Here is a 57,476-nt window from a genome sequence, read left to right as displayed (position 1 = left end):
TCCGAGCTGCTCGGCTCCCTCAAGCGTGGAACGTACCTTGTCAATTGCGGGCGGGCCGAGCTCGTCGACCCCGCCGCCGTCGATGCCGCCGTGCGCTCTGGGCATCTGGCCGCCTACGCCGGCGATGTGTGGAATCCGGAGCCGGCCGGCGCCGACGACCCCTGGCGGTCGATGCCGTGGAACGGGATGACCCCGCACATCTCGGGAACGACGCTGTCGGCCCAGGCGAGGTACGCCGCCGGCACCCTCGACATCCTCCAGCGCTTCCTCGAGGGGCGCCCCATCGAAGAGGACTACCTCATCGTCGAGGGCGGTGGACTCGCCGGAACGGGCGCCCAGTCCTACGGACTGCGCTGACCTCGGTGCGTTCTCAGCTGATCGTCCGTTCGAACCGGTCGGTCATGTCCCGTTCGTGACTCGTCAGCGACTTGTTCATGACGTGCGTTTGTCGTGAATGACAAAGACCCCGGGGCGCGTAATCGCGTCAACCCGGGGTCCTCGCAGCACTCCCCTCGAGTACCCGGACGCATCCCCATACGTCCGTTATGTCCACCCGATCCCCACCGGGCGGACATCACAATTCCACCACACTTCACGGCCTGTTGTAAAGAATGATTTGAGACATATTTGGTCTCAATGAACAAGAATGCTGAACGCGAACTTCCGCGAATTTCCAGTTCAGAGCGGTGGGTCAGATGGTTCAACCCTCAACTTCTCTTACCGCGTGAGGCCGAAAAAACTTTGCGAAAAAGTTTCCCTCAGGCGCCTCGCGCGCCGCCCCCGCCGCGCTGCCTCTCGAAGGCGAATCCCGCCGATCCCCAGCGGATGAGACGACGCGGCACCAATCTCGCCGCATTTGCCGCTAGACGGTAGTGCATTCCGGGGATTGAGACGACCTTCCCGGCCCGCGCGTCACGCAGGGAGACGTCGACGACATCGTCGATGTCGAGCCACAGCCAGCCCGGTCCCGGCCGCTGCGCGCCGAGGCGGTCGTGGAACTCCGTGCGGACGAAACCGGGGAGCACGGCGGTGACCGTGACCGGCTCGTCGCGCAGCTCACCGGCGAGCGCCTCGGTGAAGACGAGGGCCGCAGCCTTCGAGGCCGCGTACTGGCCCATCGTCGTCGCGGCCGCGAGCGAGGAGACCGTGATGATCCCGCCGCGACCGCGGGCCCGCATCCCCGGCACGGCGGCCAGCGCGAGCTCGCGCACGGCGGTGCTGAGCACCCGGTCCTGAGCGGCGAGCGCCTCGGGGTCGGAGTCGAGAAGACCCTCCCTGAGTCCGTAGCCGGCATTGCTGATGAGGACGTCGATGCGCGTGGTCCTGATGACCTCCGCGACCGCGGCGATGCCCGTGTCCGTCGAGAGGTCGGCGACGACCACCTCGGCGCTGATCCCGTGGGCGGCCGAGAGCTGCGCTGCCAGCTCCCGCAGCCGCTCCTCAGTGCGGGCGACGAGCACGAGGTCATAGTGCTCGGTCGCGAGCGCCCGCGCATACCCGCGCCCCAGCCCGGCACTTGCGCCGGTGACGAGGGCTCGTGGGCTCACTTCGCGCCCTGTCCCACCCGCACGGTCAGTGACTGGGCGGCGGTGCCGAGCGGGCCGGTGGCGTCGCTGAGGACGCTCGCGGTCTCCCCGATTCCGGTCGCGCCGAAGGCCACGCGGGTCTCGAAGCCGACCCAGCCGGGCTCCGGAGTGCGCGTGAGGTGGATCGTGAGGTCGACGTTGGGGAAGAACGTCGTCGCCGGGTCGACCCGGACGGCGAGCCCGTTCGCGGTGTCGACGAGTTTGACGAGCGCAGCGGTCGGCGGGTCGACCTCGCCGTCGACGAGGGGAAAGGGCGAGCGGATCCAGCTGCGCGCATAGCCGGGGCGGGCGTCGTCGGCCTGTCGCCCCTCGAGGGAGGCGATGAAGCCGCCGGACCACCGCTGTGCGAACGGGACGGCGGGAACGAACTCCGGGTCGGGCAGATGCGTCCACTCGTGGTCGGCCACGTCCGCGGTGTCGCTGCCGAGCAGCCGCCACACCCGGGCGGCGATGCTCACCCGGTCGCCGTGGCGCATGCGCGCCTCGACGAGTTCGATCGTCCGGCCCGGTCGGACGACGTCGACGTCGATCGTGAACTCACCGGAGTGGATGACGCCGAGGATGTCGTAGCTGATGCGCGAGACGATCTTGTCACTCGGCAGGCGACGCTCGACCTCGGCGAGGATGAGTCCCGACGCGGGCGCGAGATGCTGCTCGCCGGGCTGCCAGGCCCCCTGGCTGTGCAGGGTCGAGACGAAGCGGTCCTCCCCGCGGCGCACGTAGTAGGAGTCGGGGACCGGTGATCCGTCGTGGCCGAGGTGGGCGTTGAGAGCATCAGGCATGGCTTCAGACTATCCGGTGACCGGTTAGGGTGGAGGGGTGAGAATCGCGACGTGGAATGTCAACTCGATCCGTGCCCGCCAGGAGAGGATCGGGGCGTGGCTCGACCGCTCCGATGCCGATGTGCTGGCCATCCAGGAGCTCAAGTGCCGGGACGACCAGTTCCCCCGGGAGATCTTCGACTCCCGCGGCTACGAGGTCGCCTTCCACGGGCTCAACCAGTGGAACGGCGTGGCGATCGCCTCCCGCGTGGGGATGAGCGACCCGCAGATCGGCTTCGCCGGGATCCCCGAGTACGAAGGCGTCGTCGAAGCGCGTGCGCTGTCGGCGACGTGCGGCGGCGTGCGGGTCCACTCCCTCTACGTGCCCAACGGCCGCGAGCTCGACCACCCGCACCTGGCCTACAAGCTCGAGTGGTACCGGGCGCTGACGGCCGACATCGCCGGGCAGCTCGCCGGGGACCCTGACAAGCGGATCGTCCTCTGCGGCGACTTCAACGTCGCCCCGCTCGACATGGACGTCTGGGACATGGCGGCCTTCGACGGCGCCACCCACGTCTCCCCGCCCGAGCGCGCGGCGTTCTCCGACCTCCTCGGCGCGGGCCTGGAGGAGGTGACCCGGCAGTTCACCCCGGGCCCCGGCGTCTACACGTACTGGGACTACCAGAAGCTGCGCTTCCCGAAGAAGGAGGGGATGCGCATCGACTTCGAACTCGCCTCCTCGGCGCTCGCCGAGGCCGCGGTGTCCGGCCAGATCGACCGCGAGGAGCGCAAGGGCAAGGGCGCGTCCGACCACGCGCCCGTCATCGTCGACTACGACCTCTGAGGTCGGCCGGGACTGCTGAGCACTGTCGGCGTGCTCGACCGCGCCCGCGGATTCCCCGGCACCGCCTCGGCGAGTCATCCGGTCGAGCAAAACGACGCGCAAAGCATGGACATCGCCCGTCTCATCTGGTGAAGTTGAACCAGGAGGAAGGTGACGACGATGTCAGCAAAAGTCCGCGAGCTAGTCGGTGAGGCCTACGACCGGCGCGAGTCCACCTGGAGGGCAGCGCTCGAGACGGTCGAGGATTGGATCGAGTCCGCCCGCTCGCGGTCTCCGCAGCTGACGGAGGACCGCGTCCGCATCGTCCCCGGCCGGATCAAGGACCCGCTGCGCACGGGTGAGAAGCTGCGCCGGAAGCTCGCCGACGCCAACGATGAGATCCACGAGGCCGTCGAGGTCGAGAACCAGGTCATCGACGTCGTCGGAGCCCGGGTGGTGTGCCGCACCGAACGCGAGCAGGCCGTGCTCTGGGACGTGCTGACCGACCCGAACGACGATTCCTCCCTGTCGATCGCCGAGGTGCGCGACTACTCCGCGCACCCGAAGCCCTCGGGGTACCGGGGACGCCACCTCATCGTCGAGGTGCCCTTCGACTCCGAACCCTCCGTCCTCGTCGAACTCCAGATCCGCACGATCCTCCAGGACGCGTGGTGCGTGCTCTCCGAGGAGCACCTCTTCAAGCCCGGTCAGGTGCTCACCTCCGACTCCCAGCAGGAGCGGCTCGGCCTCGTCCTCGCCGGGCTCTTCGCGCAGGCCGATTCCGTCGCCGGCTTCATCGCCGACGACGTCGGCGCCTACCTCGGCCTCGGCAATGCGGCCCCGCCGCGGGCGATGACCGACCCGGACGCCGAGGCGCCGTCGATCGAAGTGACGATCCGCGAGCTCAAGCACTCCTACGTCCTCGCCGCCGACGAGGTCGGTCGCCATGGGATCATCCGCTTCGAGACCCTCGGGCTCACCCCGGACAACCCGGACCGGGCGGGACTGCCCTCCCCCGGTGACACTCTGCGGGTGCGGATGGACGAATCACACTCGACCCGGTACTTCATTCCGGTCGCCGGGGAGAGCTGAGGCCGCACCGCTGCACCGGCACGGCTGAGCCCGCACCGGACGCTGACCGCCCAGGGCCCCGGCACCGACTAGACTTGCGTCCCATGGGAAAGAAGTCGAAGCGCTCCAAGGAAGACCTCATCGCCAAGCGTCTGGCCCGGGCTCAGGCCACGGCCTTCGTGCCCCGTCCGTTCGCTGGCCTGCCGTTCGAAGCCGACCTCATCTGCCTGCGCGAACTCGTGCCCGCCGCGACCGCGGAGGTCAGGCTGCGCGAGGACTTCGGCGGACACACCGTGACGATCGCCTCGCTGCTGCCGGCGGCCTGGCAGGCCTGGCACCGCGAGGACGGCACCGTGCTCGCCGGCATGCAGGTGCCCGTGTCCTCGACCGATGCCTCCCGTGACGTCGCCCGCGGCATCCTCGCCGCCGTCGACGCGGCCCCCGGCACGACGATCGAGGCGACGACCGAACCCGGTGAGGGACCGCGGCTGCAGGACATCGTCGACGACGCCCACCCCTTCGACGTCCGCGTCCTCGAGACCTTCGAGTACTGGGAGCTGCCCGGTGACGACGCCGAGGTCGCGGCGGCCCTCGAACAGGCCAACGACTCGATCGCCCCGACGGAGAAGCTCGCCTCCGTCGACTCCGCCTACTGGACGGAGATGTCGGGCCGCACCTACGTGCGCTGGGCCCGCAGCGAAGGCGAGGACCAGGTCGTCGACGCCCTCGCGCGGCTGCAGGCCGAGGGGCGCAACGACCTCGGCGGGCCGGGGACGTTCCTCGGCTACTTCCGGGCCCACGGGATCATCGTGCCCGTCTGGGAGCTCGAGTTCGGCACCCAGGTCGACGACGTCGAGGAGCCGATCGCCGAGTTCGCGGCCCGTCTCGACGAGGCCCTGGGCGATGACTCCCCGCTGAGCACCGAGGCCCGCCGGACCCGCTCCGGCATCGTCGCCCGCCAGCTCACCATCCACTGAGCATGGCTGAGCACCCGAGCCCGATCGGCATCGCCGCCGTCATCCCCGCGATGAACGAAGCCGAGCGCATCGCCGCGACCGTGGCGAGCACGAAGCTCATCCCCGGCGTCGACATCGTCATGGTCGTCGACGACGGGTCGAGCGATGACACCGGCACCGTGGCCCGACGCGCCGGCGCCGAGGTCGTCACCCACCCGAAGAACAAGGGCAAGGCCGCGGCGATGATGACCGGGGCCTTCGCGATCCGCAACCGGGAGATCTCTCAGACCCCGCCCGGGCAGACACCTGCCCACCGGGCGCTGCTCTTCATCGACGGCGACCTCGAGGACTCCGCGGTCAACACCGCACCCCTGGCCGCCCCCGTGCTCGCCGGGGAGGCCGACATGACGATCGCGATCCTGCCCGCGCAGAAGCGCAAGGGCGGAGGCTTCGGCTTCGTCGTCGGGCTCGCGAAGAAGGGCATCGCCGAACTCTCCGGATTCGAGGCCACCCAGCCCCTCTCGGGCATGCGCTGCCTCTCCCGGGAGGCTTTCGACGCGGCCCTGCCGTTCGCCGCCGGCTGGGGTGTCGAGACCGGCATGACGATCGACGTCGTCAACGCCGGCCTGCGCGTCGAGGAGGTCGAATGCGACCTCCACCACCGGGTGACCGGCCGCGACCTCAAGGCGCAGCTCCACCGCGCCGCCCAGTACCGCGACGTCGCCCGGGCGCTCATGGCCCGGCGGCGGCAGGCCAAGCGGGTGTCCTCATGAGGTACGCGTACCTCGGCCCCGAGGCGACCTTCACCGAAGCCGCCCTGCTCAGCTACCTCGGCGAGCTGGGACAGACGGAGACGGCGACGACCCTGCCGATGCGGGGCGCCGCAGCCGCCCTCGACGCCGTCCTCGACGGCGACTGCGCAGCCGCGATCGTGCCGATCGAGAACTCCGTCGAAGGCGGTGTGCCCGCGACGATCGACGCGCTCACCGAGCACGGTGATCTGCAGATCATCGCCGAGGTGGTCGTGCCCGTCCGCTTCGTCCTCGCGGTGCGCCCGGGCACCGACCCGACCGCGATCACCTCCTTCGGCAGCCACCCGCACGGTGAGGCGCAGGTGCGCGGCTACATGGCCGAGCACTTCCCCGACGTCGTCTACATTCCGACGTCCTCGACGGCCGCGGCCGCCCGCGACCTCGCCGGCGACGCGGCCGACTACATCGCCGCCGTGTGCCCGGCCCTGGCCGCGCAGCGCTACGGCCTCGACGTCATTGCCGAGGACATCGGCGACCGCCAGGACGCCGTCACCCGCTTCGTCGTCGTCACCCTGCCCGGACGCATTCCCGACCCGACGGGGGCGGACAAGACGACGGTCGTCGCGGCCCTGCGCTCCGACCGGGCCGGTGCACTCCTCGAACTCCTCGAGCAGTTCTCGACGCGCGGGATCACGATGTCGCGGATCGAGTCGCGCCCGACCGGCGACCGCCTCGGCCTCTACCAGTTCTCGATCGACCTCCTCGGCCACATCCGCGAGGCCCGGGTCTCCGACGCCCTCATCGGCGTCCACCGGGTTGCCCGGTCGCTGACCTTCCTCGGCAGCTACCCGAGCGCCGACGGCACCCGGCCGATCATCGATCCGACGACGACCGACGCCTCGTTCGACGACGCGATCACCTGGATGTCCGACATCCTCGACGAGGCGGACGGTTCGCCGACCGCCTGACCCCACCCGCCGACGAAGGAGTCGAGCCCGATGAGCACCGCCGCCACCTCACCGACCCCGGATGCGATCGTCGTCGGCGCCGGCCTCGCCGGACTCGTCGCCGCCCACGAGCTCACACAGGCGGGGAAGTCCGTGCTCATCGTCGACCAGGAGAACCGGGCCAACCTCGGCGGGCAGGCCCACTGGTCGCTCGGCGGACTGTTCCTCATCGACTCCCCCGAGCAGCGCCGCCTCGGCGTCCGGGACTCCCTCGCCCTGGCCCGGCAGGACTGGGCCGCCTCGGCGGGGTTCGACCGCGCGGAGGACCGCTGGCCGCGCGCGTGGGCCGAGGCCTATCTCGAGTTCGCCGCCGGGGAGAAGCGGGACTACCTGCGTCGGCTCGGACTGCGGCTGACCCCGCTTGTCGGCTGGGCCGAGCGCGGTGGGTCCGGTGCCTCCGAGCATGGGAACTCCGTGCCCCGCTTCCACCTCACGTGGGGCACCGGCCCCGAGGTGGTGCGGGTGTTCCGGGAACCCGTCGAGGCCGCGGAGGAGCGCGGGCTCGTCGACCTGCGCTTCCGCCACCGGGTCGACGAACTCGTCGTCGCCGATGGCGCCGTCGTCGGCATCCGCGGGCGCGTGCTCGCCCCGAGTCCGACGGCCAGGGGCGTGGCCTCGAACCGCGAGGAGGTCGGCGAGTTCGAGTTCCGCGCTCCCGCCGTCATCGTCTCCAGCGGCGGGATCGGCCACAATGCCGAACTGCTCCGCCGCTTCTGGCCCACCGACCGCCTCGGCGAGTTCCCCGCGCACCTGCTCGCCGGCGTGCCCGCCCACGTCGACGGACGGATGCTCGACATCGCGCAGGCGGCCGGGGCGAACCTCATCAACCGCGACCGGATCTGGGCGTACACGGAGGGCATCGAGAACTGGAATCCCATCTGGCCGGGCCACGGGATCCGGATCATCCCGGGGCCGTCGTCGCTGTGGTTCGACGCCGCCGGCAACCGCTTCCCCGCCCCGAACTACCCGGGCTTCGACACGAACCGGACGATGGCGGCGATCCTCGGCTCCGGTCACGACTACTCGTGGTTCGTCCTCAACGAGACGATCATCGCCAAGGAGTTCGCGCTCTCGGGCTCCGAGCAGAACCCCGACATCACGCTCAAGGACTGGCGGCTGAGCGTCGCCCGCGCCCGGTCGACGGCAGCGCCGGCCCCGGTCGAGGCGTTCACGCGCTTCGGTGCCGACTTCGTCGTCGCGGACACGACTGGGGAGCTCGTCGCGGGGATGAACGCCCGCTCCCGCGGACCCGTCATCGACCACGACCACCTCGTCGCCCAGATCGTCGACCGGGACCGGGAGATCGCCAACCCCTACTCGAAGGACCCCCAGGTGCAGGCGATCCGCGGAGCCCGCCGCTACCTCGGCGATCGGATCGTGCGGGTGGCCCCACCGCATGAGATCCTCGATCCCGCGCACGGCCCGCTCATCGCGGTGCGGCTGGGGATCCTCTCACGCAAGACCCTCGGCGGGCTCGAGACGAACCTCGAGGGTCAGGTGCTCGCAGCCGACGGGGCGCCGATCCCCGGGCTCTTCGCCGCCGGTGAGGTCAGCGGCTTCGGGGGCATGCACGGGTACAACGCGCTCGAGGGGACATTCCTCGGCGGGTGCATCTTCACGGGGCTGCGCACCGGGCGGGCCGTGGCTCAGTCGGTCTAGGCGCTCCGGTCCGAGGCGTCAGGGCCCTGCTGGAAGCGCGAGGGGGTGAGGAACTGCGTCGTCGAGATGCCGAGGACGCGCTGCTGCCGGGAGAGGTTGTACGTCCGGTCGAACTGCAGGTACTCGACGAGGAAGAGCCGGGCGCTGTCGCCGCGCTTGAAGAGGGACTTGACCTTGAGCCCGACCTTCGCCGCGACGAGGGCCTTGTCCTTCGCGATCGCCTCGATGACGACCGGCGGATAGCCCATCCGCGCGAAGTGCGTGGCCACGGCGTCCTTGAGCCGGTACGGAGTGGGGTCGCCGATGTTGAACGGACCCGAGGCCGAGGGCACGTCGAGGCATGCGAGCGCGGCGCGCACGAGGTTGTCGATCGCCGTCAGCGTCATCTTCTGCCGACCGCCGCCGGGCAGGGTGAGAACGCCCTTCTTCGCGAAGTGGCTGAGGCTGGGCATGAGCATCGTCTCGCCCGGGCCGTAGACCGCGGCGGGACGGAGGACCGCGGCGTCCGGGCGGATGCGGGCGAGCAGCTGTTCGGCGAGCACATGCGTCTTCGCATAGTCGTCGTGGTACTCGCTCGGGTCCTGCGGCCCCGCCTCCTCCCACAGGTCGGTGTGCGGCTGGGTCGGCGAGTAGACCGTCGTCGAGGAGATGTGGACGATCCGGGAGTCGGCGAAGGCGTCGAGGACGTGGCGCGTGCCGGTCACCCGGACATCGTAGAAGTCGTCGTAGGCCGCAGTGACATCGGTGAGTCCGGCGCAGTGGAAGACGGCGGTGACGGACTTCGCCAGCGACTGCACCGCGGTCGGGGCCGGCAGCCTGATGTCCCACTCGTGGAAGTTGACCCCGGGGATCTCCGGGTCGCGGCGGCAGAGCGCATAGACCGTCTCGTCACGGGTCGCCAGGGCGCGAGCGATGGCTCCGCCGATGAAGCCGCTCGCGCCGGTCACCACTATCGCCACCGCTGCTCCTTCCCTTCAACCGCTCTCCCGCACGCTGTGCGCCGCCCTGCTAATGCCACTGTAGCCGACGCCGGCGGCCGCATCCGCGCGGATGCCCACATGGTCGATCCGCATCCGCGACTTGCCACGGCCGGCACCGGCCCACGACACCCCGGCCCCGCCTCGGCGCCGCAATTTCCTCAACCGAACTCGTCTCAAGCGGTGAGCGCGAGCCTACAATGGGCACTGTCGCAACCGAAACCTGTGCGAACAGCCTGCTCGCACACGCCGCCACAGGAGGATGCCGATGACGACTCTGCTCATGGTCATCGGCTTCGGCGCGGCGACGAGCATCGTCGTCGGCATCGGACAGCGGCTCCGTCTGCCCTGGCCGGCGCTCATGGTCGTCGTCGGCATCATCGGCGCGTTCATCCCCACCTTCGCCGACGTCACGATCGACCCCGAGCTCATCCTCCCCCTCTTCCTCCCGCCGCTGCTCTTCGCGGCCGCGCAGAAGACCTCGTGGGCGCTCTTCGCGATCCGGTGGCGGACGATCCTCGGCATGGCCATCGCCCTCGTCGGCGTCACGGTCGCCGCCGTCGCCGGGTCCGCGCTCCTCCTCATCCCCGGGATCACGATCGCCGCGGCCATCGCCCTCGGCGCGATGCTCGCCCCACCGGACCCCGTCGCCGTCGACGCGGTCGCCGGCACCGTGTCGATCCCGCGCCGGATCATGAGCACCCTGCAGAGCGAGGGCCTGTTCAACGACGCCGCCTCCCTCGTCATCTTCCAGACCGCGATGGCCGCCGCCCTCGCCGACACGGACGTCGACTTCGGCAGCCTCGCCGTCGCCTTCGTCCTCTCCGCGGTCATCGCGATCGCCATCGGCTGGCTCGTCGTCTTCGTCGCGTGGTGGGTGATGGAGCGGATCGATCACACCATCGCCCGCTCCTCCCTCCTCCTCGTCCTCCCCTTCGGCGTCTACCTCCTGGCCGAGCACTTCCACGCCAGCGGCGTCATCGCCGTCGTCGTCGCCGCGCTCGAGGTCCGCCGGCGCGACGTCGAGGGCAACTCCGCCGAACGCGTCACGCAGGCCACGACGTGGCAGGTCCTCGAGATGCTCATCACCGGCATCGCGTTCGGCCTCATCGGCCTCGACCTCCGCGTCGTCATCGAGACCGAGAGCTCCGACCTCGGGCGCGCCGTGCTCATCGGGCTGGCGATCGCCGCGGTCATCATCGTCGTGCGCTTCGTCTGGCTCCTGCTCTCGATGCTGCTCATCAGCAAGCGCACCCGGGAGGAGGATCCGGATGCGGCCCCGCTCAACGTCCGCGACTCGGTGCTCATGACCTGGGGCGGGATGCGCGGGCTGGCGACGATCGCCCTGGCCCTGTCGATTCCGCAGCTGACCGACACCGGCGAGCCGTTCCCCGGCCGCCCCTACATCCTCGTCGCCGCCGCCGTCGTCCTCCTCGTCACCCTCGTCCTTGCGGGCCTGACGTTCCCGGCCGTCGTCGGGGCCCTCGGCATCGACGACGAGGCAGAGAAGGAGAGACGGCAGACCGAGGAGATCGCGAAGCGCGCGTACGCCGCGGCGATCAGGCAGATCCAGTCCGATGACGACCTGCCCGACGATGTCGCCGAGGCGCTGCGGACCCGATTCAGGACGCTGCGCACCCAGCTCCTCGGCACTCCCGATGACCAGGTGAGTGCGGAGAAGGCGACCGAGTTCAAGGAGAACCGCCAGCGGCTCCTCGCCGTGCAGAAGCGGGCGATGCAGGCCGCCCGCGATGAGGTGCTCCGGGCCCGCCGCGAACGCGGCATCGACCCGGAGGCGGCGGACAAGGTGCTGCGGCGCTTCGACCTGCAGGCGGTGCTGCAGTCATGACCTGGACGGAGGCGTGGGACCCCTGACATGACCGCTTGTGCGAATTCACCCTCGAAAATCAAAGTTGAGTGGAATAGACTCAACTTTGGAGGCGTTGCACCAGAGAGAAGCACAATCCACCACTGTTGAGGAGATGCGCATGGACGCACAGATGACCACCAAATCACGAGAGGCGCTGCAGACGGCAGTCAACGACGTCGTTGCCCGCCACAACAACCAGGTCGAGCCGGCCCACATCGTGGCCGCCCTGCTCGAACAGCCCGATTCTCTCGCCTCGAACCTCCTGGCGAAGGTCGGCGCTGACCGCAACACCGTGCTCACCGCGGTGGCCGCCGTGATCGGCGGCTTCCCCACCGTGAGCGGACAGTCCGTGGCGCAGCCGAGCCTGTCCCGAGCCGCGCTCGAGCTGATGAACCAGGCGCAGGAGGAGATGACCTCGCTCGGAGACCAGTACGTCTCGACCGAGCATCTGCTGCTCGCCGCCGCCGGCGGCCATGACGGCTCCGGCGATGCGCTGCGCGCCAACGGCGCCAGCCGTGACGCCCTGCTCGCTGCTCTGCCGGAGCTGCGCGGGGGCAAGAAGGTGACCTCGGAGAACCCCGAGGACACGATGCAGTCGCTCGAGAAGTTCGGCATCGACCTCACCGCCGCCGCGCGCGAGGGCAAGCTCGATCCCGTCATCGGCCGCGACAAGGAAGTCCGTCGCGTCATCCAGGTGCTCTCCCGCCGGACGAAGAACAACCCCGTCCTCATCGGTGAGCCCGGAGTCGGCAAGACGGCCGTCGTCGAGGGTCTGGCCCAGCGCATCGTCGCCGGCGACGTGCCGGAATCGCTGCGGGACAAGACGCTCATCAGCCTCGACCTCTCGGCCATGGTGGCCGGCGCAAAGTACCGCGGTGAGTTCGAGGAGAGGCTCAAGGCGGTGCTCGAGGAGATCAAGAACGCCGACGGCCAGATCATCACGTTCATCGACGAGCTCCACACGATCGTCGGCGCCGGTGCCGGCGGCGACTCCTCGATGGACGCCGGCAACATGCTCAAGCCGATGCTCGCCCGCGGTGAGCTGCGGCTCATCGGCGCGACGACGCTCGACGAGTACCGCGAGAACATCGAGAAGGACCCGGCGCTCGAGCGTCGCTTCCAGCAGGTCTACGTCGGGGAGCCGAGCGTCGAGGACACGATCGCGATCCTCCGCGGTCTCAAGGAGCGCTACGAGGCCCACCACAAGGTCTCGATCAACGACGGCGCGCTCGTCGCCGCGGCAGGTCTGTCGAACCGGTACATCACCGGCCGTCAGCTGCCGGACAAGGCGATCGACCTCGTCGACGAGGCGGCCAGCCGACTGCGCATGGAGATCGACTCCGCCCCGGCGGAGATCGATGAGCTGCGTCGCTCGGTCGACCGCCTGAAGATGGAGGAGATGGCGCTGTCGAAGGAGACGGACTCCGCCTCGCAGGAGCGCCTGAGCAATCTGCGCGCCGACCTCGCCGACAAGGAGGAGAACCTCCGTGCCCTCGAGGCGACGTGGGAGTCCCAGCGAGCCGGCCTCAACCGGGTCGGTGAGCTGAAGACGAAGCTCGACGAGTTGCGGTCGCAGGCCGAGAAGGCTCAGCGCGACACCGACCTCGAAACGGCGTCACGCCTGCTCTACGGGGAGATCCCCGCGGTGCAGAAGGAGATCGCCGAGGCCGAGGCCGAAGAGGCCGAAGCCGATGCCGGGCAGAGCTCGGATCCGATGGTCAGCGACAAGGTCACGGCCAACGACATCGCCGAGGTCGTCGCCTCGTGGACCGGCATCCCCGCCGGACGCCTCATGCAGGGCGAGGTCGAGAAGCTCCTCGGCGCCGAGAACGAGCTGGGCAAGCGGCTCATCGGGCAGAAGGACGCGGTCGCCGCGGTCTCCGATGCGATCCGCCGGTCCCGGGCCGGAGTCTCCGACCCGGATCGCCCGACCGGTTCGTTCCTCTTCCTCGGCCCCACGGGTGTCGGCAAGACGGAGCTCGCGAAGTCGCTGGCCGACTTCCTCTTCGACGACGAGAAGGCCCTCATCCGCATCGACATGAGCGAGTACGGCGAGAAGCACACCGTCTCGCGGCTCGTCGGTGCGCCTCCCGGCTACGTCGGCTACGACGAGGGCGGACAGCTCACCGAGGCGGTGCGCCGGCGGCCGTACTCCGTCGTCCTCCTCGACGAGGTGGAGAAGGCGCACCCGAGCGTCTTCGACATCCTCCTGCAGGTGCTCGATGACGGTCGTCTCACGGATGGTCAGGGCCGCACGGTCGACTTCCGGAACACGATCCTCATCCTCACCTCGAACCTCGGTTCGCAGTTCCTCGTCGATCAGGCGATGACCGAGCAGGAGCAGAAGGATGCGGTCATGGACGTCGTCGCCTCGGCGTTCAAGCCCGAGTTCCTCAACCGCCTCGACGACATCGTGCTCTTCGATGCGCTGAGCAACGACGAGCTGACCTCGATCGTCGACCTGCAGATCAAGAGCATGGACAAGCGTCTGGCCGACCGCCGGATCACGCTCGACGTCACACAGGAGGCGAAGGACTGGCTGGCGCTCGAAGGCTACGATCCCGCCTACGGTGCGCGTCCGCTGCGTCGCCTCGTGCAGCGCGAGATCGGCGACAAGCTCGCCCGTGCGATGCTCGCCGGTGACGTCCAGGACGGTGACACCGTCGAGGTGACGATGCCGGTGCACGCCGACACGACGGGTCTGGAGCTGCACGCGAAGAAGTGACCGCACAAGCACGAGGGGGCGACCGAACCGGTCGCCCCCTCGTCGCGTCTGTGGTCGAGTCGCGTCTGTGGTCGGGTCGCGTCTGTTGTCGCGGCGCGTCTGTCGTCCGCGGCGCTCAGCCGGTCTGCCCGGCAGCACTCCGGGAGCCGATGCCCGTCGATGACCACCAGCGTCGCAGGAGTGCGCTGAGCTTCTCGTAGCTGCTGTCCTTGATGAAGATCGCGTCGACGGCGATCATCGTCAGCGAGAACCACGGCAGGCCCATGAGGAGGGCGATGCCGAGGTGGAACGAGAGGATGCCGAGGAGCGCGACGACCCTCGTGTAGCGGTTGAAGAGCATGAACGGGAAGGCGCACTGGAAGAGGATCGACCCCCACGAGATGATGACGACACCGGGACCCCACGCGGTGACGAGGTCGGAGAGCACCGGCCAGGTGCCGAACTGGAGGGTCTGCAGCGGGTTGTAGACGGCGTACCCGTGCTGCCAGGCCTGGCCGCCGGCCTTGTAGAGTCCGCCGGACATGTAGATCGCGCAGACCTGGAAGGCGAGCACGACGATCGCGAGGTTGTTGGCCATGATGAGGATCCACGGGCCGTCGGCGGCTGCCGGGAGCATGCCGAAGCGCTTCCGGTGGCGGCGGGAGTCGAGGGACCAGCGTCGCGTCGTGTCGGCGAAGAGGAGCGCGATGAGGAAGATCCGGTAGGCGTTGTCGCCCTGGTCCCCGGCACTGTCGTTGAGCTCGATGAAGCTCACCCAGGCGACGAGGTAGAACGGCAGGATGATGCGGGTGCGCCAGCCGAGGATGATCGTCACGGCGAGCACGGCGAGGCCGATGATCATCGCCGTGAACAGCGGCGGGTTCGTCACTGCGCGGTGGAAGAGGGAGAACAGCCAGATGTTCGGGAAGTCGCTCTGCGGTTCGGCGATCTCGCCGTTCCAGGCCGCCCCGACGCCGAACGCATAGTTGCGGGCCGCGAAGTTCGTGAGGATGAGCCCGAGCCCCGTCACCCCGATGAGGATGCGGGTGACGGCGAGGCCGTAGGTCGCGTGGTAGCGGCCCGTGAGCATCTCCTCGAGCCAGTTCCACCCGTTGGCGAGCTTCGTCACGATGCGGGCCGTGACTCCCGTGTCGCGGCCGCCCGGGTGGTCAGCGGCGCCACCGGTCGATGCGCCATCAGCACCGCCACTGTGGTCGCCCCGGTTCGCCGCCGCCTGTGCTGTTTCCGCCTGTGCTGTTTCCGGCTTCTCGGCCCCGGCCGGCGTCTCACTGCTCACTGACGCACCTCACTGTGTCCGAGGCGCAGAAGTAGTCCGCGAAGTCCTCGTTCGATTGGTCATCCGCAAACGTCAGGGCCCGCCAGCCGACGGTGACGGGCTGGACCGCGGGACGTTCGGCGTCCTTGTCGTTGCGCTGCGCGAACGGCACGACGTTCTGTCGGGCGGCGAGGAACTGGACCCGCTGCACGTCCTCGCCCCAGACGGCGAGCGCAACCTGCGTCGCGTACGCCGTCGCCGTGTTCTCCTCCGCGAGGTAGTCGTCGACCACGCCGTCGGGGTCGGCGTACTCGTCGAGCTTGGTCGTCAGTCGCTCGACCGAGTCCTCTCCCCGGAAGTAGTCGAGTGCGACGATCGACTTGTGGTCGTCGCTGAGGTCGTCCCACGATCCCTTGAGGTCCGAGGCCACACTGATGCCGAGGCCGGCCGACCGCGGCGGGAAGAGCCTGTACGTCGAGTGGTCGAGTTCGACGTCGGTCGCCCGCACCCAGTCCGTCGTCTCCTCTCCGCCGTCCGGGGTGGAGACGACGGCGCGGACGTCGAAGTAGTAGTCACCGTTGATCGGTTCGGGGGCGAACACGCTCCACGACTGACCCCACATCGGGATCATGTACTGCGAGAGCAGGTTGCCGGGGATGATCTCCCGCAGCGTCGACGACGGCGCGATCCAGAGGAACGAGGCGAACAGGTGGAAGCCGGTCAGCGCCATGGCGATGACCATGATCGTGCGTTTGACCACGGGATTCGTCTTCGACTTCGCTGTTCGCGGCGAAGCAGTGCTCTTCGTGTCGTCCATCTCAGTTCCGGATTCGTCGTCGGCCACACCGCCGCGGGACCCGCGGCCGCGGGCACCGATCACCTGGCGATTCAGGGTTCGTTCAGACTCTAGGCTAACCGAGTCCCGAGCGCTCCCGTCGACTTTTCGCCATCGCACAGTCCCCGTCGGCAATGATCCCTGTCGACGCGCCCCGCCGGACTCACTCCCCTGCCGGCTGTCGCAGCCACTCCTTGACCGCCTCGGTGCTCTGCCCGAGCGTCGGCGGCGCGAGATCGTAGCTCGGCGGCGTCGCGGACAGGCGGATCGGGTTGGCCACGGTGGGGATGACGCGGTCACCGGTGCCCGCCTCGGCGATGGGGTCGAGGCCGAGCCGGGCGGCGAGCTCGACGCCCTCAGCGATCGTGTTGATCGGCGCGCTCGGCAGCCCGGCCGCCGAGAGGATCTCGTACCACTCCTGGTTCGTCTTCCCGGCGAGGGCGGCGACGAGGTAGGGCTCGAGCTCGGCGCGGTTCTCATTCCGGTTCGCCGCCTGGGCGAAACGGTCGTCAGCTGCCCATTCGGGGTGGCCGAGCACCTCGGCGAGCTTGCCGAACTGAGCGTCGTTGCCGATGGCGATGATGATCTGGCCGTCAGCGGTGGGCATCGGCTGGTACGGGTAGAGGCTCGGGTGGGCGTTGCCCATCGCGCGCGGCACGACACCGCCGGCGATGTAGGCCGAGGTCTGGTTCGCCAGTCCCGAGAGCGCCGAGGAGAGCAGGTTCGTCTCGACGAGCTGCCCGACGCCGGTCTCCTGACGGTGGACGAGCGCGGCGAGGATGCCGACGGTCGTGTGGAGGCCGGTGAACACGTCGACGATCGCGACACCGGCCTTGACCGGGCCGGACTCCTCGGTGCCGGTGACGCTCATGAACCCCGACAGCCCCTGGATGAGGAGGTCGTATCCCGGCTGCGGATTGTCCCGCCCGAATCCGGTCACCGAGGCGTAGACGATGCCCGGGTTGTCCGCCCGCACCGAGTCGTAGTCGAGGCCGTACTTGGCCAGCCCCCCGGCCTTGAAGTTCTCGACGAGGACGTCGGCCCGGCGGGCGAGCTCCTGGGCGAGGGTGCGATCGTCGGGGTCGGTGAAGTCGAGGACGACGGAGTGCTTGTTCCGGTTGGCCGTGAGGAAGTACGTCGCATCGTCCCCGCGCCGAGGCGGCGCCCAGTACCGGGTGTCGTCACCGGTGCGGCCCTCGACCTTGATGACCGTGGCGCCGAGGTCGGCGAGCATCATCGTCGCGTAGGGGCCGGCGAGGACCCGGGAGAAGTCCGCGACGAGGATCCCGGCCAGCGGACCGGTCCCCTTCCTGGCGAAGAGCTCGTCGATGTCCTCGGTCTTCACGTGCGACTCCCTTCGGCGCTGCCAGTCGGTCTCCCTTGCCGGACTGATCTCCTCGCCCGACTATACGGGGTCGGCAGGTGCGGAATCCGCAGGCCCTGCCGCGCGCAGGCTCGCTAGACTCGGAGTCACACTGCGTCCGCAGTCGCACCACCAGAGTTCCGGATGAGAGCACCACAGAAGAGGTAGACGATGACGTACCGCATGCCGGCAGAGACCGCCGCCCACGACCGCATCTGGATGGCGTTCCCGTCCTCGGGCTATGCGCTGGGTGCCTCGGAGGAGGACGCCGAGGCGGCGCGCACGACGTGGGCGGCCGTGGCCAACGCGGCCAGTGAGTTCACCCCGGTCACCGTCGTCGTCTCCCCCGCGCAGGTCGACCATGCCAGGCGCCACCTCGGCGAGGGCATCGAGATCGTCACTGCGGAACTCGACGATGCGTGGATGCGCGACATCGGCCCGACCTTCGTCATCGACGACGAGGGGAAGCTCGCGGCCGTCGACTGGGTGTTCAACGGCTGGGGTGCGCAGGAGTGGGCGACGTGGGACAACGATGAGCACATCGGGCGCTTCGTTGCCGAGGCCGCGGACGTTCCGGTGGTCTCCTCGCAGCTGCGCAACGAAGGCGGCGGCATCCACGTCGATGGTCGGGGAACGGTGCTCGCCACGCGCAGTGTGCAGCTCGATCCGGGACGCAATCCCGGGCTCACCGAGGCCGATGTCGAGGCCGAGTTCGCCCGCACGATCGGAGCGAAGAAGGTCATCTGGCTCGATCACGGGCTGCATCGGGACAATCAGACCTTCGGCACGCGCGGGCACGTCGACATCGTGGCGACGATGCCGAGCCCGGGTGTCGTCCTCGTCCACGATCAGCGCAATCCCGAGCATCCGGACCATGAGTTCAGTGAGCAGCTCAAGGAGTTCTTCGCGAACGAGACGACCGCCGACGGTCAGCCCTTCGAGGTCGTGCCGATTCCGGCGCCGGAGATCCTCAAGGACGACGAGGGCTGGGTCGACTACTCCTACGTCAACCATCTCGTGACGAACGGCGGAGTCATCGCGTGCACGTTCGATGATCCGATGGACGCCGAGGCGCAGGCGATCCTCGAGCGGGTGTACCCGGGTCGCACCGTGGTCGGGGTCGACGCCCGCGAGCTCTACGCCCGCGGCGGCGGCATCCACTGCATCACACAGCAGCAGCCGAGTCTGTGACAGTGTCGCTGCGCTGAGGACACGGTCCGCTGACGCTGGGAGTTTTCCGGCAATGTCGCTTTACGCAATGGGCGGCGTGCGCGGCAGCGCGCGGCAGGCCCGGCCGGCGGTGGGGCGATCGACCCTGCAGCGCGAAATCGCCTCACCACTGACCCGGTGTGTCGGTATAGGCTGGTGGCTCAGAACACATTTGCGACGCAGCGAAGGAGAGCACAACCATGAAGAAGCGATTGATTCTCCTGGCCGGACTGGGAATCGGGTACGTCCTCGGATCTCGGACCGGCCGCCAGAGCTACGAGAAGCTCAAGGCGCAGCTGCAGGAGCTGTGGACCGACCCGAAGGTGCAGGAGACGGTCGAGAAGGCCAACCAGTCGATCCGCGAGAAGGCTCCGGCAGTGGCCGACGCCGTCCAGACGGCGACCGACAAGGTCAATGCCGCAGCGCAGGAGCTCGACGGTGATGAGGATGCGCACGACGGACCATCGTCGAGCGGCACGACAGGTTCGAAGGGTTCGACCTCGGCGGGTTCGGCCGGGGCGAGTTCGACCTCGGCTGGTTCGTCAGGCCCAGGTTCGGTCTCGAAGCCGGTGACGCCCGCCTCGACGACCTCCGGAGCGACGGGATCGTCCGCTTCAGGCGCTGCCGGCACGACGCCGAAGCCGACCGGCGGCTCGGCAGGCGGCGCGACGCCCTCGCCGAAGCTCGGCGCCAAGCCGACTCCGGGCGCCACCTCAGGTGCTGGGTCGACGGGTGCTGCGGCAAAGCCCGCCGGGGGCACGACTCCGACGCCGAAGCGAGTGAACGACGTCATCTCCGATCCCGAGCGCTCGCTCGAGGACGAAGGACCGTCCCGCAGCTGACGGAGCTCACTTCACGAAGCGGCGGCTGCCTTACCGAGGCAGCCGCCGCTTCGTGCTGTCAGCGTCTACAGCACCGAGCGCCAGCCTGCTTCTACAGCAGCGAGCTCGTCAGCCGGGCGACGTTCTCGATGTACTTCTTGTGCAGCGGCCGGTTCCGCCACTCCTCGGCATCGAGTTCGACGGAGTTCGGCGCGTACTCTTCGGCTTCGAGCGCGTACATCCGCGCCGTGAACTCCTTGTCGACGATGAACATCGTCACCTCGAGGTTCATCGCGAACGAGCGCTCGTCCATGTTCGAGGACCCGATGATCGACACATCGTCGTCGATGAGGAGGAACTTCGAGTGGAGGACGGTGGGCGCGTGGTACATGAAGATGCGGACCCCGGCGCGGACGAGCTCGTCGTAGTACGACTGCTGGGCGCGGTGGGTGAGCCAGTGGTCGCTCGTCTCACCGACGTAGAGGCGGACGTCGACACCCGAGCGCGCCTCCGTCGTCAGAGCGTGGAGCAGCGATTCGTCGGGGACGAAGTACGGGGAGCACACGACGACAGTGCGGTTCGCGTTGTAGATGAGGTGATTGAACAGGCGCAGGTTGTTCTCGTCCTCGAACCCGGGACCGGACGGGACGACCTGAGCGAGGGCGCCACCGCTGATGGGGGCGTTGAGTTCGAGCTGCGCGGACTCGTCGAAGAGCTCGTCGGTCTCCGAATACCAGTCCGTGGTGAAGACCGCATCGAGTTCGTCGACGACCGGCCCCTCGCATTCGAGGGAGAGATCCATCCACTGGAAGCCCTTCCGCCGGTTGCGGGCCTTGTTGTACGAGCGGTCGATGATGTTCTGCGAACCGGTGAACGCCCTGACCCCGTCGACGACGAGGATCTTGCGGTGGTTGCGCAGGTCAGGACGCTGATACTCGCCTCTCCAGGGGCGGATCGGCAGGGCTCGGCGCCACGGTATGCCCGATGAGTCGAGCCGTTTGACGAGCTCCGAATAGCCCGGGTACCCGATCGACCCGAGGTGGTCGATGAGGATCCGCACCCGCACGCCCCGCGCGTGGGCGTTGAAGAGGGAGTCGATGAGCCGTTTCGTCGTCGCGTCGATGGCGACGATGTAGAACTCGAAGTGGACGTAGTCGTGGGCGGCATCGATGGCGTCGGCCATCGCCTCCATGCACTCGTGGTTGTCCGTGTGGAGGATGAACGCATTGCCGTGGGTCATCGGCAGGGCCCCGAGGTCGAAGTTGAGCTGGGCCGCCGTCGCCAGGGGTTCGGGCAGGTGGCTGTGCTCGCCGACGATCGCCTGCTCGTTCGACTCCTCGCGGATGATGTCGTTGATGACGGTCTGCTTCTTCCGCCGATGCTTGGGCAGCTTCGAGGAGCCGAGCAGGAGGAACGCGAGCAGCCCGACATAGGGGATGAGGAAGATCGCGAGCAGCCAGCCGAGCGCCACCGACGGGCGGCGATTGTGCGGGATCCACCCGAGCGCGATGATCCGGATGAGGAGGTCGACGGCGAAGAGGAGGAAGAGCAGCCAGTTCGGCCAGGCGCTGTCGACGGTGAAGAGGGGGTAGACCTCCACGTCGATCACCTCCTCCGCCTGGCACTCCGGCCGCCGGGGCCGCTCTGACTTCCTCATCGTATCGCGCAAGGTCACCCTGCCGATCCGCGGTGCGAACGCGCGATAATGAGATGACCAGCCCCGACCGAAGGTGTCCACTGCTATGACCGTCGATCCCACCGCCGTCCCCATCCGTCCAGCCGTGAGCGTGATCATGGTCAGGGACGGCGAGTCCGGACTCGAGGTCTTCGTCCAGCACCGGGTCTCGACGATGGATTTCGCCGCCGGGGTCGTCGTCTTCCCCGGCGGCCGTGTCGATCCCGTCGATGTCGCCGGCGCCGAGGCGGTCGTCGTCTCCGACCCAGAACTCCACCGGGCGGCGTGGCAGGATTCGACGATCGACGATTGGCGGGTCCTCATCGCGACCGCAGTCCGTGAGGTCGCCGAGGAGACGGGCGCCGTCATCGACCCGAATGCGCTCACACCGTGGGCGAACTGGGTGACCCCGCCCGGACAGCCGAAGCGCTTCGACACGTACTTCTACGTTGTGGCCGCCGACGAGGCGCTGGCTCCGCAGCATGTCACGACCGAGGCGCACACGAGCGAGTGGCTGCCGGTCGCCGCGCTCCTCACCGCTGAGTCGGTCGGCGAACTCAAGCTCATGCGTCCCACGTTCGTCCTGCTCAGCGAGCTGGCGACCTTCGCCTCGGCCTCAGCGGTCACGACCGGCCCTCGCGTCATCGACGTCGTGCGCCCGGATGAGGCGCCCTGAGCCACGGTGCGGTTCAGCGGCGGGAGGCCCGCATGCTCGTGAGTCGCTCTTCGACGACTCGGCGCTGTTCGTCCGAGCCGAGGAGTTCGGAGAGCGCCTGCTGTTCGGCGGCGAGTCCCTCGGCGAAGGGGACTGAGTAGGAGAGGTCGACGAGGCGCTTCGACCACACGAGCGCCTGACGGGACTTCGAGGCGATGTCGGCGGCGAGCTCGAGGGCTCTGGCGATCGGGTCCTCGGCGAGCTCCTCGACGAGTCCGATCCGCTGCGCTTCGACGCCGCCGATCGCCTCACCGGTGACGATGAGCTTCTTCGCCATGCCGGGGCCGACGAGGCGGGGCAGCAGCTGGGTGCCGCACATGTCGGGGATGATCCCCCACTTGATCTCCATGAGCGAGAACTGCGAGTCGGGGCTCGCGACGCGGATGTCGGCGCCGAGGGCGATCTGCATGCCCCCGCCGAGGGCGGGCCCGGCGACCGCGGCGATGACGGGCACCTCGACGAGGGACCACACGTGCACGGCCTTCTGAGCCAGGGCGCGGGCGGAACCGAGGAGGTCACCGTCGGCGCCGATGCCACTGGGCCCCTCCTCGGCGATCCGCGCCATCTCTGCGAGGTCGAGACCTGCGCTGAAGGCGCGCCCGCGGCCGGAGAGGACGATCGCACGGACCTCGGGGAGCGTGGCGAGGTGGAGACCGACCTCGACGAGCTCCTCGAAGACGCCCCTGGTCAGGGAGTTGAGTTTATCGGCGCGGTCGATCTCGACGTGGGCGACGCCGTCGGCGATGGAGTGGACGATCTGGGGCATCGAGGATCCTTTCACTGGCGTTGTCTGAACCCTACAAGGGTGAGCACGATCACGGCGACCAGGGACGTCAGGCACATCCCGACGACGCCCGGCCACGCGAAATCGGTGAAGAGCACGGCGGAGAGCCAGGCGCCGAGGCTCGTGCCGAGATAGTAGACGGTGAGGTAGATGGCGGAGGACCGCGTGGTGTCGACGCCGGGTCGGGCGGTGCTCGCGGCCGCCGAGGCGCCGGTGTGACCGAGGAAGAAGCCGCCGGTGAGCAGCGACATGCCGATGATGATGAGCGGGAGCGAGTCGACGAGGGTGAGGCAGGCGCCGATAATCGCGGTGACCATGCCGATGAGCGTGAGGCGACGGCGCGTGAAGGTCAGGGCGAGGCGACCGTAGTACGTCGTCACGACGGTGCCGACGAGGTAGATGAGGAAGAAGAGCGCGACGGTGCCCTCGCTGAGGTTCCACGGGTCCTGTTGGAGTCGGGAGCCGAGCATCGTGAAGGAGCCGCCGAAGACGATCATGCAGAGGAACCCGGTGAGGTAGATGCCCCACAGTCCGCTTGGGATTCGCCAAGGCGGTGAAGCGGTATCGCTCTGTGCAGTGTCGCTCGGGGTCGTGTCGCTCTGTGCAGTGGCGCTCGGGGTCGTGTCGCTCCGGGCCATGTCGCGGCGGAGGAGCCAGACGACGATGAGTCCGATGGCGAGGGCGACCGCTGCGGTGAAGGCGAGGCCGCCGTGCCAGCCGAGGACCTCGGCGGCGAGTCCGGTGAGCAGACGGGAGCACAGGCCGCCGATCGTGTTCCCGGCGATGTAGACGCCGATCGCGCCGGGCAGGGCCGAGGGCGGAAGCCGCAGGGACAGGTAGGCCATCGCGGTGGCCGGCACCGAGGCGATCGCCACGCCTTGGAGGAAGCGGACGGTGATGAGCAGTTCGGGGTTGGGGGTGAACGGCAGGATGAGGGCGAGGACCGCGGCGAGGATGACGCCGCCGACGATCTGCCGGGCGTGGCCGATCCGGGAGGCGAGCAGTGAGAACGGGATGAGGAAGCACGCCATGGCGACGTTCGTCGCCGAGACCGTGAGGCTCGCGGTCGGGGTGTCGATCGAGTACGCCTCGCGGATGGCGGGGATGAGGCCCTGGGTTTCGTAGAGGACGAGGAAGACCGAGATGCCGGCAAGGAACACTGCGACGATGGTGCGCCGGTTGCTCGTCGCGTTCGGCTCACCGGTGCTCATGGTCCTCACGGTATGCCTGCACGACGGGATGGCTCAAACCGTTCCGCAGAGCGAACCCGTGACCGCTCAGCCGTCGAAGAGCGTGTCGATGATCCCCTGGGCGACGAACTTCGCATGGAGGATGGGTCGTCGCTCCGGGTCGATCGAGGCAGGAGGCACCCACGCCGGTTGGCCGCTGGTGAGCATCACCGCATGCCAATCCGATCTGTCGATGAGATGGTGGTGTGCTCCGCAGGCCAGTGTGAGGTTGTTGATGTCGGTGATGCCTTTGTCGATCCACGGCACGATGTGGTGGACTTCGCACCACCCCGGCGGTGCATCGCAGCCGGGGAAGGTGCACCCCATGTCTCTCGCCGTGATGATCGCCGTCTGCTTCTCGTCGGCGAAGCGCTTCTCGGTGGCGACCTGCACCGTCTTGGCCGAGTCGCTCATGAGGTGGAAGAACACTCTGCCGTTGAGTCCGGAGGAGGTGAGTTCGGACATCGGCACCGGATTCTCGGTGCCGGTCTTGCCCTGACCGGTTCTCGAGGCGAGGTCTTCGGCCTTCGCCGTGACGACGAGTGAGTACCTCGCTCCCGAATTCGGGCGATTCATCTCGATCTTTCCGATCAGGGAGGCGAATCGTTCGTAGATCCACCGGCGAGCGGAGGGCTGGGCGTCGACCGTGCTCACCGTCGTGCCGTCGCGGCGCATTCCATAGGCGCTGCCGTCCGCACCGTCGTGACCTGCCATCGCCGCTGTTCCGCCTGAAGCGTCGGCACTGGTGCCCGTGCCCGGAAGTCGCTGGCCGGTGCCATCCTGAGCGAAGAGCGGCGCATCGTGCCGGTCGCCCGAGAGCACCGCGTCGAGGACATCGAAGGGGCTGGGTGATTCTTCAGCGACCGCCTCGGTGCCGGCGAACCCGTTGCCGGCATCGCCTTGGCCGCCTGCCGCTTCCGCGCCGCCCTGCTCGCCGGCTGTCCGGCATGACTCGATCCTCGACGTCAGCAGGCCGTTGAGCAGGCCGCCGGTGATCGGGTCGAGCCGACCTGACAGCTCCCAGTCACCGTTGCGGCGGGCGCGGAGATGAACCGAGTAGTCCGACCGGTCGCGCCCCTCGGACGGCTCTTTGCCGTCGGGGTCGATGATGTCGAGCATGCGCTGGAAGATCTCGCGCAGGTCGGAGACGCGGACGTTGGGCGCTTCCTTGACCAGTCGCTCTTCGGTCTCGGCCCGCAGTTCGGCGCTCACCCACGCGGGCAGTCGTTTCATGCATTCGGCGATGACCGCGGCCTGGTTCGCCGACAGGACTCCCTCGTGGAGGCCGTCTGCGGCCTTGGGTGCCAGCGGCGGCATCGGCTGACCGGAGAGGTCGACGCGTCCGCCGAGGTTGTTCGCCGCCTCGGTGCGTCGATAGGCCTCCTGATCCGACAGCCCCAAACGATCCTTGACGAGTGCTTTCGTCGTCTTCGCTCCGAAGTCCGTGGGCACTCCGACTCGCTGGAAGATGGCGAGGGTGACGGCGTTGAGCGAGGCGTTGACGCGGTTGATCGCTTCGAGGGCATCGGCGAGGATCACTGCGTCGTCGGGGCCGACCGGCCGTTCGAAGGTGCGGACTTCGCTTTCGAGCCTGGTCAGGTTCGTGATGCTGTCGAGGACTTCGGGCGCGAACTCGGACAGGCGGGACCAGGCCGCATCGGTGAGCAGCGGATGCCGGCTCAGCTTCCTCGTGTCCGGCATGGCGGCGACCGCCGCAGCCGGGTCATCATCGGCCGGCCCGGGGTCGAACGCGTCGTCGTCGACCGACAGTGCCGAGACGTCGGCCGCCAGCGCTTCGCTCCGGCGACGACCGTAGTCGTCGGGATCGTGGGCACAGGGAGAGTCATCGGGCTCTTCGTCGCCGCGAGAGTCATCGGACTCGTCAACGCCGGAGGCCTCCTCGTCCGGAGTTGCGCCACTTTGAGCCCTGTCGATCTGGGCCGCGTCGATGCGAGCGTCAATGACGGGAACCTCGCCGACCGGATTCCCCTCGAATGGCACCTCCGCACCCTGAGTCTCCTCGTCGCCAGGGGCTTCCTCGGCCTGAGTCTCCTCGGTCGAAGTCTCAGCGGTCGAAGTTCCAGGCAGTACCGGACTCTCAGCCTCCGGTACTGCCGGGATCTCCTCGAAGAGTTCGGCGTGGACGCTGCCGCTGAGGTCGAGTCCGGCATCCCTGAGCTGGTCGAACAGCGATTCCGGAGTTCCGGCCGGTCGGCTCGAACCGCCTGCGGATGGCCCTGGTCCGGATGAACCCGGTCCGGATGAACCCGGTCCGGATGAACCCGGTCCGGATGAACCCGGTCCGGATGAACCCGGTCCCGATGAACCCGGTCGCTTCGACGTGGAGCCCCGCTTCCCCGCAGGCGACGTGCGGGGACGGTCGCCGTTCCCGTGGTTCTGCCTGTCCGGGGTGAGTGTCATGACTCCTGATCCGTTCGCCAACGCTCATCGTTGTTGCTCTGATTCTACTCCGCGAGTGTGATATTCACAATAGTCTGTTCCTAATTTATTCGATCTTTTTCTCGCAATGAATTCATTCACTCATCGATTTTCGCCTGACAGCAGAAGTCGCTGGTCACGGACGTGCACGGTCGAGAAATCATCGAACTCGCAGCAACCTCACCCGACACAGCTGCCCCACTCCACTCCGACCGCGATCACGCCCACCCTCAGGCCACCGCGACCATCCCTGGTTCGCTGCGCCGACCGCCCCGCCCCTGAACTCCGAGCTATCCGGTCCCGGCCTCGTCCATCTCCGGACGCCACATCCATCCCAGACTCCCCGTCACCACCGACTCGCGGTTGCACCCACCAGGCCACCACATCCGAACACCCACCCCACCACCGACCTCCGATCAGCCACCCCACCACCCACCTCGAACACCCACCCCGCCACCACGTCCGAACACCCACCCGAACGCTGATATCTCCCTGGTATCTCCCAGGGTTCACGAAAACTCAGGTGGCCCTTTCCTGAAATCTCAGTCCCGGCAGTCTAGGCTCGGCTGGAGGCACACCTGTACACGTCGTCCGCGCTTCTCCGCGCGGCTCGCCGCCCGCACAGAGCCGTCAGATCCGCACCGACCCATCAGTACCCACAGCACCATCAGTTCCGCACAGAGCCGATAGTTCTGCACAGAGCCGTCAGTTCCCGCGGCACCGTCAGTCCGCGCAGGGACCACCGTCGCGCACCGCCGCCTCGGTGCCTGCGAAGACGCGCAACCCAAGGAGGCGCAATGAAAGGTCAGCTCCCCATCGTTCGCTTGGTCACCGGTGAGACCACGGGACAGCGCGTCGCGCGGATCGCCGCAGCCGCCTCGGCGGTCGGACTCGGGGCACTCGCCGCGTGGGACGTCACGCAGAAGAAGCACTCGATCCTGCGCAACTACCCGATCGCGGGACACGCGCGCTTCCTCCTCGAGTCGATCCGACCGGAGATCCAGCAGTACTTCATCGAACGGAACTGGGACGGCCGACCCTTCAGCCGCGACGCCCGCACGACGATCTACGAACGGTCGAAGGGCATCCTCTCCGAGCACGCCTTCGGCACCGAGCACGACGTCGACCGCACCGGCTACGAAGCGCTCATGCACTCGACGACCCCGCTGCCCAACTCCCCCACCCCGCCGCGGATCCGGGTGGGCGGCAAGGACTGCACTCAGCCCTATGACATCTCTCTGCTCAACGTCTCCGCGATGAGCTTCGGCTCACTCAGCGACAACGCCGTGCGCGCGCTCAACAAGGGCGCGGCGATGGGCGGCTTCGCCCAGGACACCGGCGAGGGCTCGATCTCCCCGTACCACCAGGAGTTCGGCGGCGACCTCATCTGGGAGCTCGGCACCGGATACTTCGGCGCCCGCACCCCCGACGGCGACTTCGACCCCGACAAGTTCGCCGCGAAGGCCCAGGACCCGCAGGTCAAGATGACCTCGCTCAAGCTCTCCCAGGGGGCCAAGCCCGGCCTCGGCGGCGTCCTCCCCGGCAAGAAGGTCACCGAGGAGATCGCGAAGATCCGCGACGTGCCCGTCGGTCAGACGTGCATCAGCCCGCCGAATCACCGCGTCTTCTCGACCCCGATCGAGCTGCTGCGGTTCATCGCGAAGATGCGCGAGCTCTCCGGCGGCAAACCCGCCGGCTTCAAGCTCTGCGTCGGCTCCCGCACCGAGTTCCTCGCGATCTGCAAGGCGATGCTCGAAACCGGGATCACCCCCGACTTCATCATCGTCGACGGCTCCGAGGGCGGCACGGGCGCCGCACCCCTGGAGTTCGAGGACAACGTCGGCCTCCCCCTCACCCAGGGCCTGATGATCGTCCACAATGCGCTCGTCGGCGCGGGGCTGCGCGACCAGATCAAGATCGGCGCCTCCGGCAAGGTCGCGAGCGGCTCCGACATCGTCAAGCGCCTCATCCAGGGCGCCGACTTCACGAACTCGGCCCGCGCCATGATGATGGCCGTCGGCTGCATCCAGGCCCAGGAGTGCCACACCGGCAAGTGCCCCGTCGGCGTCGCCACGCAGGATGCCCGCCGCGCTCGCGCGATCTACGTCCCCGACAAGGCCGAACGCGTGCGCAACTACCACGACGGCACCGTCGCCGAGGCGGTCCGCCTCATGGCCTCGATGGGCGCGGCCCATCCCAGCGAACTCGAACCGACGATGCTCCGCCGCAACCTCTCCCCGACCGAATCCTGGTCCTACGCCCGCCTCTACGACTGGCTCGAACCCGGCGAACTGCTCAACGGCGCCCCCGAGGACTGGGCCGCCGACTGGGCCACCGCCCGCGCGGACACCTTCCACATCGCCCGCGGCCAGAGTCGCTGACCAGGCAGGACACCGCCATGAGCCGCATCGTCCTCCTCCACTCCGCGTTCGGGCTCACTCCCGGCATCGGCCGCATCGCCGACGAGTTCCGCAGCCGGGGACACGAGGTCCACACCCCCGACTTCTACGCGGGGCAGACCTTCACCAGCGCCGAGGCGGGGGTGGCCCATTCCCGGGACGTCGGGTTCCGGGCGCTGGTCGACCGCGTCACCGAACTCACCAGCGCGCTGACCGGGCCGCTCGTGTTCGCAGGGCTCTCGCTCGGAGCGAGCGTCGCCCAGCAGATGGGCAAGAACGATTCCCGCGCCCGCGGGGCCCTCCTCTTCCACGGCGGCGGCTTCCCCTCCCGAACCCGCTGGCAGCCGCAGGTGCCCGTGCAGATCCACTTCGCCGTCGAGGACGAATGGCGCACGCCGGGCCTCGCGGAGACGCTCATGGAATCCGCCGCCGCTGCCGGGGCACCGGCCGAGTCCTTCCTCTACCCGGGCAGCTCACACCTCTTCAGCGACCCCGAATCACCGGACTTCGAGCCCGAGAGCGCCGCCCTTCTCCTCGCCCGTGCCGACCGCTTCCTCGCCGACTTCACAAGCTGAGTCGACAGCAGCTCGACCCGCTCGCCCACCGCGCCCTCAGCCGGCGCCCGCGATGCCCTGCATGCCGCGTCAGAGCCCTCTCGCGACGGTTTCCGATACGGGCAAGCACACCTGACAAGCCCGCCTCATCGATGACGTCATTGAAAAATCTTCTAAAAGTGGGGTTACATTCGGCACGCAATGTTCTACTCTGGAATGAAAATTCCATACCGGTGAGCGACCTTCGGAATCCGTGATGCACGGTCACCTCCGTGCACTCGATTCCCCGGCTCAGGCTGCGATGCCCCGACCGTCTGACTCCTCCTGCGAGGACGAGACGGCGGAGCTCCCTCATCGCCAGCACTCCGATGCGCACCGGCTGGCAGCGACCACCCCACGCTGCGAGCATCGCGCACCAGGCGAACTTCGCCGCTCCCCTCCGGCGCCCACCTCTGCGAACGGATCCCCATGACCAGCACCCGCCCCGATCCGACGGCTCCGACCAGCAGCCGTCGGCGGACGCAGCCCGACCTCCCGCCTCGGCGCGCGTTCACCCCTCGACGTACTCGGACGGCACCCCACGACCCCGACGCTCCCCGTGTCTCCGCGACACAGCGCCGACATCCCTCTTGCCGGTGGTCGCGATGACCGACAGCGGGACTGGTGACCTCCCCATCATCGGCACCCCGGCCTCCGGGATCCCGGTCACCCCACCCGTCCCCGACAGATCGGCCCCCTACCGGGCGATGGACGGCGGATCGGGCAGCCTCGGCGGATCCGGAAGCGGGCACACGACCACCGGCAGCACCGGCGAACGGCCCTACGCGATCCCGACCGGGTTCCCGAGCGTCCCCTTCGGCCGGCGACGCCACCCGGGACGACGCCGGTGAGCCGAAGCGTCGACGCGGACAGCGGCCGCGGGTCCGCCGCTCCGGGACGAGACCGGTGAGCTGAGCAGTCTGCCCGTCACAGCCAGCCCGCTCCCCTGCTCAGCCGCAGCCGCAGCGGATCGATCCGGCTGAGGCGGTCGACCGCGGCCTCCCCCAGCTCGGCGGCGACGAGCTCGCTCACCGTCTCGACGAGCGCGAGCATCGGAGCGAGGGTGTCGGCCGGACCTGCCGCCCGGACCTCGGCAGTGAGCACCCGATCTGCCAGCGACGCCGCCGGGGAGAGCCACAGGTCGGTGAAGACGACGACGGTGAGGCCGAGTTCCTTCCCGATCCGCACCACCTCGGTGATCGCCGGATCATAGCGCCGGACATCGAGGACGACGAGGATGTCGCCGCGTTTGAGGTCGAGGAGATCAGCGGCCGCGAGCAGCGGATTCGCGTGCACCCGAACGACCCCCGAACGCACCGAGCCGAGCTGCGCGTGGAAGATGTCGGCGATGTGGGCCGTGTACGTCGCGCCGACGAGGGCGACGCTGCGCTTGGGTTGGGCGAGGAGTTCGACGGTGCGCTCGAGCTCGTCGCCGATGACCGAGTCGAAGGTCTCATCGATGCCCGCGTGGAACGCCGTCCGCGCCGCATCGAACTCCGCCCCCTCCCCCGGGGCGAGCGCCTGCGAGAGGTTCGACTCCTCGCGCTCGCGCATCTCCGCCTTGAGGGCGTCCTGGAACTCCCGGTACCCGCTGAAGCCGAGCGTGCGGGCGAACCGCACGACCGAAGGTCCGCTGACACCGGCGGCGTGCGCGAGGTCGGCGATCGGCTCGAGCCCGGCGAACGGGTAGGCGGCCAGGACGGCGCGTGCGATCTTCTTCTCCGCCGGAGTCAGCCGGGACATCACCGCACGCAGGCTGATGGCCAGGCTCGGCCCGTCGTCCGTCATCGGTCCCTCTCCTTTGGAAATCGCCCTCGACTCCACCGCCCAGGCAGCACGATTCCCGCAGGTCACCGCCTCAACTATCGCTCCAGCATAGCGAGGCTCAACTGGGAATGGGGTGTCAGCTCATGACATACCCGTTGTCGACGATGAGGTTCTGTCCGGTCACCGCGCGGGAGTCCGGGGAGGCGAAGAAGACCACCGCCGAGGCGAACTCCTCCGGAGTCGTCACATGCCCGAGCGCACTGGCCTCAGCGATCCGGTCGAAGACCTCCTCCGTCGTCGCCGCCGACGCGTCCGTGGTCCGCAGGAGACCGCCCGAGACCATGTTGACTCGCACCCCGAGCGGCCCGAGGTCTCGCGCGAACGTCCGGGTCAGCGCCAGCAGCGCCGCCTTCGCCGCGGTGTAGTCGTGGTACGGCACCACCGGGTTCTGGACGAGGTTCGAGCCGATGTTGATGACCCGCCCCGAGCCGATCTCCCGGAACCCGCTCATCGCCGCCTGAACCGTGTTCATCGCCGAACCGACGGTGCCGCGGAACTGCGCGGAGAGGTCGGCGAAGTCGATCTCGTCCGCCGGCTGCCGCCCCTCGACGTCGAACGTATAGTCCATGAGCGCACTGTTGACGACGGTGGACACGGGCATCCCGAACTCGGTGTGAGCGCCGTCGAACATCGCATCGACGGCACGGTCATCGGTGACATCGGCCTCGAGCGCCGCCGCACGTCCGCCGCGAGCCCGGATCGCCTCGGCGAGCTCCTCCGCGGCATCCGCGGAATAGCGGTAGTTGACGACGACCGCGGAGCCGACGTGGGCGAACGCCTTCGCGATCGCCGCCCCCAGGCCACGGCCGGCCCCGGTGACGAGGACGAGCTGCTCGTCGAGCGGCATGGCCGCGGTCGAGAAGGCCTGGGCATTGCTCATCGGGATTCTCCTTCGAAGGCCGGCAGGTGAGCGTCGCGAGTGCTCTGCAGCCAGCTTACCCATGACAGGTGAAGTCCGGGCGGTTGCACGGCAGAGTCACAGGAACGCCGGATCTCGGGAGCGCCGGGTCGCAGGACCGCGCGCGGGATGCCAATAGAATGGGACAAGACCACTGTTGTCCAATCCACCGTCCGCCCTGCAAGGAGGAGCCTATGGCCGAGATCGGCGCCAACCTCTCGATCGGAGTCCTCGCGGCCATCGTCGTGATCTTCATCTACGTGCTCGCCGCGAAGGTCGGCAAGTGGTACCCGGCGCCTGAGCACCGCGGCCCCGGCGGAGCGCAGCCCGGGCAGCCGGGTTACGGGCAGCCGGGCCAGCCCGGCTATGACCAGCAGGGATACGCCCAGCCCGGCTACGGCCAGCCGGGCCAGCCGCCGACGCAGCAGCGGCGCCGGGACATGCGCGCCTACAGCGCCGACGAGGCCGAGACCCGGGTGATGTCGACGACCGAGGTCGATGAGAAGGCGACGACCGCCGAGCTCACGCAGAACATCGCCCACTCCGGTCAGATGATCGCGCAGAACCGGCGGGCGGCGACGGCCGGCAACGGCGACACGCTCGCGGTCTTCACGTACATCCTCGGCGCGGGTCTGCTCGCGGCCATCGCGTTCGTCTTCTTCAACAACCTCCTGCTGCCCGCCACGGTCGGCGCGCTCGTCGGTGCGATCATCTGCGTGGCGCTGGCCTCGACGTACACGATCAGGAACCTCGACTTCTGGCCGGACAATTCGACGATCACGATCATCAACCTCGGCGTCGCCCTCGCCGCCGCTCTCGTCATGTACATCGGGGCCAGCCGCACCGAACGCGACCGGATGACCCTCAACTCGATCATGGACTCCCTCGATCCGCTGCCGCTGGGCGAGGGGTTCTCCGGCTTCATCACCGCGATCGGCGACCGCGTCGTCACGTTCTTCCAGACGTACGGCTTCCTCGGCTTCGTCTTCCTCCTCTTCATGGCCATCGGTGCGATCATCGTCTTCACGCTCGCCGCGAAGTCCCTCATCGACGTCATGGACTGGCGGATCTTCGCGCAGTTCGGCCACAACGTCACCGATCGACCGATGGCGTACTCGCGCGCCGAGCGCTTCCAGTCCTCGAAGGTCTCGCACACCGTGACCTCGATCGTGCTCGCCGGCATCGCGGTCCTCGCCGCGACCGGCCTGCTCTACGACGGGTTCACGTGGTTCACGCGCTGAGCCGCACACAGCCCCGGGAGCCCAGGTGCCTGGGGCGGCAGACCAGGTGCGCGGCGGCCCAGCACGCAGCCCCAGCACACAGCCCCGGAACCGCGCCGCGACGGCACTGAGCACAGTCTCAGACACCGCGCGCTAGGATAGTCCCCGAACTTCCTCCGCCCGCCCTGCCCGCCAGGACGGCGGGCGCAGACGTCGACGAACGACCCGAAAAGGGATGAGAACCTCAATTGGCGAACGGCAACGCAACTTTCCGTCACTCGAATGTGGCTCTTCTCGGTCTGGCCGAGATCATCGCCCCCAACGTAGTGACCTCCCACGAATTCGACGAGCGCCTCGCCGATACTCTGACCACCCTCGGACTCCCGACCGGACTCCTCCAGCGCGTGGCAGGCGTTGACGCCCGCCGCAACTGGGATCAGCCGGCCGAGTTCGTCGCCGGGGCCGTGGCCGCCGGCAGGAAGGCCCTCGCCGAGGCGGGTGTCGAGCCGGATGCGATCGGGCTCATGGTCAACACCTCCGTCACCCGCGAGCACCTCGAGCCCTCGGTGGCCGTCGGCGTCCACGCCGGCATCGGCCTCGGGCCGCAGGCGATGAACTTCGACATCGCCAACGCGTGCCTCGGCTTCGTCAACGGGATGACCCTGGCCGCGAACATGATCGACGCCGGGCAGATCGAATACGCCCTCGTCGTCGCCGGGGAGGACGCCTCACGAGTCCAGGAGGCGACCCTGCGTCGGCTCACCCGCGACGGCATCACCCGCGAGGAGTACCTCAACGAGTTCGCCTCGCTCACGCTCGGCTCCGGGGCGGCCGCGGCCGTCATCGGCCCCGCGGATCGGCATCCCGAAGGCCACCGCATCCTCGGCGGGATTACCCGTGCCGCCACCCAGCACCACGAACTCTGCGTGGGCGACCACAACGGGATGTTCACCGACACGAAGGGACTGCTCGCCGGCGGCATGGAGCTCGTCGTCGCCGCGTGGGAGGAAGCCCACGAGGACGGCTGGGACTGGCGGAACATGGACCGCTACGTCATGCACCAGGTCTCCGACGTCCACACGAACTCGATCACGAAGGCCGCCGGCCTCGACCCCGAGCGGATCCCGGTGACGTACCCCGAGCTCGGCAACGTCGGACCGGCGTCCCTGCCGATCACGCTCAGCCGTGAGGTCGACTCGCTGGAGAAGGGTGACCGCATCCTCTGCATGGGCGTCGGCTCCGGACTCAACACCGCAATGACCGAGATCGAGTGGTAGGACGTCGATGAACCACCCCGGCCGGCCGGCACTCCTTCCTCCGACGCTGCCCGAGTGGGATCCCGTGTGGTCCCGGATCGTCGACGTCGACACGGGCGACGGCGAGCATGCGTTCCACGTCCTCGACACCCTGGAGGCCCTGCGCGCCGAGGGGATCGAACCGACCGGGACGATCCTCGCCCTCCACGGCAACCCGACGTGGTCGTATCTGTGGCGCCGGCTCGCCGCGGCCACCGTCGACTCCGCGCTCTCCGGCGGGCGCGCGTGGCGGCTCATCGCCCCCGACCAGCTCGACATGGGGTTCTCCGAGCGTCTCACCCACGACGGGTTGCCGACCCCGCACGGCCCCGAGGTGCGCCGCATCTCCCAGCGCATCGCCGATTTCGATGCCGTCGTCACGACCCTCCTCGCCGAGGCGGCCGGCAGTTCCGCAGCTGACGTCGCCGTGGCGGGGCCACAGCATCCCGTCCAGGCGGGGCCACAGCATCCCGTCGTGACGATCGGCCATGACTGGGGCGGGGTCCTCTCGCTCGGGTGGGCGGCCCGCAACACCGACCGGGTCGCGGCCGCGATCAGCCTCAACACCGCCGTCCACCAGCCTGAGGACGCACCGATCCCGGCCCCGCTGCGGGCCACCCTCGCCGGGCCCATGCTGCCGACGGCCACCGTCGTCACCGACGGCTTCCTCCGGGTCACTCTGCGCCTCGGCGAGCTCTCCCCCGAGGTCCGCGCGGCCTTCCGCGCGCCCTACGAGTCCGCGTCGCTGCGGCACGGGATCGGCGGGTTCGTCGCCGACATCCCCGTCGACGAGCGCCATCCCTCGCATGCCGAGCTGCAGCGCATCGGGGCGGACATCGCCGCCTTCGACCGTCCCGCGCTCCTCGTGTGGGGGCCGAAGGACCCGGTGTTCCTCGAGCGCTACCTCCGCGACCTCCGGGGACGCCTCCCGCAGGCCGACGTCCACCGCTTCGAGCTCGGCTCGCACCTCGTCAGCGAGGACTACGACGTGCCCGGGCTCGTCCTCGACTGGCTCGCCGCGCAGTTCCCGACGGCCTCGGAAACGACACCGGCGCCCGAGGCGACACCGGACACGGCATCCACCCCGCGTCCGGTCACCGCGATCCTCGACGCGCGGGCCGACGACGAGACGATCGCCTCGGTGGACTTCTCGCAGGAGCCGGCTCAGCAGATCTCGTGGCGGCAGCTGTGGCATGTCACGACGAGCATCGCGCACGGCCTGCGCGATCTCGACGTGCGACCCGGCGACCGGGTGTCGCTGCTCGTGCCGCCGGGCAACAACCTCACCGCCGCGCTCTACGCGTGCCTGAAGATCGGCGCGGTCGCCGTCGTCGCCGACGCCGGACTCGGCCCGCGCGGCATGACGCGGGCCGTCACCTCGGCGGATCCGCAGTGGATCATCGGGGAGCTGCCCGGACTCGGCCTCGCCCGGGCGTTCGGGTGGCCCGGGCGCCGGATTTCCGTCTCCCCGCTCGGCCCGCTGCAGCGCCGGCTCTTCCGCACCGAGACGAGCCTCACCGAGCTCGCGCGCACCCCGCACACCGGTGCCCTGCCGACGCCGACCGGCGCGGACGACGCCGCGATCCTCTTCACCTCCGGGTCGACGGGTCCGGCGAAGGGCGTGCGCTACACGCACGCGGACATCGCAGCGCTGGCCGCCGTCCTCACCCGGGTCTTCGACGTGCGGGAGGGCACGGGTCTCGTTGCGGGTTTCCCGCCGTTCGCCCTGCTCGGACCGGCGATCGGGGCCACCTCGGTGACGCCGGACATGTCCGTGACGAAGCCGAAGACGCTCACCGCGGCCGCGATCGCCGAAGCGATCATCGCCGGGGATGCGACGATGGTCTTCGCCTCCCCCGCCGCCTACCGCAACGTCGCCGCCACCGCGGGCGACCTCAACGCCGAGCAGCGGGCGGCGTGCGCACAGGTCGAGCTCGTCCTCTCCGCCGGCGCTCCCGTCCCGCTCGATCTCATGGACGCGATCGCCGAGGTGTTCCCCGCGGCCGCGATCCACTCGCCGTACGGGATGACGGAGGGACTCCTCCTCACCGACATCGACCGTGAGGGGGTGGCCGCAGCGGCCGCCGGGGGCGACCTCGGCGTGTGCGTGGGCACCCCGATCGACGGGGTCGAGCTCGCACTGGCCCCGATCGACGACGCGGGGAACTCCGCCGATGAGCTGCTCACGGGCACGGCTGCGCGGGGCCGCCTCGGCGAGTTCGTCGTCAGTGCCGCCCACCTGAAGTCCGGGTACGACAATCTCTGGCGCACGTCTGCGCAGGCGGCGCGCGATGGCCTCGGCGGGCGGACGTGGCATCGGACGAACGACATCGGGCACATCGACGACGTCGGTCGGGTGTGGCTCGAGGGACGGCTGCAGCACGTCGTGACGACTCCGCGCGGGCCGGTGGGTCCCGGCGGGCTCGAAGCGCTCATCGACACGGACCCCGAGGTCAGCCGCAGCGCCGTCGTCGGGGTCGGCCCGGAGGGGACACAGGCGCTCGTCGCCGTGCTCGACGCGGAGGGGACGCCGCTGTCACCGGGGCTCGCTCCGCTCGACCTCTCCGCCCGGCTGCGCGCCCGGGTCGCCGAGGTCGACGGCCAGGATCTCGCGGCCGTGCTCGTCGCCCCGACGTTCCCCACCGACATCCGCCACAATTCTAAGATCGACCGGTCGCGGCTGGCCGCTTGGGCCGATCGCGTGCTCACCGGCGACGGCGTTCCCCGCCGCGTGTGAGTGCGGCCGCCCGGCAGTCTGCGACCACCGACCTGAGGAGCCTCATGAAGATCACCGTCACCGGAGCCTCGGGCCTGCTCGGCTCGTCCGTGGCCCGCACCCTCGTCGCCTCCGGTCACGCGGTGACGACGCTCCAGCGGCGGCCCTCGGGGGTCGACGGTGCCCGTGATGTGCTGGGCACGGTGACCGATCCGAATGCCGTCGCCGAGGCGGTCGCCGGGGCCGATGCGGTCATCCACCTCGCCGCTAAGGTGTCGCTGACCGGTGACCCGAGCGAGTTCGCGGGCGTCAACATCGGGGGCACTCGGACGCTCATCTCTGCGGCCCAGGCGGCGGGAGTGACGCGGTTCGTCCACATCTCGTCACCGTCGGTGGCGCACACCGGCGAGTCGATCGTCGGCGACGGCGCCGGCCCGGCCTCCCCCGACCATGCCCGCGGCGAGTACGCCCGGACGAAGGCCGCCGGGGAACGGCTCGCGCTGGCTGCCGATGCCGAGGACTTCCGGGTCCTCGTCCTCCGGCCGCACCTCATGTGGGGTCCCGGTGACGCGCAGCTGACCGAGCGCGTCATCGACCGGGCCCGGGCGGGCCGGATGCCGGTGCTCGGGTCGGGGGCCGCGCTCGTCGACACGCTCTTCGTCGACAATGCCGTCGAGGCGATCGTCGCTGCGCTGACGGCCGTCGATGTCACGCACGGGGAGGCGCTCGTCGTCACGAACGGCCAGCCGCGTCCGATCGGCGAGCTGATGTCGCAGATCGCGATCGCCGGCGGGGCGACGGAGCCGCGGCTGCGGATTCCGGTGGCACCGGCGCTGGTCGCCGGATCGCTCGTCGAGCGGGTGTGGGACCTGTCCGACCACGACGACGAACCTCCGCTCACCCGATTCCTCGCCGAACAGCTCTCGACCGCGCACTGGTTCGACCAGCGCCGGACGCAGGAGGTGCTGGACTGGACGCCGCGCGTGAGCATCGAAGAGGGCCTCGACCTCCTCGCCGCGCACTGTGCGCAGGTGGGCGCCGTCGAGCACGAGGATGCCGCCCGCGCCTGAGCCGAACCCAGCGGGGACGGCACCGGCGGGTAGGCCTTGGCACCGGCGCGGAGCAGGACGGCACCGGCGCGGAGCAGGTCGGCGCCGACGCGTAGGGGCGACGCAGCTCCGGCGCCGCACGGGTCCTAGCACCGGACCGTGGCACCGGACCGTGGCACCGGCGTGCAGTGTGTCCTGGTGGCGGCATCGGCTCGAATCCGCGTCACAGGTGACGACTGCACAATGGGTCCATGACTCCGACCGCCCCGTCACCGGTGATCCTGCTCGCAGGCGTTCCCGGCGCGGGCAAGACGGAGACGCTCAAGGAGGTCCGACGGCGAGCGCCGTGGCTGCGAGTCTCCGATCCGGAGACCGTGCGCGACGGGCTGCGTCGCCTCGCCCCCTGGCTGCCGTACACGCTGGGGCGTCCGATCGTCCACACGATCGCGCACGTGCTCGCGCTCTTCCGGATCCTCCGCCGAGGCGGTCCCCCGCTCATCGTCCACGACCCGGGCACCCGCCGGTGGAGCAGGCGGCTGTTCCTGCGGCTGGCGCGGCTGAGTCGGCGCCCGGCCATCGGCGTGTTCATCGACGTCGATCGCGATGTGGCGCTGCGCGGTCAGAAGAAGCGGTCGCGCATCGTCCGCGGTCCCGCCTTCGCCAGGCATTGGCGACGGTGGCTGGGCCTGCGTTCGCACCTCATCGCCGATGAGGAGCCGACGCCCGGGGAACGCTGGCCGCAGATCGTGCTGACGACGAGGGACCGCGCCGTCGACGATCTCCTCGCTCTCGTCAGCCGCTGAGGCGGAGCCGGCATCGAGTCGGCGCGCCCTCGCGGCGCAACATCATTCACAGTCGCCGCCCGTTCAACGGGACTCGCGTGGGTTCTCACCGTGATAGTCGCCGGAGTCCTCGCCCTCATACGAGCTCGATTCCTCGCCTCGGTAGCCGGAGCCGGAGCCCTCGGCGTCGCGGGCATCGGCTTCGTCGTCGAGAGCGCTCGAGGAGATCCCCGGCTGTCCGACGGGCGGAGCCTCGAGGGATGAACTCGTCGCTGATTCTTCGTGGGCATGGTCACCGGAGTCGCCGTCATTCTCGTCGCCTGCCTGCGCCGCATCCGCACCGTCGGCACGATCTGCGCGGTCGGCCGAGACGGCACCAGAGGCGCCTGCTGCCGCAGCACCCGCGCGACCCGGTGAGCTCGCGTCGCTGGTGACCCGGCCATCCGCGTCCGTCCGGCCCTCGGCGCTCTCGTCCCCATCGGCGCCCGCAGGCTGCTGTCCGTCGGCGTCGGCAGGCCGTTCGCCGTCTGCGTCCGCGGTCCGCTGACCATCGGCGTCGGCAGGCGGCTCGCCGCCGGCGTCCACCGGCCGCTGTCCATCGGCCTCCGCAGGCAGCTCTCCGTCGCCTTCGCTGCCCGTCTCCTTCTTCAGCTGTTCGATGTCCTCGGACTCCTCCACGGCTGCGTCGTAGCCGTCGAGGCTCACCCCCGCCTCGGCGGCGAGCTGGGCACGACGCTCCGCACGGGCCTGCGCGCGCTCCTCCTCGCTGAGCTTCGGCTTCGCGGTCTCGGCGTGCTGGCTCGGCCGCACCGCCTCCCAGATGAGGAGGACGACGACCATCGTCACCCCGACGATGCCGCCCATGATGAGCGACCCCCACGGGCGGGGCATCGAGAAGACGTCGGTGACGATGTTGACGACGAAGAGCACGGCGACGCCGAGGATGAGAGCAACGAGATAGCGCATCTCCCCATTGTGCCCCGTGAGTCTGAGCAGATGAGGGAGGTCGCAGGTCACGGTTCGCACGCCCCGCCTCGGCGCCTCGATGTGCCATGCGTCACAATGGGGACATGAACGCGAAATACGATGACGTCATCGCAGAGATCTCGCAGGACCCGGGCGCCTTCTGGCTCACGCAGGCCACGGAGCTCATCGACTGGGTGAAGGAGCCGACCGAAGCCGTCGACGACTCGAACGCCCCGATCTACCGCTGGTTCCCCGACGGCGAACTCAACGTCGCCTACAACGCGCTCGACCGCCACGTCGCCGCCGGCCGCGGCGATCAGGCCGCGATCGTCTACGACTCGCCCGTCACCGACACGGTCCGCACGATCACGTACGCGCAGCTGCTCGACGAGGTCTCCCGTTTCGCGCGCGCCCTCTCCGACCGGGGCGTTGAGAAGGGCGACCGCGTCGTCATCTACATGCCGATGATCCCCGAGGCGGCCGTCGCGATGCTCGCGTGTGCGCGGCTCGGGGCGATCCACTCCGTCGTCTTCGGCGGGTTCGCCCCGGCCGAACTCGCCGTGCGCATCGACGACACCGCACCGAAGGCGGTGATCTCCACCTCGGCGGGCGTCGAGCGCGGCCGGGTCCTCGAATACAAGCCGATGCTCGACGAGGCGATCGCCATCGCCGAGGCGAAACCCGAGTTCACCGTCATCGTCCAGCGTCCCGAGCACCAGGCCGAGATGGGTGAGACCGACCTCGACTACGCCGAGCTCCTGGCCTCCACTCCCGAGGGCATCGCCCCGGTGACTGTGAAGTCGACCGACGAGCTCTACGTCCTCTACACCTCGGGCACGACGGGCAAGCCCAAGGGCATCGTCCGCGACTCGGGCGGCTACGCGGTCGCCCTGGCCTACTCGATGCCGAACATCTTCGGCCTCGCTCCCGGCGACACGATGTTCACCGCCTCGGACGTGGGGTGGGTCGTCGGGCACTCCTACATCGTCTACGGTCCGCTGCTCGCCGGGGTCACCTCGGTGCTCTTCGAGGGCAAGCCGATCGGCACCCCGGACGCGGGCACGTTCTTCCGCATCATCGACGACCATGACGTCAACGTCCACTTCACGGCGCCGACGGCGATGCGCGTCGTCCGCAAGGAGGATCCCGACGGGGCGCTGATGAGGAAGTACGACCTCTCCTCCCTGCGGGCGTCGTTCCTCGCCGGTGAGCGGCTCGACCCGGACACGTACGAATGGACGACGTCGAAGCTCGCCGAGGCGACCGGTCGTGACATCCCCGTCGTCGACAACTGGTGGCAGACGGAGACGGGGTGGCCGATCGCGGCGAACCCGCTCGGCCTCACGCAGTTCCCCCTCAAGCCGGGCTCCCCGACGAAGCCGGTGCCCGGCTATCAGATCGAGGTCGTCGACCCCGGCGGCGTCCCGGTGCCCGCTGGCCAGGAGGGGCTCATCGTCATGAAGCTGCCCCTGCCACCGGGGACGATGGCGACGGTATGGGGCGACGATTCGCGGTTCGTCTCCTCGTACCTCGCCGCATTCGACGGCTACTACCTCACCGGCGACTCCGGCTACCTCGACGAGGACGGGTACGTCTTCGTCATGGGCCGCACCGACGATGTCATCAACGTCGCCGGCCACCGGCTCTCGACGGGAGTGATGGAGGCCGTCATCGCCTCCCACCCGGCCGTCACCGAGGCGGCGGTCATCGGCGTCCACGATGACACGAAGGGGCAGAGTCCGCGGGCGCTCGTCGTCCTCGGTGATTCCGCCGAGGCGGTCGATGCGGAGGAGATCAAGTCCGAGCTCGTCGCGATGGTGCGCCGGGAGATCGGGCCGGTCGCCGCATTCCGCGAGGTCGACATCGTCTCCGCGCTGCCGAAGACCAGGTCGGGCAAGATCCTGCGCAAGACGATGCGCGAGATGGCCGACGGCGCCGAGAACCCCGCTGTGCCCTCGACGATCGAGGACCGCACCGTGCTCGACGACCTCGAGGCCGTGCTGCGCCGCAGCTGATCGAGCGCGCCGGGCTGCCGGTGGTGGCGGGGCTGATCGAGCGCGCCGGGTTTTTCGAGTGCGCCGGGGCTGCCGGTAGTGGCGGGGTGCGCCCGGTGGAGGGCATGGGCCTGCTCGTCGAGGTCGAGGCCATGATGCAGCGCGGCGGCTCGATTGTGCGCCAGGTTGAGGGCGGCGGCCGGGAATCTGCGCCGCGTTGAGGGCGGCGGTTCAGATTGTGCGCCACATCGAGGGTGAGAATCGCGCAGATATCACCCTCGACATGGCGCACAATCGCCGTGGAGCTTCCGCAGACCGCCGGGCCGGTCTGAGCGAGGTCAGTCGTCGCGACGCTTGCCGGCTTCGAAGCCCTTCTCGAACCCGTCGGCGAAGCCCCGTTCGTAGGCACCGTCGCGTCCTCGGCCGCGCTCGCCGCGCGCGCCGCGGACGAACTGTGCGAAGAACTCGCGGGGGTCCCAGTCGACGTCGGGGCCGCACCCCGAGTCGGAGCCTCCGCGTCCGCGCGCTCCGCCACGGTCACCCGGACGGCTGCGGTCGGCGCCGGGCCCGAAACCGTCGCGCCCACCACGGCTGCGCCGCCCGTGGCCGCCGAAGCCCCGACTCGGCCCGAAACCCCGTGAGGGATCGAAGCCGCGCGAGGGATCGAAGCCGCGCGAGGAGTCGAAGCCGCGACGGCGGGCGAATTCGCGCATGCGGTCGCGGACCTCGCGGATGTCCTCCTCGTCGGGGCGGAGTTCGTCGACGATCTTCGTCAGCGTCGCGATCATGGCCGCGACCTCCTCATCACTGAGGACCTCCTCGACGCGCGCGTTGACACGGTCACGCAGCGCGCGGACCTGGGCACGGATCTCGGCTTCGCGTGTGGCCTCAGCGGCGGACTCGGACTCCGCGGCATCATCGAGCCAGGGATCACCGGCCACGATGTCGTCGGTGCGCCGATTGCGCCGCGCCCGTCTCCGCAGATCCGCAACGTCGCGCGGATCGATGTCGGCGTCGTCCATCGCCGAGAAGAAATCCCGCCGCAGGGTTCTGCCGACCTGTCGAAGAAGATCGGCGAGCTGCGGCACCTCGTCGCTCACCTCGTGGTCGATGGGCCGATCAACCGCGTCGACGTTCGTACCGTCGACGACGTTCGCCTCACCGGGCTCGGCGGCGTCCGCTTCGGACGAGTCGGCCTCACCTGGCTCGGCGGCATTGGCCCCCGAGGTGTCGGCCTCACCACGCGCGCGGCGTGTGCGTGCCGCCTCGGTGCTGTCGGTGTCGCGTCGGTCGTCACGGGCGGTGCCTGCCGCCTCGGTGCCCTCGGTCTCACGGCGGTCGTCACGGTCATTGTCATTGTCAAAGTTGTGTGGGGTGGACATGTCATCTCCTTTACTTGTTATCTGACATGTATATGTATAGTCACATGTATTCCCAAAGCATGTCAAGGGACATGTAAAATCGAGGCATGGACACCACCGACAAGATCGCCGAGGCGCTCACCAAGCTCCAATGGAGGCGCGGCTTCCGCGGATTCGCGGGCCCCGGCGGACCTGGCCGACGCTCGGGAGGTCCCGGCGGCCGCCATGGCCGACAGCACGGCGGACCATTCGGCAAGGACGGGCTCTTCGGCGAGAACGGTCCCTTCGGCGACGGCGGACCGTTCGGTGACAGCGGTCCCTTCGGCAAGGACGGACCGTTCGGCAGCCACTTGACCGACACGGACGGCTCCGGTCACGGGGAGGCCGTCGGACGCGACGAGTGGCGGGAGTGGGCACGCCGCCTGGGCGGTCGCCTCGGCGGGCGCGCCCAGCTGCGTCTGCTCATCGCCCTCGCCCAGGTGGGGCACGCGATCGGCGTCAGCGCCCTCGGCGAGGCGATCGGCGTCGATCAGCCTCGCGCTTCGCGCCTCGTCGCGCAGGGCGTCGAACTCGACCTCCTGCGCAGGGAGGCCGACCCCGACGACGCCAGGCGCACGCTCATCGCGCTCACCGACAAGGGCCGGGCGATCACGAACCGCTTCCTCGGTGCGCAGAAGGCCAGCGTCGACGTCGCTCTCGACTCGTTCACCGACGAGGAGAAGGAGACTCTCGCGAACCTCCTCACCCGCCTCGCCGACGCCTGGCCGAAATAGGATCGCCGCGGCCACGCGAGCACTCCAGCTCGGTCACGCCTCGGCGAGGGCCTTGAGCCTCTCGAGCGAAGCGCGCAGGCTCTCCGACGTCGTCGACTGCGCACGCGGCAGCCGCTTCGGGTCGCGCAGCTCCGTCCAGTCGTAGGTGTGGCGCACGAGCACCGAACCCTGACCTGCCGGCTCGAGCTCCCATCTCCAGACGTGCCCGAGCATCGGCTGACCCACCTCGGCGGGCTTCCACGCGATCCGCCGCCCCTCCTCGAAGTCGACGACGTGGTTCTCCCGATCGACGCCCTTCGTCAGCGTCGTGATGAACGTGGCCCCGGTGCCGGTGATGCGCTGACCGGGCGCCGCCTCGCCGAGGTTGTCGTTGCCGTCCCAGTCCGGCTGCCGGGAGGGATCGGCGATGAGTTCGAAGACCTCGGCCGCGGGCGCATCGATGGTGATCTCTGCAGTGACGACCTTGAGCGCGGGGTCGATCGTGTCGAAGACGGAGTCGTCGGCGGATGTCGTGGAGTCGGTCATGGGCGTCCTCTCGTCGATGAGTCTGCCGCAGCGGCAGCCGCTTTCAGACTACTCTGCGGCCTCGCCTCAGTCCTCGATCGCGCGGTCCTGCCGGTCGGCTCGGGCCGCCTCGGTGCTGAAGCGGGTGAAGAGACGTGAGGAGTCGCTGGAGAGCGTGAGCAGGACACCGACCTGCAGGGCGATCGTCATGAGCGAGTAGAAATTCGTCTCGACGTCGCTGTCGCCGGTGAAGAAGTTCGTCATCGAGACGATGACGGAGAACGTCGACAGCGCGAGGATCCACAGCCGGGCGCGGTTGCTGCCGCGGAAGACGGCGATGCTCGCGATCACCTGGATGATGCCGATGAGCAGGCTGATCCCGATGAGGATGCCGGCGACGATCCGGGCGACCTCCTCGTCGGAGAGCCCGCCGGCGTCGCCCTCGACACCGGCGACCGCTGCGCGCACGCTCCCCCAGTCGGTGAAGGTGCTCGCGACGTCCCAGGCCTGGAAGATGAGGAGCACGAGGACGAGGGCGGCGCCGATGAGGGTCTGCAGCGGGCGCTTGCTCCACAGCGTCCGGGCGACGTCGGAGACCGTGTGCGACTGGTTGTAGATCTGTGTGGCGTCGAGCGCGAGGTCGAGCCGATCGGGGTAGTCGGAGGAATCGGTCGTGACGCTGTCGAGATCGAGGATGGGCAGATTGCCGTCGGTGATGATCGCGTCGCCGCCGCCGTTGCGCGAGTGGTATCCGGTGGAGAAGTCCTTGATGACGTCGACGGTCACCGACGGTTCGGCCTCGGTCACGGTCTTGACGATGTAGTCGCGTTCGACGTCGGTGTTCTCTTCGATCTTGTGGGTGATCTGCAGCGTGAAGAGCGAGAGGCCGACGCTCTTGTCATACGTGCCTGCGGCAAGCCAGCCGACCTGATATCCGCCGGGCAGCAGCCACCCTTTGGGCGTCTTCCAGAAGCGGACGTGGTGCCGCTGACCCGGGTCGCCGTCGACCTCCTGCTGGTAGGCGAAGTCCTGTCTCCGCCCGAAGAGGAGCAGCGGGGAGACCGGGGCCTCCGGATAGCTCTTCTTCGTCAGCGTCGATTTGATGATTCCCCACGTCGAGGCGGCGGTGATCTCGTCGGCCAGCGTCCAGCCGGCCGCTTTCATCGCGTGGTGGATCTGCGCCTCGTCGCCCTTGAACGCGAGATTGACGGGATCGCCGAGGAGGCCGTCGGACGTCCGCGCCCGCCCGATGAAGTAGTTGGGAACGTAGATCTGCGTGAGGATCCGGTGCAGCCGCGGCAGGGTGAGGTAGGAGATGACCACCCAGAAGGCGAGGAGGGTGAGCAGCTGCCACCAACCCAGGCTGAATCCCTTGATGAGGATGAGGATGGCGAGGAACGTCGAGGCGGCTCCGCCGAAGAGGAAGAAGAAATAGTCGAGGATGCCGGTGACGGTGTGTCTGTTCCGGCGGAAGGTGAATGGCTGCCGACGCCTGCCCCGATCATGGCTGTCGGGGGTCCCGGGGGTGGGATCCGGTGCCGCGGTGTGTGACGTCATGGGCCAATTGTAGGGATCACACGTCCGCTGCGGGAGACAAGGAAGCATACCGATGACGCCGAGGTGACCCGCCGACCGGCTGTGCGTCCCGCAACCGGTCGGCGGGCTGTGCGCTGCCGCTGGGTGCGATCGCGACCCCGAGCTCGCTCGCCCTCACTGTGTGCGACGTCGCCGCAGTCCCGCGTCAGCTGTCGCAGCGATCCGCGGGTCGATGTCGCGGCTCAGCCGCGCGATGAGGCCGTCGCTGAGCGGTCCCGGGATCTCGAGGAGCACGTGGAGGACCTGGAAGCGCTCATGCGGGTCGGAGGATTCGCTGCGCTCGTGCAGCTCGACCATGATCCATCCGGTCACGGAGCCCGGTGCGCTCCTCGAGTCGTGGCTGTCCTCGCCGTAGTAGCCGCCGAGGAGTTCAGCCGCCTCGACGTCGGTGTCATCTCCCATCGCCATGTCCATGAGGGCAGAGGCGACGAGCGGGTCGCGCTGCCGGCCCAAGGCGAGGGTCGCGAGAGTCCTCACCTGAGCGTCCTCGTCGGTCAGGCCGGAGCGCAGTGCCGCGACGAGGTCGTCGGCGATGACGGTGCCGAGGTCATCCGCCGAGGCGGTCCTCGCGATCTCGTCGAGGGCGCGGATGGCGTTGCGTCGTCGTGCGGCATCGGCCGAATCGAGTCCGGCGATGAGGTGCGGGACGGCCGCGGGGGCCGACTGCGCGAGCGCCCATCGCATGGCTCCGGCGACATTGAGCACGGACTCGTCGAGGACCGCCGCGACCAGGGTCTCGACGGGCACTCCCCCGTCGACCCCGACGCCGAGCGCGGCCTTGTGGCGCTGGATGGCATCACGGGATTCGAGTGAGCGCATGAGGTCGATCGCCGCCAGCAGACCGTCGCCATCGGTGAGACCGACCCGGTCGATCCGCTCGAGGTGGTCGAGGAGGGCCTGTTCCGCGGCGATCCGGGACCGCGTTGCCGCGATGAGGCGGGTGACGAGCTCTCCGGCACCGAACGAGGGGTCGTCGAGGACTGCGCCGACGTCGGACAGCGACATCCCCAGCTTCCGCAGTCCCTCGATGTGGAAGATGCGGCCGATGTCGGCAGCGGAGTAGTCGCGGTAGCCGCTCGACGTCCGCTCGCTCGGGGCGAGAAGTCCGAGCGATTCGTAGTGTCTGAGCATGCGAGCGCTCACTCCCGACCTCCGGGACACCTCACCGATGCGCATCCGCACCTCGCTTTCCCCTCAGACGCAGAGAATGTCAGAGACACGGGCTCGCGGACACGGGCTCGCGGCCGCCGAGTCCACCCCCTCGACAGCTCTTCGGGTTCGTGCCGCCGACCCGTTGTCGGACCTGCGCCGTTGCTCGCAGCGGCACCACGCGCAGACCTGACGATCGGAGGAAGGAGTCCGAGCCGCCGGCTCCGCGGGCGACACCGTGCTTGCCCCACACAGTATCGCCCGCAGGCGACCGACCCTTCCCAAAATCGGTCTATGCCGACGCCTCGGACCCCAGTGCGACCACCCGCTTGGCCTCGTTCAAGGCGTGAGCGAAACCGGCGTCGGGGTCATGGAACATCTCGACCGTCGCCAGAGCGTGTGCCCGCACTGTTTCTTCCTCTGCCTCCACACTGCCATCCACCACTGACACGACATCCTCACCCAGGGACACCAGCGCTCTGCTCAGACTCTTCTGCATCTCGACATCACCGCGCCCCAACTGTGTGACCAGGAACGATGCCAGTTCGTGGCGACTCTCACCCGGCACCAGCGCAACCGCGGACCTCCACGCACTGCGGGCCACCTCGGCGTCGGGATGAGCGATGAGATCGACACCGATGACGGCAGGATCCATCGCCGCCCAGGCACGGCGGTCCCCGATCTTCGACAGCGTGTGCAGGGCCTGACTCCGGGCCTGCGGGGTCTCCGACTCGAGTTCGGCGATGAGCCGGGCGACGACGGGGCCGGGCGACAGCCGCGTCAGGGCCCACGTGAGCATGTCGCGGACGAAGAAGTCGGACTCGGCGCGACTGCGTTCGATGAGAACCTCGAGGAAGCCGTCGTCCGCCTCGGTGCCGATGGCGAGCGCGGCCTGCAGCCGCTGCGGCGCCGGGCCCGAGCGCAGCGCCCGGGTGAGCTGTGGATGGGTCGGTTGTCTGGTCATGTCATCCACCTCCTTCACTCCCCACTCAAGACCCTGACAGCGTGTCAAGGTCAAGCACCGGCGCGACTGCGGGTCCTGCCGATGCGGCTCCCGCCGACCCTGCGCGGATGCGGCGCCCGCGGGCCCAGCCACCGCCGGCACGGTCGCGGTCGCGGCGCGCGCCGCCCCGGACGCAGCGACTGCGGTGCACTGCGGCCGCCCGAGACCGACCCCGGCTTAGAATCGGAGGGCATCGCCACACCATCTCCGCCCAGGACGGTCGCCCGCACTTCCGCACAGGAGCAGCCCGTGGACAAGATCGATCTCAAGAAGACCCTGCCGAGCTATTCCGCCCGCCGCGGCGAATTCGACGTCATCGAGGTGCCGCCGCGGGCCTACCTCTTGATCAACGGCCACGGCGACCCGAACAGCTCGCCCGAGTTCACCTCGGCGGTCGAATCCCTCTACCCGCTGGCGTACGCGCTGAAGTTCTTCAGCAAGCGCGAGCTCGACCGCGACTACGTCGTCCCACCGCTCGAGGGCCTGTGGTGGGCCGAGGACATGAGCGCCTTCACCACGGCCCGGGACAAGTCCGCCTGGGACTTCACCCTCATGCTCCTCGTCCCCGACTGGCTCGATCGCGCGCAGATCGCCCAAGTCGCCGAGGCGGTCGATCGGAAGAGCGCTCCGCCGCGACTGCGTGACGTCCGGTTCGAGACCCTCGACGAGGGGACGTGCGTCCAGACTCTTCACATCGGGCCCTTCGACGCCGAGGCCGAGGTGCTCGCTCACCTCCACGACGAGGTCATCCCCGACGCCGGTATGACGATGACCGGCAGGCATCATGAGATCTACCTCAGTGACTTTCGGCGGACGGCGCCGGAACGGCTGCGCACGATCCTCCGCCAGCCCGTCCGACGCCGATCCGAACGACGCTGAGATCACTCCCACACCAAGGGTTTCGTGACCTTCCTGTGACAAAAACCACGGCGTGGTCACATTGGCCCTTAAGTTTGTTGCATTATCGTTATATTCATGCCTCGACAGACTCGACACCGCAAGGGACGCCGGTCCCCGCTCGTCGGTGCCCTGATCGGCCTCGGAGCAGCAGCGGCGGCGCTGGCGATCGCCGCTGTCGTCATCATCAACGCGCCCGTGTCCTTCGGCTCGACGACCATCAGGCAGATGCAGATGTCCTCCGTCCAGCAGCTCAACCAGCAGCAGATCGACAATGCCCGCCTCATCATCGCCGTCGGTCGCGGCGGCGGCTTCGACGACGAGGCGATCCGGATCGCACTCATGACCGCGCTCCAGGAGTCCTCGCTGCGCAACATCGACTACGGCGACCGTGATTCCGTCGGACTCTTCCAGCAGCGGCCCTCGCAGGGCTGGGGCGATCCGAGCGAACTCACCGATCGCGTCTTCGCGACGAAGTCGTTCTACGGCATCAATCCCGAGGTCCACAACCCGGGCCTCGACCAGATCGAGAACTGGCATCGGATGACGCCCACCGAGGCGGCGCAGGCCGTGCAGCGGTCGGCTTACCCGGATGCGTACGGCCAGTGGGAGACACTCGCCGACGACCTCATCGGCACCCAGACGGACGTCGAAGCGCTGCCCTGACTACACTGGCCGGGTGAAACTCAGCACCGCATTCCCCGCCATCGCTTCTGCCACCACTGCAACCCTGCTCGTCAGCGGCTGCTCGATCCTGCCCGGCACCGCCGATGACCAGGCCGGCGGCAACTATCCGCAGACGATCGATTCGCCCTACGGCACCACCGAGATCCCCGAGCAGCCGACGACTGTCGCTGTGACCAGCTCCGTCGACCTCGACATCGCTCTGTCCCTCGGCGTCGATCCTGTCCTCGCCCCGGCCGCCACCGCGGACGACAGCGGCCTCTCCCCTTGGGCGGCCGCCGCCCTCAAGGACAAGGGGCTCGACGCTCCGGCCACCTACGACGCCGCCGACGGCCCTGACCTCGACGCCCTGAAGGAGGCCGCTCCCGACGTCATCCTCGCCACCGGTCTCGACTCCGCCGAAGCGGACTATGATGCACTGTCGCAGATCGCCCCCGTCGCCGCCTCGGCACCTGATGCCACATGGACCGATCGCACCGCCGCCGTCGCGACAGCCCTCGACCGGGCGGATGAGGCGAAGACCGTCGTCGATGACATCGCCACGACCGCCGAGGACATCGCCTCGAGCCACCTCGAGTTCGAGGACACCACCTACACGTTCGCGAACGTCGAGAAGTCCTCGGTCGACTACCTCTCCTTCGACGGCAGCGACAGCAGCTTCTTCACCGGTCTCGGGCTGCTGCCGTCCACCTCGGCGAAGGAGTACACCGCAGACGAGCACGAGGTGAAGACGTCCCAGATCGACCGCCTCGACGCCGATGTCCTCTTCATCCACTTCCCCGACAAGGGTAAGGGCCTGTTCGACAAGGCCGACCTCGCCGACCCGTTCTACCGCGAGGTCAAGGTTATCCGCGGCAAGCACTACGCGATCCTCGACGACGACGAGTTCACCGCACTGACGAACCTCTCGCCCCTGAGCTACCCGTGGCTGCTCGACGACCTTCCCGACGCCATCGGCACGGCCGAACAGGGCGAGGCCTAGGCGCAGTTCCCCCGGACCATCACGGTTCCGGGGCCGTTCACTCCCGCCCCAGGATCTCGCCGAGGCGGCCCTGTAGGGTTCACAGTGACCCAGTCACCGTGGATCCCTCAGGAGCACCATGCCCGAGCGCGCGAAATTCGACGGCCTCGCCGACGACTACGACAAGCACCGCCCTCGCTACCCGGCCGACCTCGCCGAAGTGGCATTCGACGGTCTGCGGGAAGGCGCGCGGCTCGTTGACGTGGGCTCCGGCTCGGGAATCGGCCTGGAGTGGGCTCTGCCATCGCTGACCGCTCCCGACGTCGTCGCCATCGAACCGTCGGGCGACATGATCGAAGCCGGACGACAGAAGTTTCCCATGGTGACCTGGCTGCAGGGCCGCGGAGAGGACTACCTTCCCACGCTTGCCGATGTCGATCTCGTCATGGCCGCGCAGGCCTACCAGTGGTTCGACCGGCCGGCCTTTCTCCACGCCGCGCAGTCTGCGCTGCGGCCCGGCGGTCGAGTCGTCATCATCCAGAACAACCGCAAGCACGCTGCGAGCGCGTTCCTCGACGCCTACGAGGGCCTGCTCGAAGCACACAGCCCCGGATACACGCGCGACTACCGCACCATCGACATCGCCGGCGAACTCGCCTCAGGTCTCGACATCGCGCCGCCTGAGGTTGTCACCGCCGTCTCAGACTGGGAGCGGACGATGACGGTCGACGACTTCGTCGGCATGTCGGCGAGCTCAACTCAGGCCCAACGCGCCATTGCTGCCCAGGGCCCGAGCTTCCTCGCCGACGTTCGCACCCTCGCAGACAACTGCTCCGTCGATGGCATCGTCGCGGTGCCCTACCGCACCGAGCTCTTCGCAGCGGTACGGCGCTGAGACGCCGACACCAATCAGAGTCTGCGCCCTGACGGTCGCTCGTCCTCACCCGTCGTCCATCCTGCTCCGTTCACTCCCGCCCCAAGATCTCGCCGAGGCGGTGCATCGCCTCGCGGTAGCCTTCCGGGTTCGGGCCGGCGAAGTTGAGCCTGACGTACGGCGCCGAGGCCTCGGCGGGGAAGAGCTCGGTGCCGCCGGTGACGAGCACACCGCGTGCGGCCGCCTCGGCGACGAATGATCCCACGTCGGTGCCCTCCGGCAGCCGGCCCCAGACATTCAGCCCACCCTGCGGCACATGGTCGACCGCGATCCGGTCGGCCTCGGTGCGGATAGCCGTGAGCAGTGCATCCCGCCGCTCACCGAGGCGGCGGCCGAGGCCGCGGACGTGCGTGCGCCACGCCGGTCGGGTGACGACGTCGAGGGCGGCGGCCTGGAGGAGCGGACTGACGTACATCGATTCGGCCTGCACATCGGCGCGGATGCGATCGCGTGCAGGTCCGCGGGCGATGACGGCGGCCACCCGCACCGCCGGGGACACGCTCTTCGTCAGCGACCGCACGTAGACGATGTGGCCGTTCGCGTCATTGCCGATGAGCGGGACCGACTCCGCATCGATCCCGAAGTCGTGGGCCCAGTCGTCCTCGATGAGGAACGCCCGGCGGTCGGCGACGACCTCGAGGACGCGCGCCCGTAGCTCCGGCGACCACTGGACGCCGGTCGGATTCGTGAAGTTCGGCTGGGCGTAGAACGCGGTGGCGCCCGTCCGCTCGAGTGCCTCGGCGACGACCTCCGGGTCAGGTCCGCTCGGCCCCGTCGGCACCGGCACGAGAGTGACACCGGACCGGCGGGCGGCGGTGATGAGTCCCCAATAGGTGGGCGATTCGACGACGAGCGGGCCTCCTGCCCCGACGAGCGACCGCAGGATCGACCCGAGCCCGGTCTGGCTGCCGGGCACGATCGTCACGTCCGCGGCGCTCGGCGGTGAGGCGGCACCGTAGTCGGAGACCTCCGCGGCGAACCAGGCCTGCAGGTCAGGCAACCCCGCAGACGGACCCCGGCGCAGGGCGTCCTCCGACCGCGACGCACGAGCGAAGGCGGCTCGGACGAGAGTGCGCGGCAGCAGACCCGCCTCCGGATAGCCGTCGTTGAGGGCGAACTGGTCGTGGCTCGAGTCCCGCAGCGGTGCAGCGGCGGCCGGGACATAGTCCTGCGGCCCGAGCGTCCCCGTCTGCCAGCTGAGGTCCGGTGCCGCGAACGAGCGGTGACCGCGCACAAACGTTCCCACGCCCGGTCGCGACTCGACGAGTCCGCGGCGGGCAAGGCTCGCCAGCGCCTTCTGCACCGTCACGGGCGAGGCCTCGTACTGCCTGACGAGCTCTCGCGACGACGGCAGCCGATCACCGGCCGAGGCGTCAGCGACCCACCGGGAGAGTTCCGCAGCGATCCGCGAACTGCTATCGTGTTGCATGAAGGACAATAATAGCGCTACTGCTTCCAGCCGCCAACCGCTACACACCGGGTCTGCGGGAACGGGACTCCAGTGGGGCCTGCTCGGCGTCGCCGCGTTCTCCTTCACCGTGCCGCTCACCCGCATCGCCGCGGAACCCGGGACCCTCTCCCCGCTGTTCATCGGTGCCGGCCGCGCCGCCGTCGCGTCCGTTCTCGCCGGCCTGCTCCTCCTCATCGCCTGGAGGCGAACCCGCCGAGGCGGTTCATCGATCCGCGCTCACCGTCCCGGACCGTCCGCCGCTGACCGGTCGGGAGCGTTGCCAGCGCAACTGCCGACGCTCCCCCGCCCGAGCGTGTCCCAGGGCCTGCGTCTGATCGTCGTCGCCGGAGGCGTCGTCCTCGGCTTCCCTCTCCTCACCTCCTATGCGCTCACCCAAACACCGGCCAGTCACGGCGCGGTCGTCATCGCCCTCCTGCCCGCGGTCACGGCCGCTGTGGCGGTGCTGCGCACGAAGGAGCGGACGAGCCCGCTGTTCTGGGTGCTGGCAGGCCTGAGCGCCGTCCTCGCCGTCGTCTTCGCGATCGTTCAGGGCGCGGATCTCGGCGGCATCCAGCCGGCCGATCTCCTCCTCTTCGCCGCCGTCTGCGCCGCAGCGATCGGCTACGCCGAGGGCGGTGTGCTCGCACGTGAACTCGGTGCCTGGCAGACGATCTCGTGGGCGCTCGTCCTCTCGGCCCCGGTGACACTCACCCTGACGATCATCGCGATCGTCGCACAGCCGCCCACCGGCACCGTCTGGCAGTGGGCATCATTCGCCTACCTGTGCGTGATCAGCATGTTCCTCGGCTTCTTCGCGTGGTATCGAGGGCTGGCGATCGGCCCGATGGCGCAGGTCTCCCAGATCCAACTCGTCCAGCCGGTCATGTCGATCGCTTGGGCGGCTCTTCTCCTCGGTGAACACCTCGACGTGCCGACGATCCTCTGCGGCACCGCGGTCATCGCCAGCGCCGCACTGACGGTGCGCACACGGCTGCACGCATGATCGCCGTCATCGTCCTCGGGGTCACGGTCGTCGTCTTCACGATCGGGCGACTCGCCTGTCCTCCGCATGACCGGCTGCCGATGCGGTGCCTCGACTCCGCGGCACTCGTCGGCACCTTAGTGCGGGGTGCGCGCGTCCTCGCAGCGGCGGGCCCGCTCTCCACGCTGACGGCCGCCGACGGCACTCGCATCACGGGAGACACCCCGTCCCCTCGCCGGCCGGACGATCCCGACGCCGAGGACGAAGGGAACAGGTGACGGCACGGTCGGCCGCCTCGCCGAGCTGGGCATGGCCGGCGAAGCGGCACGGTCGGCCGCCTCGGCGAGCGTCGCCTCGGTTGAGGGACCGTACAGCTGTTGCGGTAACCTCAGTCCATGGCTGCCTCCTCTGATTCCGTCCCGGTCAACGCCGACGTCGAGGCCCTGCTGCGCGATCCCGAGGGCAACCTCGAAGCCATCTCCGAGACCGCCGACCTCTTCAAGGCGCTCGCGACTCCGTCCCGGCTGAAGATGCTCCTCGTCCTCGCGCACGGCGAGGCGACGGTGACGCACATCGTCGACTCGACGGGGCTGTCGCAGCCGCTCGTGTCCCAGCACCTCAAGTTCCTCCGCGGGCTCCACCTCGTCGGGGTCAACCGCGTCGGCCGGGAGGCGTACTACTCGCTCAAGGACGACCACGTCGCCCACATCATCCTCGACGCGATCGCCCACACCGTCGAGGGCCACGAGCACTGAGCCTCCGCACCTCGGCCGGTCGCGCGGGGCTCGCGCCGACCCTCAGCTGAGGTGGTCGAGGACCCGGTCGAGCGCCTCGGCGGTCCGGTCGGCACCGACGGCCAGGGACAGGCGCACGGAACGCCAGCCGTCCACGGAATCGAAGTCGTCACCCGGGGCGAAGGCGACGCCTGTGGCCCGGAGGATGTCCTCGCACCAATCGGTCGCCGTCGCGAACCGGCCGTCCGAGCGGGCGAGGATGTCGTCGATGCGCGCATACATGTAGAACGCGCCGTCGGGCGGGGCCATGTCGGTGAACCCGAGGTCATCGGTTGCGGCGAGGACATGGTCCCGGGCGCGCGCGAACGAGGCGACGGCGGCCTCGCATTCGGCATAGGATTCGGGGTCGAAGGCGGCCAGGGCGGCGTACTGGGCGGGGACCGGAGCGCACAGGGCGAGGTTGCCGGTGACGTTCGTCGCGGCGGTGACGAGGCGCTCGGGCAGGATCGCCCACCCCAGCCGCCACCCGGTCATCGCCCAGTACTTCGAGAACGAGGAGATGACGATCGCCTCGTCGTCGTGGGCGAGCGCGGTCTCCCCGGGCGTGCCGATGTAGCTGATGCCGTGGTAGATCTCGTCGGAGATCACCTGGACGTCGTGGTCGCGGCACCAGCTGATGAGTTCGCCGAGGTGGTCGGCCCCGATCATCGTCCCCGTCGGATTCGCGGGCGAGGCGAGCATGAGGCCGGCCAGCGGCGCCTCGGCGTGGGCCTGCTCGAGGAGGTCGACGGTCGGCTGGTAGCCGTGGTCGGCACCGCAGTCGAGTTCGACGATGTCAGCACCGAGGGCGGCGAGGATGTTCTTGTACGCGCCGTAGCCGGGGCGGGCCACGGCCACCCGGTCGCCGACGTCGAAGCACGTGAGGAACACCGTCTGGAAGGCGCCGGAGGATCCCGTCGTCACCTGGATCCGCTCGATCGGGATGTCGACGCCGTACCAGTCCTGGTAATGCCCGGCGATCGCCTCCCTCAGGTCGGGGATGCCGAAGATCGCCGAGTAGCCGAGGTTCGTGCCGTCGCTCAGTGCCTCGGCCGCCCGTCGTTTGACCGGGCTCGGGGCGCCCTGGGTCGGTTCGCCGAGGCACATCGCGATCGCGTCGCGTCCCTCCCGCTGCATCTGCTGGACCTTGGCGACGATGTTCATCGCGGCGAACGGACGGACGCGGCCGGCCCGTTCGGAGACGTGGAGGCTCGGGGTGTGGTCGATGGTCATCGTCGGTTCGCTTCCTTCGGGGTCGGGGTCGCCGGCGGACGGGTGGCAGTCGATTCGCTGGGCTGACGCTGGGTATCGGCCGGTGCGGGAGCATCCGTGTCCGCCAGCTCATGGGAACCGGCTGCGTCGGCGGCAGAGTCCGTCGCCTCGGTGGTCCTCGTATCCGCCGACGGCTCGCGGGGAGTCCGGCCCATGAGGTGGAATTCGGGGTTCGGGCGCATGCCGGCGATGTGGGCCATCCGGTTCGACAGGCCGAAGAAGCCGGTGATCGCGGCGATGTCCCAGGCATCCTCGGCGTCGAAGCCGTGGGCGGCCAAGGCGGCGTGGTCCTCGTCGGTGATCGTCCACGGCGCCTGCGCGACGGTCATCGCGAAGTCGAGCATCGCCTTCTGCCGATCGGTGATGTCGGCGTGGGCGTAGTCGAGGGCGACCTGGTCGGCGACGAACGGGTCCTTCGCGTAGATCCGCAGCACCGCACCGTGGGCGACGACGCAGTAGAGACAGTGATTGGTCGCCGAGGTGGCTGTCACGACCATCTCGCGATCGGCCTTCGTGAGGTTCCCCGTCTCCTTCTCCATGAGGGCGTCGTAGTAGGCGAAGAACGCGCGGTACTCGTCGGGGCGACGGGCCAGGGAGAGGAAGACGTTGGGGACGAATCCCGTCTTCTCGGACACGGCAAGGATGTGCTCGCGGATGTCGTCGTCGACCTCGGCGATGTCAGCCATGGGGTATCGCATAGTGCACATGCTAGCCGCCACTGCAGCAGTCGCTTAGGGTGGGCGGACGGCCGCAGGCTCTGCGGGAGGAATTCCCGCTGCGGCCCCACCCTCTGGCACGCACCACCAACGAAGGAGTCGGGACGATGAGCACAGATGACGCAGCGGCCGCGGACACCGGGGCGACCGGGGAGGTGCAGCTCGACAAC

The 57,476-nt window shown here is 69.1% G+C and carries 51 protein-coding genes (2 of these 51 only partly in view); 30 read left to right on the top strand and 21 right to left on the bottom strand.

All coding sequences use genetic code 11. From position 1 onward, the window contains the following. A protein-coding gene (locus FJ887_RS01000; protein ID WP_137826437.1) for an NAD-dependent formate dehydrogenase crosses the window boundary here: on the top strand, positions 1-357 show its end. The gene continues 804 nt to the left of window position 1, outside the view; only the last 357 of its 1,161 coding nucleotides appear in the window; the start codon falls outside the window, past its left edge; the stop codon is at positions 355-357. A 401-nt stretch (positions 358-758) separates the two neighbouring features. Here FJ887_RS01000 and FJ887_RS00995 read toward each other — a convergent pair whose 3' ends face one another. Then, positions 759-1,547, bottom strand: a complete 789-nt coding sequence (locus FJ887_RS00995) for an SDR family NAD(P)-dependent oxidoreductase (protein WP_137826436.1) — start codon at positions 1,545-1,547, stop codon at positions 759-761. After that, positions 1,544-2,368: a thioesterase family protein gene (locus FJ887_RS00990; protein ID WP_137826435.1), complete on the bottom strand. Its 825-nt coding sequence runs from the start codon at positions 2,366-2,368 to the stop codon at positions 1,544-1,546. The genes FJ887_RS00995 and FJ887_RS00990 overlap by 4 nt, the downstream gene beginning before the upstream one ends. 37 nt (positions 2,369-2,405) lie before the next feature. Between FJ887_RS00990 and FJ887_RS00985 the strand changes: the two genes are divergently transcribed. The 6 genes from FJ887_RS00985 (at position 2,406) to FJ887_RS00960 (ending at position 8,615) form a co-directional block, all read left to right on the top strand. Next, positions 2,406-3,191: an exodeoxyribonuclease III gene (locus FJ887_RS00985; RefSeq protein WP_137826434.1), complete on the top strand. Its 786-nt coding sequence runs from the start codon at positions 2,406-2,408 to the stop codon at positions 3,189-3,191. A gap of 159 nt (positions 3,192-3,350) precedes the next feature. Continuing rightward, on the top strand, positions 3,351-4,262 hold the full coding sequence (locus FJ887_RS00980; protein WP_137826433.1) for a GTP pyrophosphokinase: 912 nt from the start codon (positions 3,351-3,353) through the stop codon (positions 4,260-4,262). A gap of 83 nt (positions 4,263-4,345) precedes the next feature. Next, complete coding sequence (locus tag FJ887_RS00975; RefSeq protein ID WP_137826432.1) at positions 4,346-5,218, top strand: DUF5926 family protein; 873 nt, start codon at positions 4,346-4,348, stop codon at positions 5,216-5,218. 2 nt (positions 5,219-5,220) lie between these two features. Next, positions 5,221-5,970: a glycosyltransferase family 2 protein gene (locus FJ887_RS00970; protein ID WP_137826431.1), complete on the top strand. Its 750-nt coding sequence runs from the start codon at positions 5,221-5,223 to the stop codon at positions 5,968-5,970. Next, positions 5,967-6,917, top strand: coding sequence for a prephenate dehydratase (gene pheA, locus FJ887_RS00965; protein WP_137826430.1), 951 nt, complete (start codon positions 5,967-5,969; stop codon positions 6,915-6,917). Before FJ887_RS00970 ends, pheA begins: the two co-directional genes overlap by 4 nt. A 30-nt stretch (positions 6,918-6,947) precedes the next feature. Then, positions 6,948-8,615 carry an FAD-binding dehydrogenase gene (locus tag FJ887_RS00960; RefSeq protein ID WP_137826429.1) on the top strand — a complete coding sequence of 556 codons (1,668 nt, stop codon included), beginning with the start codon at positions 6,948-6,950 and terminating at the stop codon, positions 8,613-8,615. Here FJ887_RS00960 and FJ887_RS00955 read toward each other — a convergent pair. After that, positions 8,612-9,574, bottom strand: coding sequence for an NAD-dependent epimerase/dehydratase family protein (locus FJ887_RS00955; protein ID WP_249356863.1), 963 nt, complete (start codon positions 9,572-9,574; stop codon positions 8,612-8,614). The two genes, FJ887_RS00960 and FJ887_RS00955, sit on opposite strands and share 4 nt — an antisense overlap. Positions 9,575-9,860: 286 nt before the next feature. On the opposite strand from FJ887_RS00955, the gene FJ887_RS00950 reads away from it, so the two are divergent. Continuing rightward, positions 9,861-11,441 carry a Na+/H+ antiporter gene (locus FJ887_RS00950; protein ID WP_137826428.1) on the top strand — a complete coding sequence of 527 codons (1,581 nt, stop codon included), beginning with the start codon at positions 9,861-9,863 and terminating at the stop codon, positions 11,439-11,441. A 139-nt stretch (positions 11,442-11,580) separates the two neighbouring features. Then, positions 11,581-14,187, top strand: a complete 2,607-nt coding sequence (clpB, locus tag FJ887_RS00945; RefSeq protein ID WP_137826427.1) for an ATP-dependent chaperone ClpB — start codon at positions 11,581-11,583, stop codon at positions 14,185-14,187. Positions 14,188-14,302: 115 nt separating this feature from the next. On the opposite strand, the gene FJ887_RS00940 is transcribed toward clpB, so the two are convergent. The 3 genes from FJ887_RS00940 to FJ887_RS00930 all read right to left on the bottom strand — a co-directional run bounded on the left by FJ887_RS00940 (position 14,303) and on the right by FJ887_RS00930 (position 17,622). Then, on the bottom strand, positions 14,303-15,463 hold the full coding sequence (locus FJ887_RS00940) for an HTTM domain-containing protein (RefSeq protein WP_249356862.1): 1,161 nt from the start codon (positions 15,461-15,463) through the stop codon (positions 14,303-14,305). Then, complete coding sequence (locus FJ887_RS00935; protein WP_137826426.1) at positions 15,453-16,259, bottom strand: DUF5819 family protein; 807 nt, start codon at positions 16,257-16,259, stop codon at positions 15,453-15,455. Before FJ887_RS00935 ends, FJ887_RS00940 begins: the two co-directional genes overlap by 11 nt. Positions 16,260-16,440: 181 nt before the next feature. Continuing rightward, the gene (locus tag FJ887_RS00930; RefSeq protein WP_137826425.1) at positions 16,441-17,622 is read right to left on the bottom strand and encodes a CaiB/BaiF CoA transferase family protein; all 1,182 of its coding nucleotides are present in this window, start codon (positions 17,620-17,622) and stop codon (positions 16,441-16,443) included. Positions 17,623-17,811: 189 nt separating this feature from the next. Between FJ887_RS00930 and FJ887_RS00925 the strand changes: the two genes are divergently transcribed. Continuing rightward, positions 17,812-18,831 carry an agmatine deiminase family protein gene (locus FJ887_RS00925; RefSeq protein ID WP_137826424.1) on the top strand — a complete coding sequence of 340 codons (1,020 nt, stop codon included), beginning with the start codon at positions 17,812-17,814 and terminating at the stop codon, positions 18,829-18,831. 218 nt (positions 18,832-19,049) lie between these two features. After that, entirely contained in the window at positions 19,050-19,691 is a 642-nt protein-coding gene (locus FJ887_RS00920) for a hypothetical protein (protein WP_137826423.1), read from the top strand. A 91-nt stretch (positions 19,692-19,782) separates the two neighbouring features. Here the strand turns inward: FJ887_RS00920 and cls are convergent, their stop codons facing one another. Next, positions 19,783-21,270 (bottom strand): cardiolipin synthase, encoded by a 1,488-nt coding sequence (cls, locus tag FJ887_RS00915; protein ID WP_249356860.1) that lies wholly within the window; start codon positions 21,268-21,270, stop codon positions 19,783-19,785. Between the two features lie 142 nt (positions 21,271-21,412). On the opposite strand from cls, the gene FJ887_RS00910 reads away from it, so the two are divergent. Next, positions 21,413-22,021, top strand: a complete 609-nt coding sequence (locus FJ887_RS00910) for an NUDIX hydrolase (RefSeq protein WP_137826421.1) — start codon at positions 21,413-21,415, stop codon at positions 22,019-22,021. A 13-nt stretch (positions 22,022-22,034) separates the two neighbouring features. Here FJ887_RS00910 and FJ887_RS00905 read toward each other — a convergent pair whose 3' ends face one another. The 3 genes from FJ887_RS00905 to FJ887_RS00895 all read right to left on the bottom strand — a co-directional run bounded on the left by FJ887_RS00905 (position 22,035) and on the right by FJ887_RS00895 (position 26,074). Further along, complete coding sequence (locus tag FJ887_RS00905; RefSeq protein WP_137826420.1) at positions 22,035-22,826, bottom strand: enoyl-CoA hydratase-related protein; 792 nt, start codon at positions 22,824-22,826, stop codon at positions 22,035-22,037. A gap of 11 nt (positions 22,827-22,837) precedes the next feature. After that, a complete protein-coding gene (locus tag FJ887_RS00900; protein ID WP_140954843.1) occupies positions 22,838-24,055 on the bottom strand; it encodes an MFS transporter in 1,218 nt (405 codons plus the stop codon). Between the two features lie 66 nt (positions 24,056-24,121). Then, complete coding sequence (locus FJ887_RS00895) at positions 24,122-26,074, bottom strand: HNH endonuclease signature motif containing protein (RefSeq protein WP_249356859.1); 1,953 nt, start codon at positions 26,072-26,074, stop codon at positions 24,122-24,124. Positions 26,075-27,309: 1,235 nt separating this feature from the next. On the opposite strand from FJ887_RS00895, the gene FJ887_RS00890 reads away from it, so the two are divergent. The 3 genes from FJ887_RS00890 (at position 27,310) to FJ887_RS00880 (ending at position 30,355) form a co-directional block, all read left to right on the top strand. Beyond that, positions 27,310-28,893, top strand: a complete 1,584-nt coding sequence (locus FJ887_RS00890; protein ID WP_140954844.1) for an FMN-binding glutamate synthase family protein — start codon at positions 27,310-27,312, stop codon at positions 28,891-28,893. A gap of 17 nt (positions 28,894-28,910) precedes the next feature. Beyond that, positions 28,911-29,486, top strand: coding sequence for a dienelactone hydrolase family protein (locus FJ887_RS00885; protein ID WP_140954845.1), 576 nt, complete (start codon positions 28,911-28,913; stop codon positions 29,484-29,486). A 623-nt stretch (positions 29,487-30,109) separates the two neighbouring features. Next, entirely contained in the window at positions 30,110-30,355 is a 246-nt protein-coding gene (locus FJ887_RS00880) for a hypothetical protein (protein ID WP_140954846.1), read from the top strand. A 76-nt stretch (positions 30,356-30,431) separates the two neighbouring features. Here FJ887_RS00880 and FJ887_RS00875 read toward each other — a convergent pair whose 3' ends face one another. Continuing rightward, positions 30,432-31,292: a MurR/RpiR family transcriptional regulator gene (locus FJ887_RS00875; protein WP_140954847.1), complete on the bottom strand. Its 861-nt coding sequence runs from the start codon at positions 31,290-31,292 to the stop codon at positions 30,432-30,434. A gap of 115 nt (positions 31,293-31,407) precedes the next feature. Next, positions 31,408-32,211: a 3-oxoacyl-ACP reductase gene (locus FJ887_RS00870; RefSeq protein WP_219993819.1), complete on the bottom strand. Its 804-nt coding sequence runs from the start codon at positions 32,209-32,211 to the stop codon at positions 31,408-31,410. Between the two features lie 212 nt (positions 32,212-32,423). Here FJ887_RS00870 and FJ887_RS00865 point away from each other — a divergent pair, with 212 nt between their 5' ends. From FJ887_RS00865 to FJ887_RS00845, 5 genes are all read left to right on the top strand, one after another. Beyond that, positions 32,424-33,470: a hypothetical protein gene (locus FJ887_RS00865; protein WP_140954848.1), complete on the top strand. Its 1,047-nt coding sequence runs from the start codon at positions 32,424-32,426 to the stop codon at positions 33,468-33,470. A 227-nt stretch (positions 33,471-33,697) separates the two neighbouring features. Beyond that, positions 33,698-34,726: a 3-oxoacyl-ACP synthase III gene (locus tag FJ887_RS00860; RefSeq protein ID WP_140954849.1), complete on the top strand. Its 1,029-nt coding sequence runs from the start codon at positions 33,698-33,700 to the stop codon at positions 34,724-34,726. Between the two features lie 7 nt (positions 34,727-34,733). Beyond that, the gene (locus FJ887_RS00855; RefSeq protein WP_140954850.1) at positions 34,734-37,481 is read left to right on the top strand and encodes an alpha/beta fold hydrolase; all 2,748 of its coding nucleotides are present in this window, start codon (positions 34,734-34,736) and stop codon (positions 37,479-37,481) included. 44 nt (positions 37,482-37,525) lie between these two features. Beyond that, complete coding sequence (locus FJ887_RS00850; RefSeq protein WP_140954851.1) at positions 37,526-38,530, top strand: NAD-dependent epimerase/dehydratase family protein; 1,005 nt, start codon at positions 37,526-37,528, stop codon at positions 38,528-38,530. Positions 38,531-38,760: 230 nt separating this feature from the next. Further along, positions 38,761-39,312: an AAA family ATPase gene (locus tag FJ887_RS00845; protein WP_140954852.1), complete on the top strand. Its 552-nt coding sequence runs from the start codon at positions 38,761-38,763 to the stop codon at positions 39,310-39,312. A gap of 63 nt (positions 39,313-39,375) precedes the next feature. Here FJ887_RS00845 and FJ887_RS00840 read toward each other — a convergent pair whose 3' ends face one another. Beyond that, complete coding sequence (locus FJ887_RS00840) at positions 39,376-40,257, bottom strand: hypothetical protein (protein WP_140954853.1); 882 nt, start codon at positions 40,255-40,257, stop codon at positions 39,376-39,378. Between the two features lie 104 nt (positions 40,258-40,361). On the opposite strand from FJ887_RS00840, the gene FJ887_RS00835 reads away from it, so the two are divergent. Beyond that, positions 40,362-42,272: an acetate--CoA ligase gene (locus tag FJ887_RS00835; RefSeq protein WP_140954854.1), complete on the top strand. Its 1,911-nt coding sequence runs from the start codon at positions 40,362-40,364 to the stop codon at positions 42,270-42,272. A gap of 317 nt (positions 42,273-42,589) precedes the next feature. On the opposite strand, the gene FJ887_RS00830 is transcribed toward FJ887_RS00835, so the two are convergent. Next, the gene (locus FJ887_RS00830) at positions 42,590-43,633 is read right to left on the bottom strand and encodes a hypothetical protein (protein WP_140954855.1); all 1,044 of its coding nucleotides are present in this window, start codon (positions 43,631-43,633) and stop codon (positions 42,590-42,592) included. Between the two features lie 86 nt (positions 43,634-43,719). Between FJ887_RS00830 and FJ887_RS00825 the strand changes: the two genes are divergently transcribed. Then, positions 43,720-44,385 (top strand): MarR family winged helix-turn-helix transcriptional regulator, encoded by a 666-nt coding sequence (locus FJ887_RS00825; RefSeq protein ID WP_250786140.1) that lies wholly within the window; start codon positions 43,720-43,722, stop codon positions 44,383-44,385. A 33-nt stretch (positions 44,386-44,418) separates the two neighbouring features. On the opposite strand, the gene FJ887_RS00820 is transcribed toward FJ887_RS00825, so the two are convergent. The 4 genes from FJ887_RS00820 to FJ887_RS00805 all read right to left on the bottom strand — a co-directional run bounded on the left by FJ887_RS00820 (position 44,419) and on the right by FJ887_RS00805 (position 48,598). Next, on the bottom strand, positions 44,419-44,910 hold the full coding sequence (locus tag FJ887_RS00820) for an SRPBCC family protein (protein WP_140954856.1): 492 nt from the start codon (positions 44,908-44,910) through the stop codon (positions 44,419-44,421). 66 nt (positions 44,911-44,976) lie between these two features. After that, the gene (locus FJ887_RS00815; protein WP_140954857.1) at positions 44,977-46,446 is read right to left on the bottom strand and encodes an LssY C-terminal domain-containing protein; all 1,470 of its coding nucleotides are present in this window, start codon (positions 46,444-46,446) and stop codon (positions 44,977-44,979) included. A 153-nt stretch (positions 46,447-46,599) separates the two neighbouring features. Next, a complete protein-coding gene (locus FJ887_RS00810) occupies positions 46,600-47,661 on the bottom strand; it encodes a MerR family transcriptional regulator (protein ID WP_140954858.1) in 1,062 nt (353 codons plus the stop codon). A 265-nt stretch (positions 47,662-47,926) separates the two neighbouring features. Further along, positions 47,927-48,598 (bottom strand): HEAT repeat domain-containing protein, encoded by a 672-nt coding sequence (locus tag FJ887_RS00805; protein ID WP_140954859.1) that lies wholly within the window; start codon positions 48,596-48,598, stop codon positions 47,927-47,929. Between the two features lie 288 nt (positions 48,599-48,886). Between FJ887_RS00805 and FJ887_RS00800 the strand changes: the two genes are divergently transcribed. The 4 genes from FJ887_RS00800 (at position 48,887) to FJ887_RS00785 (ending at position 52,074) form a co-directional block, all read left to right on the top strand. Next, positions 48,887-49,516: a GyrI-like domain-containing protein gene (locus FJ887_RS00800; protein WP_250786138.1), complete on the top strand. Its 630-nt coding sequence runs from the start codon at positions 48,887-48,889 to the stop codon at positions 49,514-49,516. A 96-nt stretch (positions 49,517-49,612) separates the two neighbouring features. Then, entirely contained in the window at positions 49,613-50,200 is a 588-nt protein-coding gene (locus FJ887_RS00795) for a peptidoglycan-binding protein (RefSeq protein ID WP_140954861.1), read from the top strand. A 13-nt stretch (positions 50,201-50,213) separates the two neighbouring features. Further along, positions 50,214-51,200, top strand: coding sequence for an ABC transporter substrate-binding protein (locus tag FJ887_RS00790; RefSeq protein ID WP_181365618.1), 987 nt, complete (start codon positions 50,214-50,216; stop codon positions 51,198-51,200). A 118-nt stretch (positions 51,201-51,318) separates the two neighbouring features. Beyond that, positions 51,319-52,074, top strand: coding sequence for a class I SAM-dependent methyltransferase (locus tag FJ887_RS00785; RefSeq protein WP_140954863.1), 756 nt, complete (start codon positions 51,319-51,321; stop codon positions 52,072-52,074). 70 nt (positions 52,075-52,144) lie between these two features. On the opposite strand, the gene FJ887_RS00780 is transcribed toward FJ887_RS00785, so the two are convergent. Then, on the bottom strand, positions 52,145-53,542 hold the full coding sequence (locus FJ887_RS00780) for an aminotransferase-like domain-containing protein (protein WP_140954864.1): 1,398 nt from the start codon (positions 53,540-53,542) through the stop codon (positions 52,145-52,147). Here FJ887_RS00780 and FJ887_RS00775 point away from each other — a divergent pair. The 3 genes from FJ887_RS00775 (at position 53,541) to FJ887_RS00765 (ending at position 55,300) form a co-directional block, all read left to right on the top strand. After that, positions 53,541-54,566, top strand: coding sequence for a DMT family transporter (locus FJ887_RS00775; protein ID WP_140954865.1), 1,026 nt, complete (start codon positions 53,541-53,543; stop codon positions 54,564-54,566). The genes FJ887_RS00780 and FJ887_RS00775 overlap by 2 nt on opposite strands. After that, complete coding sequence (locus tag FJ887_RS00770; RefSeq protein WP_140954866.1) at positions 54,563-54,823, top strand: hypothetical protein; 261 nt, start codon at positions 54,563-54,565, stop codon at positions 54,821-54,823. The genes FJ887_RS00775 and FJ887_RS00770 overlap by 4 nt, the downstream gene beginning before the upstream one ends. Before the next feature lie 117 nt (positions 54,824-54,940). Beyond that, entirely contained in the window at positions 54,941-55,300 is a 360-nt protein-coding gene (locus FJ887_RS00765; RefSeq protein ID WP_140954867.1) for an ArsR/SmtB family transcription factor, read from the top strand. A gap of 42 nt (positions 55,301-55,342) precedes the next feature. On the opposite strand, the gene FJ887_RS00760 is transcribed toward FJ887_RS00765, so the two are convergent. Both FJ887_RS00760 and FJ887_RS00755 read right to left on the bottom strand, forming a co-directional pair. Beyond that, positions 55,343-56,551: a pyridoxal phosphate-dependent aminotransferase gene (locus FJ887_RS00760; protein ID WP_140954868.1), complete on the bottom strand. Its 1,209-nt coding sequence runs from the start codon at positions 56,549-56,551 to the stop codon at positions 55,343-55,345. Next, positions 56,548-57,288, bottom strand: a complete 741-nt coding sequence (locus FJ887_RS00755; RefSeq protein ID WP_219993820.1) for a peroxidase-related enzyme — start codon at positions 57,286-57,288, stop codon at positions 56,548-56,550. The genes FJ887_RS00760 and FJ887_RS00755 overlap by 4 nt, the downstream gene beginning before the upstream one ends. 125 nt (positions 57,289-57,413) lie before the next feature. Between FJ887_RS00755 and FJ887_RS00750 the strand changes: the two genes are divergently transcribed. After that, on the top strand, positions 57,414-57,476 hold the start of the coding sequence (locus tag FJ887_RS00750) for a cupin domain-containing protein (RefSeq protein WP_137826539.1). 249 nt of this gene lie beyond the right edge of the window; 63 of the gene's 312 nt are visible here — the first part of the coding sequence; the start codon lies at positions 57,414-57,416; its stop codon lies beyond the right edge, outside the window.

The sequence above is a fragment of the Brevibacterium sp. XM4083 genome (genome assembly GCF_006489205.2).
Lineage (GTDB): Bacteria > Actinomycetota > Actinomycetes > Actinomycetales > Brevibacteriaceae > Brevibacterium.
Note: the sequence above shows the minus strand (reverse complement) of the source record. Positions and strands in the feature narration are given on the sequence as shown.

Coding starts and splice junctions, on each gene's coding strand:
- FJ887_RS00970 (WP_137826431.1), top strand. CDS start 5,221: ATGGCTGAGCACCCGAGCCCGATCGGCATCGCCGCCGTCATCCCCGCG.
- clpB (WP_137826427.1), top strand. CDS start 11,581: ATGGACGCACAGATGACCACCAAATCACGAGAGGCGCTGCAGACGGCA.
- FJ887_RS00865 (WP_140954848.1), top strand. CDS start 32,424: ATGGCCGAGATCGGCGCCAACCTCTCGATCGGAGTCCTCGCGGCCATC.
- FJ887_RS00920 (WP_137826423.1), top strand. CDS start 19,050: ATGAAGAAGCGATTGATTCTCCTGGCCGGACTGGGAATCGGGTACGTC.
- FJ887_RS00805 (WP_140954859.1), bottom strand. CDS start 48,598: ATGACCAGACAACCGACCCATCCACAGCTCACCCGGGCGCTGCGCTCG.
- FJ887_RS00900 (WP_140954843.1), bottom strand. CDS start 24,055: ATGAGCACCGGTGAGCCGAACGCGACGAGCAACCGGCGCACCATCGTC.
- FJ887_RS00755 (WP_219993820.1), bottom strand. CDS start 57,288: ATGCGATACCCCATGGCTGACATCGCCGAGGTCGACGACGACATCCGC.
- FJ887_RS00775 (WP_140954865.1), top strand. CDS start 53,541: ATGAAGGACAATAATAGCGCTACTGCTTCCAGCCGCCAACCGCTACAC.
- FJ887_RS00765 (WP_140954867.1), top strand. CDS start 54,941: ATGGCTGCCTCCTCTGATTCCGTCCCGGTCAACGCCGACGTCGAGGCC.
- FJ887_RS00840 (WP_140954853.1), bottom strand. CDS start 40,257: ATGCGCTATCTCGTTGCTCTCATCCTCGGCGTCGCCGTGCTCTTCGTC.
- FJ887_RS00885 (WP_140954845.1), top strand. CDS start 28,911: ATGAGCCGCATCGTCCTCCTCCACTCCGCGTTCGGGCTCACTCCCGGC.
- FJ887_RS00935 (WP_137826426.1), bottom strand. CDS start 16,259: ATGGACGACACGAAGAGCACTGCTTCGCCGCGAACAGCGAAGTCGAAG.
- FJ887_RS00845 (WP_140954852.1), top strand. CDS start 38,761: ATGACTCCGACCGCCCCGTCACCGGTGATCCTGCTCGCAGGCGTTCCC.
- pheA (WP_137826430.1), top strand. CDS start 5,967: ATGAGGTACGCGTACCTCGGCCCCGAGGCGACCTTCACCGAAGCCGCC.
- FJ887_RS00905 (WP_137826420.1), bottom strand. CDS start 22,826: ATGCCCCAGATCGTCCACTCCATCGCCGACGGCGTCGCCCACGTCGAG.
- FJ887_RS00785 (WP_140954863.1), top strand. CDS start 51,319: ATGCCCGAGCGCGCGAAATTCGACGGCCTCGCCGACGACTACGACAAG.
- FJ887_RS00760 (WP_140954868.1), bottom strand. CDS start 56,551: ATGACCATCGACCACACCCCGAGCCTCCACGTCTCCGAACGGGCCGGC.
- FJ887_RS00850 (WP_140954851.1), top strand. CDS start 37,526: ATGAAGATCACCGTCACCGGAGCCTCGGGCCTGCTCGGCTCGTCCGTG.
- FJ887_RS00855 (WP_140954850.1), top strand. CDS start 34,734: ATGAACCACCCCGGCCGGCCGGCACTCCTTCCTCCGACGCTGCCCGAG.
- FJ887_RS00960 (WP_137826429.1), top strand. CDS start 6,948: ATGAGCACCGCCGCCACCTCACCGACCCCGGATGCGATCGTCGTCGGC.
- FJ887_RS00870 (WP_219993819.1), bottom strand. CDS start 32,211: ATGAGCAATGCCCAGGCCTTCTCGACCGCGGCCATGCCGCTCGACGAG.
- FJ887_RS00880 (WP_140954846.1), top strand. CDS start 30,110: ATGACCGACAGCGGGACTGGTGACCTCCCCATCATCGGCACCCCGGCC.
- FJ887_RS00795 (WP_140954861.1), top strand. CDS start 49,613: ATGCCTCGACAGACTCGACACCGCAAGGGACGCCGGTCCCCGCTCGTC.
- FJ887_RS00830 (WP_140954855.1), bottom strand. CDS start 43,633: ATGTCCACCCCACACAACTTTGACAATGACAATGACCGTGACGACCGC.
- FJ887_RS00975 (WP_137826432.1), top strand. CDS start 4,346: ATGGGAAAGAAGTCGAAGCGCTCCAAGGAAGACCTCATCGCCAAGCGT.
- FJ887_RS00815 (WP_140954857.1), bottom strand. CDS start 46,446: ATGACGTCACACACCGCGGCACCGGATCCCACCCCCGGGACCCCCGAC.
- FJ887_RS00820 (WP_140954856.1), bottom strand. CDS start 44,910: ATGACCGACTCCACGACATCCGCCGACGACTCCGTCTTCGACACGATC.
- FJ887_RS00770 (WP_140954866.1), top strand. CDS start 54,563: ATGATCGCCGTCATCGTCCTCGGGGTCACGGTCGTCGTCTTCACGATC.
- FJ887_RS00890 (WP_140954844.1), top strand. CDS start 27,310: ATGAAAGGTCAGCTCCCCATCGTTCGCTTGGTCACCGGTGAGACCACG.
- FJ887_RS00835 (WP_140954854.1), top strand. CDS start 40,362: ATGAACGCGAAATACGATGACGTCATCGCAGAGATCTCGCAGGACCCG.
- FJ887_RS00825 (WP_250786140.1), top strand. CDS start 43,720: ATGGACACCACCGACAAGATCGCCGAGGCGCTCACCAAGCTCCAATGG.
- FJ887_RS00875 (WP_140954847.1), bottom strand. CDS start 31,292: ATGACGGACGACGGGCCGAGCCTGGCCATCAGCCTGCGTGCGGTGATG.
- FJ887_RS00810 (WP_140954858.1), bottom strand. CDS start 47,661: ATGCGCATCGGTGAGGTGTCCCGGAGGTCGGGAGTGAGCGCTCGCATG.
- FJ887_RS00950 (WP_137826428.1), top strand. CDS start 9,861: ATGACGACTCTGCTCATGGTCATCGGCTTCGGCGCGGCGACGAGCATC.
- FJ887_RS00910 (WP_137826421.1), top strand. CDS start 21,413: ATGACCGTCGATCCCACCGCCGTCCCCATCCGTCCAGCCGTGAGCGTG.
- FJ887_RS00990 (WP_137826435.1), bottom strand. CDS start 2,368: ATGCCTGATGCTCTCAACGCCCACCTCGGCCACGACGGATCACCGGTC.
- FJ887_RS00925 (WP_137826424.1), top strand. CDS start 17,812: ATGACGTACCGCATGCCGGCAGAGACCGCCGCCCACGACCGCATCTGG.
- FJ887_RS00780 (WP_140954864.1), bottom strand. CDS start 53,542: ATGCAACACGATAGCAGTTCGCGGATCGCTGCGGAACTCTCCCGGTGG.
- FJ887_RS00980 (WP_137826433.1), top strand. CDS start 3,351: ATGTCAGCAAAAGTCCGCGAGCTAGTCGGTGAGGCCTACGACCGGCGC.